This window comes from Streptomyces sp. CBMA156 (assembly GCF_014596515.1).
Lineage (GTDB): Bacteria > Actinomycetota > Actinomycetes > Streptomycetales > Streptomycetaceae > Kitasatospora.
On record NZ_MSJQ01000246.1, the window covers coordinates 1 to 53,973 of the forward strand.

Sequence of the window (53,973 nt, forward strand, 5' to 3'; positions counted from 1 at the left end):
CCGGCGCCGAGGAGGCCAGGGCCGGCCTCGCCGGGATGGTGGGGGAGGGGCGGCTGGCGCTCGGCCAGCACCGGCTGGCCAAGGTGCTGCTCGCCGAGGCGGTGTCCGGGCTCGGGCCGGGGCGGGCCCGCTCCAAGGCACTGCTGATGGTCCGCCTCGCGGAGGCCCACCGCCGGCTCGGCGACCAGCGGGAGGCGGCCCGCACCGCGGCGCTGGCGCGCTCGCTCGCGGCGGGGATGCAGTCGGAGCGGCTGGCGAAGGCGCTGCGGGAGTTCGACGCGGCGGGGCGGACGGCGGCGCGGTGACGGCGGTGCCCCGGCCCAGGTGAGGGGCCCAGGAGCAGGCCCGCCGGCCGGTATCCCCGGGAGCGGGCCGACCCGCTTGCGGTACCCTGAGCCCATGCGAACCGTGCGCCTGCTCCTTAGCCGGCCGCGCTGACCAGGACCGGCTGCGCCCCCGGGCGGTGCCGGAGTCGGCGTGGCGTCCCCTCCTGTGAGGGGATTTTTTGTTTTCCGCCCCCCGACCCCGACCCGGGCCGGGTCAACGGGCCGGCCGCCTGCGCGGTTCGCCAACTGACACCGATGGAGCTTGAAGGACCATGAGCGAGACGACCCCTGCGTCCGGCGCGGCCGAGACCGCGACCGAGCCGTTCCGGTACAGCGCCGCGCTGGCGGCCGAGATCGAGTCCCGCTGGCAGGACATCTGGGAGAAGGAGGGCACCTTCCACGCCCCCAACCCCACCGGTGCGCTGGCCGACCCGGCGGCCGGCGACGTCACCGCGAAGCCGCACAGCTTCATCATGGACATGTTCCCGTACCCCTCGGGCGCGGGCCTGCACGTCGGCCACCCGCTGGGCTACATCGCCACCGACGTCTTCGCCCGCTACCAGCGGATGACCGGCCACAACGTGCTGCACACGCTGGGCTACGACGCCTTCGGCCTGCCCGCCGAGCAGTACGCGGTGCAGACCGGCACCCACCCGCGGGTCTCCACCGAGGCCAACATGGCCAACATGCGCCGGCAGCTGCGCCGGCTGGGCCTGGGCCACGACCCGCGCCGCTCGATCTCCACGATCGACCCGGACTACTACCGCTGGACCCAGTGGATCTTCCTGCAGATCTTCAACTCCTGGTACGACGCGGACGCCCGCAGGGCCCGTCCGATCGCCGAGCTGGTCGCCGGGTTCGAGTCCGGTGAGCGGCAGACCCCGGACGGCCGCCCGTGGGCGTCGCTGTCCGCCGCCGAGCGCGACGAGGTGTTGGGCGAGTACCGCCTGGCGTACGCCAAGGAGGTGCCGGTCAACTGGTGCCCGGGCCTGGGCACCGTGCTGGCCAACGAGGAGGTCACCGCGGACGGCCGCTCCGAGCGCGGCAACTTCCCGGTGTTCAAGTCCAACCTGCGCCAGTGGATGATGCGCATCACCGCGTACTCGGACCGGCTGATCGAGGACCTGGACCTGCTGGACTGGCCCGAGGCCATCAAGCTGCAGCAGCGCAACTGGATCGGGCGCTCCGAGGGCGCCCGGGTCGACTTCGCGGCCCCCGGTGACGAGAAGATCACCGTCTTCACCACCCGGCCCGACACCCTGTTCGGCGCCACCTACATGGTGCTGGCCCCCGAGCACGGCCTGGTCGACTCCATCGTTCCGGCCGCCTGGCCCGAGGGCGTGCCCGCCGAGTGGACCGGCGGCGCCGCCACCCCCGCCGAGGCCGTCGCCGCCTACCGCGCCGCGGCCGCCGCCAAGTCCGACGTCGAGCGGCAGGTCGAGGCCAAGGTCAAGACCGGCGTCTTCACCGGCGCCTACGCCGTCAACCCGGTCAGCGGCGAGCCCGTCCCGGTGTTCATCGCCGACTACGTGCTGATGGGCTACGGCACCGGCGCCATCATGGCCGTCCCCGCCCACGACCACCGCGACTTCGCCTTCGCCCGCGCCTTCGCCCTGCCGATGCGCTGCGTCGTCGAGCCGACCGACGGGCGTGGCTCGGACCCGGCCGCGTGGGACGACGCGTTCGACACCTACGACTCCGTCATCGTCGACTCCGCCCGCGCGGAGGGCGACCTGACGCTGGACGGGCTGAGCGTCGTCGACGCCAAGGCCGCCGCCACCGCCTGGCTGGGCGAGCGCGGCATCGGCGAGGGCACCGTCAACTACCGCCTGCGCGACTGGCTGTTCAGCCGTCAGCGGTACTGGGGCGAGCCCTTCCCGATCGTCTACGACGAGGACGGCGTCATGCACGCGCTGCCCGAGTCGATGCTGCCGGTCGAGGTCCCCGAGGTCGACGACTACTCGCCGCGCACCTTCGACGCGTACGACTCCAGCTCCTCGCCGGAGACCCCGCTGTCGCGCAACGAGGCCTGGGTCAACGTCGAACTGGACCTGGGCGACGGCCCGAAGAAGTACCGCCGCGAGACCAACACCATGCCCAACTGGGCCGGTTCCTGCTGGTACGAGCTGCGCTACGTCGACCCGGTGAACTCCGCCGCGGTCGTCGACCCGGCCAACGAGCGGTACTGGCTGGGCCCCACGGCCACCAAGCCGGCCGGCGGCGCCGACCTGTACGTCGGCGGCGCCGAGCACGCCGTGCTGCACCTGCTGTACGCGCGTTTCTGGCACAAGGTGCTGCACGACCTGGGCCACGTCTCGTCCGTCGAGCCGTTCCACAAGCTGTTCAACCAGGGCATGATCACCGCCGACGTCTACCGCGACGAGCGCGGCTTCCCGGTGCCCGCCGCCGAGGTCGAGGAGCGCGACGGCCAGTACTCCTGGCAGGGCGAGCCGGTCAAGCGCGAGGCCGGGAAGATGGGCAAGTCCCTGAAGAACGCCGTCGCGCCCGACGACATCTCCGACGAGTACGGTGCCGACACGCTGCGCCTGTACGAGATGTCGATGGGCCCGCTGGACGTCTCCCGCCCCTGGGACACCCGCGCCGTCGTCGGCTCGTACCGCTTCCTGCAGCGGCTGTGGCGCAACGTCGTCTCGGAGACCACCGGCGAACTGGTCGTCACCGAGGAAGCGCCGGACGAGGCGACGCTGCGGGTCCTGCACAAGGCGATCGACGGCATCCGCGGCGACATGGCCGGGCTGCGCTTCAACACGGCCGTCGCCAAGGCCATCGAGCTGAACAACTACCTGGTCAAGCGCGGTTCCACGCCGCGCGCGGTGGCCGAGCAGCTGGTGCTGATGGTCGCGCCGCTGGCCCCGCACGTCGCCGAGGAGCTGTGGCGCCGGCTGGGCCACGGCGAGTCGCTGGCGCACACCGACTACCCGGTCGCCGACCCGGCGTACGTGGTGGACGAGTCGGTGACCTGCGTGGTCCAGATCAAGGGCAAGGTCAAGGCGCGGCTGGAGGTCGCGCCGGGGATCTCGGACGCCGAGCTGGAGGCGCTGGCGCTGGCGGAGCCGGCGGTCGTCGCGGCGATCGGCGGGGCCGAGGTGCGCAAGGTGATCGCGCGGGCGCCGAAGCTGGTGAACATCGTCACCGGCTGAGTGCGGTTGCCGCGGGAGTGACCGGGCGGGCGTCCTTCGGGGCGCCCGTCCGGCGTTCTGGGGGGTCGGGCCGGCTTTCGGGGGGTGTGTCCGTCCGGCGTTCTGCGGGGCGCCCGTCCGGCGTGCGCCGGGTGCCGGGGGGTGTGGTGTGTACGGAGGGTGTGGGGGTTGCGGGGGTGGCGGCCGGGGGGTTCGCGCGCGCTCGGGGAGATCCCGGATCTGACCCTGATCTTCGTCGGCCGGGATCGTTCGGGCTCCCCCGGGCGGGCTGCGGCGGCTACCGTGGAACCCTCGGCGATGCGGCCCGCGTTGGGCCCGGTGAGGGCCGGAACGACGGCGGAAGGTGGCGCGCGATGGACGTGTTCGGCGTGATGATCGGCTTGGTCCTGCTCTTCGGGGTCGCGGTGATGGTCCTGGCCGTGATCGGCACGGTGAAGGCCGCCAAGGCGGTCGGTGCGAAGATCGAGAAGCACGAGGCCACCGCCCGCCGCGCCGTGGAGAACGTCGGCCTCAAGGCGAAGACGTACACCAAGGTCGGCCCGCCCGCGCAGATCGCCTCCGTCCGGCTGGGCCTGCGGACCGCGCTCGACGGCACCCGGCAGGTGCTGGAGGCCGGGCTCGCGCAGGACGGCCAACTCGGCGAGTCGCTCGCCCTGTTGGACCGGCTCGACGCGCACGCCGCCGAACTCGACGGCGAGCTGCGGATACTGGAGCGCGAGCCGGACACCGCGCGGATCGCCGCCAAGCTGCCGGATCTGCGTGAGCGGGCGGAGCGGATCACCCACTCGGCGGAGAGCATGCGGTGGGCGGCGCAGGACCGGATGCACCGGTTCGCGGACGACGAGCTGACCCGGCTCAGCCAGGAGTGCGAGAGCGAGGCCGGGGCGCTGCGGCACTGGGACGTCGCGGGGGATGGTGCGTCGGGGACTCCCGGTGCTTCCGGTAGCTCCGGTTCGGCGGGTGCCTCCGGTACCGCGGGAGGGGCTGCTCGGGCCGGGCTGACCGACGGGAAGGAGCGGCCGAGCGCGGAGGAACTGCTCGGGCTGGCCGATCCGCTGTCCAAGCTGGCGCAGCGGCTGCGCAAGCCGTCGGCGGGGCCCTCGGCGGGCTGAGCCCTGCGGGATTCCGTGCGGTGCGTCGCGGTGCCGCCGGCGCCTCCCGGCGCCTCCCGGCGCCTCCCGGCGCCTCCCGGCGCCTCCCGGCGCCTCCCGGCGCCTCCCGGCGCCTCCCGGGGCCGGTCGGTGCCCGGTGCCCCGGGCGCTGTCCTCCCGGACCGGCGGGGAGTAACCTCCGGCTCATGCCCTCCGACCTCGCACTTGTCACCGATTCCACGGCCTATCTGCCGCAGGAGGCCCTCGACCGGTACGGGATCACGGTGGTCCCGCTGAGCGTCGCGGTCGATGACTCGGTGCTGTGCGAGGGTGTCGAGATCTCCCCGAAGGACGTCGCCGAGGCGCTGCGCGGCAAGCAGCGGGTGACGACCTCCCGGCCGAACCCGGAGACCTTCGCCGCCACCTACCGGGCGGCCGCCGAGGCCGGGGCCACGGGGATCGTCTCGGTGCACATCTCCGGCGAACTGTCCGGCACGGTCGAGGCCGCCCGGCTGGCGGCCGCCGAGGCGCCCGTCCCGGTGCGCGTGGTCGACAGCCGGCTGGTCGGGATGGCGCTCGGGTACGGGGTGCTGGCGGCGGCCGAGGCGATCGCCGCGGGGCAGGACCTGGCGGAGGTGGCCGGGGCGGCCGGCCGGCGGGCGGCCGGGACCAGCGGGTTCTTCTACGTCGACACCCTGGAGCACCTGCGCCGGGGCGGCCGGATCGGGGCGGCGCGGGCGCTGCTCGGTTCGGCGCTGGCGGTCAAGCCGCTGCTGCACCTGGACGGGGGGCGGATCGAGCCGCTGGAGAAGGTGCGGACGGCGTCACGGGCGATCGCCCGGCTGGAGGAGATCGCGGTCGAGCGGTCGGGGGAGCGGGAAGTCGACATCACCGTGCACCACCTGGCGGCCGAGGACCGGGCCGAACCGCTCGCGGAGCGGCTGCGGGCCCGGGTGCCGGGACTGCGGGAGCTGTACGTCGGCGAGGTGGGGGCGGTGATCGGCGCGCACGTCGGGCCGGGGCTGCTCGCGGTGGTGGTCGCGCCGCGCTGAGCCGCGGTGGCTGATTGCTCATTCGTTCGATCTGTCAATCTCTGGCACTTCCGCTCGCTCTTGTGAGTGACGCTTTTTGTCCACAACCCTCGGGTTATCCACAGGGTTTCGTTAATCTCCATGCGCCCGCCGGAGGACTCCTACCGTCCTCGGCATGACGACCATGAGCCTGGGCGCGGCGAAGCGCCACGCGATCAACGAGACGCTGCGCGTGCGGATGGCCGCGCTGTTGCCGGTGCGGGACGAGCCTGAGGGCACGCCTTCGAGTGCACCTTCGGATGAGCCCCCGGCGGCGACGCGGGAGCGGGCGACGGAGCGGGCGGCCACTGCGACCGGGCCGCCGGTCGGTGGTGCCGGGCCGGTGCCGCCGGCTGCGGGTGATGCGCTGCCCGGTCCGGGCGACGCCGTGGACCCGCCGGAGGCCGGGGCGGTGCGCTCACGGGTCTCCTCCTTCTCCCCGGCCTCGTCGTTCCCCTCGTTCCCCTCGTTCCCCTCGGCGCTGACGCTCGACCGGCGCGCGGTGGCAGGGCTGGCGATCCTGCTGCTCTTCGCGGTCGGCTACGCCGTGCAGCACTTCTGGCTGGCCCGGCCGGAGACGGTCGCCGTGCCCGCGCCGGCGGCGGTCGCGGCAGCGTCGGGGGTCGAGCCGTCCGTCCCCGCCGCCGACGCGGCCGCCGCCGCTCCCGGGTCCGGTACCGGGGTCGAAGCCGGGGCCGCTTCCGGTACCGGGGCGGCCGTGGTGGTGGACATCGGGGGGCGGGTCAGCCTTCCCGGCCTGCACACCCTGCCCGGAGGCTCCCGGGTGGCCGACGCCCTGCGGGCAGCGGGCGGTCCGCTGCCGGACACGGACACCAGGAACCTCAACCTGGCCCGCGTCCTGACGGACGGTGAGCAGATCCTGGTCGGCGAACAGGCGCCCGCCCCCACCCCGGCCCTCGGAAGCGGGAGCGGGCCTCCGGGCCCCGCCGCGCCCCGACCACCCGTCAGCCTCAACCGCGCCACGCTCGAACAGCTCGACACCCTCCCGGGTGTCGGCCCCACCCTCGCCCAGCGCATCCTCGCCTACCGCACCTCGCACGGTTCCTTCCGCTCCCTCGACCAGCTCCGGCAGGTCAGCGGCATCGGCGCCCGTACGTACGCGGAACTCCGGCCGCTGCTCACCCTCTGACTCCCGCACTGCCGTCGTCCCCGCTCACTGCCCTGGCCCCCGAAGGGAGGCACCGCCATGGCCGTCGCCACCACACCGGCCGACCCGGCCGCTGCGTCCCGCTCTCCGGGTACCGACTTCCGGCTGCTGCTGCCCGCCGTCTCGGCCTGGGTGGTCACGGCGGCGCTCCTGCGGACGGAACCGGCGTACTCGGCACTCGTCCTCGCCGCGGCAGGCGTCACCGCCCTCGCCGGCGTCCTGCTGCTCACCAGGCCGGGCGTCCTGCGCCGGCGCGGGTCCGCGGCGACACTGGCCGCCGTCCTGCTCACCGGCGCGGCGGCCGCGGTCGCGACCCCGCTGCACACCGCCGACCTCCACCGGGGGCCGCTGGCGGAACTCGCCCGCGCGGCCGGCTCCGCGGTGCCGCGGGCGCCGGGCGCGACCGCCCCGGTGGTGGCGGTGGAGCTGACCGTCGCGGGGGACCCGAAGACCCACACCTCCCGGGGCGGGCCCGTCGGCGGCCGGCCGCTCCTCACCGTGGACGCGGTGGCCGACCGCGTCACCCTGCTCCCGGACGGGCGGACCGCCCGCACCCGTACGCCGGTGACCGTCATGGCGCGAGGAGCGGAGAGCGAGCCCTGGCAGCGGCTGCTCCCGTCCCAGCGGCTGGCCGCGGAGGCCGAGGTGCGACCGGCGGGGGAGGGGTACGACACCGAGTCCGCCGCGCTGCTGGTCGTCCACGGGGCGCCCCGGCAGCTGGCGCCACCGAGCCTGCCGCAGCGGATCGCCGGACGGTTGCGGGAAGGCCTGCGTGCGGCCACCGACGGACTTCCGGCGGACGCGCGCGGACTGCTCCCCGGGCTGGTCGTCGGCGACACCTCGCGTCTGCCCGACGACCTCGACGACGCCTTCCGGGCCACCGACCTGGTCCACCTGGTGGCGGTCAGCGGAGCCAACCTGGCGATCGTCCTCGGTGCGCTGCTGGGCGCGCCCGGGCAGGCCGGCACACCGGAACGGCGAGGGGTGGCCGCGGTACTGGGGCTGTCGCTGCGCACCGGCGCCCTGCTCGGCACCGCGCTGACACTGGCCTTCGTCACCGTCTGCCGACCGGAGCCCAGCGTGCTGCGGGCGGCCGGGACGGGACTGATCGGCATGCTGGCCCTGGCCACCGGCCGCCCCCGCCGGGCGGTGCCCGCGCTCGCCGGAGCGGTCCTGGTGCTGGTCCTGCTGGACCCGTTCCTGGCGCGCTCGTTCGGTTTCCTGCTCTCGGTGCTCGCCACCGCCGGGCTGCTCGTCCTCGGACCGCACTGGGCCGAGGCCCTGCGGGCCCGGCGCTGGCCCCACCACCTGGCTGGCGCGCTCGCGGCGACGGCGGCAGCCCAGGCGCTGTGCGCGCCGGTGACGGTGGTGCTGTCCGGGCACATCAGCCTGGTCGGCATCCCGTGCAACCTGCTGGCCGAGCTGGCGGTGGCCCCGGCGACGCTGCTCGGCTTCGGGGTACTCGTGCTGCACCCGCTCCTCCCGGCCCTGGCCCGGCTGTTCGCGGAACCGGCCGGAGTGCCGGCCGGCTGGCTCGCCCTGGTGGCCAGACGCGGTGCAGAGCTGCCGGGCGGCCAACTGTCCTGGCCGGGCGGATGGTTCGGGACGGTGACGGTCGCCCTGGCCGTCCTGGGCGCCTGCTGGGCGGCGCCGCTCCTGCTGCCCCGACGGGCGGAGCCGGGCAGGCCGGCGCCCACACGGCGGCGCTGGGCGCGGGCCCTGGTGGCCGGGGTGCTGACGGTGATCCTGCTGGCCGTCCTGCTGCGGCCGCCGCAACTCACCAGGATCGTCACCGGCTGGCCACCGCCGGGGTGGCGACTGGTGGTGTGCGACGTCGGACAGGGCGACATGCTGGCCCTCGAGACGGGGGCGCCGGGCAGCGCGGTGGTGATCGACACCGGGCCGGATCCGAACGCCGCGGACAGGTGCCTGCGCGACCTCGGCATCACGACGGTCCCCCTCCTGCTCCTGACGCACTTCCACGCCGACCATGTCGAAGGTGTGCCGGGGGTGTTGCGGGGCCGCCGGATCGGTGCGATCGAGGGCACCACGCTCGACGACCCACCGGGCGAGGCGGCCCGGGTGAGGGGGTGGACCGCAGGCGCCGGCGTCCCGTTGCTGAGAGCCGGTCGGGGTGAACGGCGGTCAGTGGGTGCGGGGTCGGCCTGGGAGGTGGTGTGGCCCGTTCCCGGTTCGGCACTCGAGGCGCCGGGCCCGAACAACGCAAGCGTCGCATTGATGGTGTCACTGACAGGAGGACTACGGATGGCACTGCTCGGAGATCTCGAACCGCAGGCCCAGTCGGCCCTGTTGGGCCGGGTCGGGAGGGTGGACGTCGTGAAGGTGGCGCACCACGGGTCGGCCCACCAGGACTGGGACCTCGCCGGTGCCCTGCGGCCCAGGCTGGCCCTGATCTCCTGCGGCGAGGGCAACCCGTACGGTCACCCGTCCCCGAAGACGGTCGACCACCTGCGCGCCCTCGGCGCCACCGTGCTGCGTACGGACAGGGAGGGGGACATCGCGGTGACGGGCGACTCCCCGGCCACCCTCGGCGTGGCCGTCCACCCGCAGCCCGCCCACGCGGCCCGCCACCCGCGCCGTCACGGCGGGACCGGCCCCGCAGCCCCCGCCCACCCCGAGCAGTCCTCCGCCTCCCCCCGGGCCCCACCCACGTAGCCCTCCGCGCGCTCTCTCCTCCTCCCACCAACCAGGTGGGGCGTGGAAAGGGGTAGAGGGGTGGTGGGAGGAGCGGAGAGGCGCGGGAGCGGAGCCAGCAGAAAGGTTTCGGCGCGCTCCGGGCAGCCCGGAGCGCGCCGAAGAAAAGCCAGACTTGGCGGACCAAGAGGTGACCCGCATCGAGCTGCCGCAGGACGTCGCGAGGGCTCGGCAAGGCGGTCGTGGCGTGCTCCGGGCGAGCCCGGAGCGCGCCGGGGGTGGCAGCTGATGGGATGCAGCCGGCCCAAGGGCGCCGGGTGCGGCCGCCCGCAGGCCCTCAGGCCTCCTCCCGCAGGCCCTCAGGCCTCCTCCCGCAGGCCCTCAGGCCTCCTCCCGCAGGCCCTCAGGCCTCCTCGCGCCAGCCCTCGTGGCCGACGGCGAGGGCGTCGAGGGCGTGCAGCAGGGCGGGGGTCCAGCCGCTCTCCGGGGCCTCGGCCACCACCAGCCACTGGGCGTCCTCGGCGTCGTCCTCGCCCGCGAGCGCGTCGCGGACGACTTCGAGTTCGCCGAGGTCCGGCTGGGCGGCGCCGAGTTCCTCGGCGGCCTCCTCGGCGGCGTCGCGGTCGGGCAGGACGAGCAGCTGCCGGGCGTACGGGTCGGCGACGTCCGGAAGGCCGGTGGTGTGGTTCTCGGTCACCCGGCCATTGTCCAGGCCGGGCCGCCCGCTCCGTCGGGCGGGAGTGTCCGCGGCCCGTGGGATGCTGGTACGCGATGGCCAGGAAGAGTGCACCCGACGACCTGCTCGCCCCGCTGACCCTCGCGGTCGGCCAGGAGGAGCTGCTGCTGGACCGCGCGGTCGCCCAGGTGGTGGCGGCGGCGAAGGCGGCGGACCCGGACACCGACGTACGGGACCTGCCGCCCGGCGGCCTGCAGCCCGGCAGCCTGGCCGAGCTGACCACGCCGTCGCTGTTCGCCGAGCGCAAGGTGATCGTGGTCCGGGCCGCGCAGGACCTCTCCGCCGACTCGGTGAAGGAGGTCAAGGCGTACATCGAGGCCCCGGCCGAAGAAGTGATCATCGTGCTGGCGCACGCCGGCGGAGCCAAGGGCAAGGGCCTGCTGGACGCCGGGCGCAAGGCCGGCGGGCGCGAGGTGGCCTGCGCCAAGATGACCAAGGCGAGCGAGCGGCTGGCCTTCGTCAAGGGCGAGTTCCGCACCCTGGGCCGCTCGGCGACCCAGGAGGCCTGTCAGGCCCTGCTGGACGCGCTCGGCAGCGACCTGCGCGAGCTGGCGGCCGCCTGCCACCAGCTGACCTCGGACGTCGAGGGCGCGATCGACGACACCGTGGTGGCCCGCTACTACAGCGGCCGGGCCGAGGCGACCGGCTTCGAGGTGGCCGACCTGGCGGTCACCGGCCGGGCCGCGGAGGCCCTGGAGCGGCTGCGCTGGGCGCTGGCCGTCGGCCAGCCGCCGACCGGCATCACCTACGCGCTGGCCTCCGGCGTGCGCAGCATCGGCCGGCTGGCGACCACCGGGCGGAACATGCGCCCGGCCGACCTGGCCCGCGAGCTGGGCATGCCGCCGTGGAAGGTCGACCGGGTCCGCCAGCAGATGCGCGGCTGGACGGGCGACGCGGTGGCCACCGCGCTGACCGCGATCGCCCAGGCCGACGCCGCCGTCAAGGGCGGCTCGGACGACCCGGCCTTCGCCCTGGAGCGCGCGGTGGTCGCCGTCGCCAGGGCCGCCAGGGCCGGCTCCCGGCCCGCCTACTGACGGCGGCCGGGCCCCGGCGGCGCCGGGCCTACTTCTTCATGGCCCGCACGGCGTCCTGCCCGTCGGACTGGAGGGTGCTGCGCAGCTCGTCCTTGGACGGCGGCTTGCCCTTCCCGTCGGAGTAGCTGGCCGAGTAGTTGATGTAGTAGGTCATCCCGCCGTCGAGGATGTTCAGCTCGGCGTAGACGCTGTGGTACGTGCCCGAGCCGTCGTCCTTGTACAGGAAGTACGCCTCCTCGCCGACTCCCGTGATCTCGGTGACCTGGTAGCCGCGCGCCCGGTACAGCTCCTTGTTGGCCGCCAGCTCGGGCGCCGGGTTGACCGCCTTGTGCAGGTCGGCGCGCAGGTAGACGTTGGCGTACTCGCTGTCGCTGTTGCCGCCGGTGCGCTTGAGCGACATCGAGCAGTTCATGCTGTCCAGCGCCGGGTGCCGGTCGGTGTGGTGGGTCGGCGCGGAGCTGTCCGAGACGGAGTAGGTCTGGAGGAGCTTGGCGGGCTTCCCCGTGGTGCAGAAGTCGTCCGAGAGGTGGTAGCCGTGCAGGCCGCGCGGCGCGGAGTCGCCGCCGACCATGCCGGGGACGACCAGGACGGCGGCGGTCCAGCCGACCGAGACGATCACGGCGCCGGCGAACGCCCAGACGGCGTTGCGCCGCAGGTTCCCGCTGCCGCCGGAGCGCGGCGCCGCCCCGGGAGCGGTCGGCAGGCCGGGTGCCGGGGCCATGCCCGGTGCCGCGGGCAGTCCGGGCGGCGGCCCGAAGCCGGCCGGACCCATCGGGCCGGGAGCGCCCGGTACGGGATGCGCCCCCGCGCCCGGCTGCTGCTGCGGGAACCCGTACCCGGGCCCGTTCGGAACAGGTGGCGGCGGTGGCGGTGGCGTCGTCATGAAGGTTCCCCCCTGGACCTGGCGCCGGGGTGCTCCCCGCACCTCGATCGGACCTGACCGACCCTAGCGGCCGGACCGCGGAACGCGACAGGCGCCGCAGTGGCCTCGGGAAGGAGACCGACTGCGACGCCTGTCGCACTGCTTCGTTGCACCGCACCCGCGTGGCGAACGCAGGCCGCGTGCGGTGCGAGTCTTGCGTGCCTCGGGGGTCCGGGTAGAGGGCCGGGCCGTCCCGAAGCGGTGGGGGCCGGAGCCCCCGGGGGCGTCAGGCCTGGACGGCCGTGTTGACGCGCTTGGTGATGGCCGACTTCTTGTTGGCGGCCTGGTTGGCGTGGATGACGCCCTTGCTCACGGCCTTGTCCAGCGCCTTGGAGGCGGCGCGGGCCAGCACGGTGGCCTTCTCGGTCTCACCGGCGGCAGCGGCCTCACGGGCCTTGCGCAGAGCGGTCTTCAGCGAGGACTTGACGGCCTTGTTGCGCAGGCGCGCCTTCTCGTTGGTCTTGTTGCGCTTGATCTGGGACTTGATGTTCGCCACGGAATAGCCTCAGTCTGTGTAAAGAAATCCGAACGGGGTCACACCCGGCGGCCTTCGGTCCTGCTGAGAGGGCATGCCGAGGCCAGGTGCAGCATCCCACGCTACCAGGGGCCCGCTCCCCGTCCCAAACCGGCCGCCCGTGCGGGCCGCTCCCGGCTCCCGACCGGCAGTCCGCCCCGTGCTCGTGGGAGGATGGGAGGAACTATTTCGATCGGACGAGACTGTCCGGTCCCCGGGAAGCCGGTCAGCGATGACCCGGACACCCCCGGCCCCGGACCAACGGAGAATCGGACCAAGGTGCCCGCGACCCCCAGCAATGTGCCAGAGCCCAGCCGTACCGACCCGGCGCTGATCCGCAACTTCTGCATCATCGCCCACATCGACCACGGCAAGTCGACGCTCGCAGACCGGATGCTGCAGATCACCGGCGTCGTCGACCCCCGGCAGATGCGTGCCCAGTACCTCGACCGCATGGACATCGAGCGCGAGCGCGGCATCACCATCAAGTCGCAGGCGGTCCGCCTCCCGTGGGCGCCGAAGACGGGGCCGAACGCCGGGGCCACGCACATCCTCAACATGATCGACACCCCCGGCCACGTGGACTTCACGTACGAGGTGTCCCGCTCCCTCGCCGCGTGCGAGGGCACCATCCTGGTGGTCGACGCGGCCCAGGGCATCGAGGCGCAGACCCTCGCCAACCTCTACCTGGCGCTGGAGAACGACCTCACGATCGTCCCGGTCCTCAACAAGATCGACCTCCCGGCCGCCCAGCCGGAGAAGTACGCGGCCGAGATCGCCCACATCATCGGGTGTGACCCCTCGGACGTGCTGCAGGTCAGCGCCAAGACCGGTCTGGGCGTCGAGGACCTGCTGGACCACATCGTCGACACCGTCCCGGCCCCGGTCGGCGTCAAGGACGCCCCGGCCCGCGCGATGATCTTCGACTCGGTCTACGACTCCTACCGCGGCGTGGTGACCTACGTCCGGGTGGTCGACGGCCAGCTCACCAAGCGTGAGCGGATCGCCATGATGTCCACTGGCGCGACCCACGAGCTGCTGGAGATCGGCGTCATCTCGCCCGAGCCGAAGGTCGCCGACGGCCTCGGCGTCGGCGAGGTGGGCTACATCATCACCGGTGTGAAGGACGTCCGGCAGTCCAAGGTCGGTGACACCATCACCTCGATGCACAAGGGTGCGACCGAGCCGCTGGGCGGCTACAAGGACCCGCGTCCGATGGTGTTCTCCGGCCTGTACCCGTTGGACGGCTCGGACTACCCGCTGCTGCGCGACGCCCTGGACAAGCTGCGGCTCAACGACGCCGCGCTGGTGTACGAGCCGGAGACCTCGGTCGCCCTCGGCTTCGGCTACCGCTGCGGCTTCCTCGGCCTGCTGCACCTGGAGATCATCCGGGAGCGCCTGGAGCGCGAGTTCAACCTCGACCTGATCTCCACCGCCCCGAACGTGGTCTACCGCGTGGTGATGGAGGACGGCACCGAGCACACCGTCACCAACCCGAGCGAGTTCCCGACCGGCAAGCTCGCCGAGGTCTTCGAGCCGATCGTGCGCGGCACCATCCTCGCGCCCAACGAGTTCGTCGGCGCGATCATGGAGCTCTGCCAGGCCCGCCGCGGCAACCTCCAGGGCATGGACTACCTCTCCGAGGACCGGGTCGAGCTGCGCTACACCCTGCCGCTCGCCGAGATCGTCTTCGACTTCTTCGACCAGCTGAAGTCCAAGACCCGCGGCTACGGCTCCTTCGACTACGAGCCGATCGGCGAGCAGTCCGCCCAGCTGGTCAAGGTCGACATCCTGCTGCACGGCGACGCGGTGGACGCCTTCTCCGCGATCGTCCACAAGGACAAGGCCTACGGCTACGGCGTGATGATGGCGGGCAAGCTCCAGAAGCTCATCCCGCGCCAGCAGTTCGAGGTGCCGATCCAGGCGGCCATCGGCTCCCGGGTGATCGCCCGCGAGACGGTCCGCGCGATCCGCAAGGACGTCCTCGCCAAGTGCTACGGCGGTGACATCTCCCGTAAGCGGAAGCTGCTGGAGAAGCAGAAGGAAGGCAAGAAGCGGATGAAGATGGTCGGCCGCGTGGAGGTCCCGCAGGAGGCCTTCATCGCCGCGCTCTCCACCGACGCCGAGGCGCCGAAGGAGAAGAAGTAGCGGCAGGGCGGCGACGAACGCCGGAAGGGCCCGGGCACCTGCCCGGGCCCTTCCGGCGTTTCCGGCGCGCTGAGGCCCTTCGGAGCGCCGAGGCCGGCTCCGGTGCCCTACTTCAGGCTGTGGAGGACCGCGGTGACGATCGCCGCCTTCGCCAGCCGCCCCGCGGTGCCGGTGAACACGGTGGGCCGCATCGAGTCGTCCGCGCCGACCACCTGGAGCAGCCCATCCCGCCGGCCGAGGCTCACGCACTGCACCACGTACCGGAAGGCGAACGGTTCGGTGGTGCGGCCGGCCAGCAGTCCGCCGAGGTACCGGCCCTGCGGCAGGGCAGTGGCGCAGCCCATCCGCAGGGTGCCGGCGCCGGGGACGGTGACGGCGGCGGCATCGCCGATCACGTGGACGTCCGGGTGGGAGACCGACCGCAGACGGTCGTCCACCAGGGCCCGGCCGTGCTCGTCCACGGCGAGTCCGGCCTCGGCGGCCAGCGGGTGCACCTCCAGTGAGGCGGCCCAGACCGTGACGTCGGCCCCGAGCGGGCCGGCGGTGGTGCGCAGGCCGTTCGGGGTGACCTCGGTGACGGTGGTGTTCTCGTGGACGGCCACGCCGAGCCGGGCGAGGACGCGCCGGACGTGGGCCCGGCCCCTGGCCGAGTAGACGCCGCCGACCTGGCCGGACGCGACGATCCGCACCTTCCAGCGGGGGTGGGCCTCGGCGAGTTCGGTGGCCAGTTCGATGCCGGTGGCGCCGCCGCCGACCACGGCCAGGGTGCCGGGCCGTTCGGCGGTGTCGATCCGGCGGCGCAGTTCGGTCGCGCGCTCCGCCGAGTAGGCGTGCTGTTCGGCGCCGGGGACGCCGTGCCAGGCGGTGCGGCTGCCGAGGGCGTAGACCAGGGTGTCGTACTCCAGGCCGGTGCCGTCGTCCAGGCGGACCCGGCGCGCGGCCGGGTCGAGCCCGACGGCCCTGGCCCGCCGGTGGGTGACGGGGAGGCCGTGGGTGAGTTCGCTGACGGCGGGCCAGTCGCGGCCGCGGCCGGCGGCGGTCTCGTGCCGGCGGACGCGGTGCAGGAGCCGGTCCTCGGGGGCGACCAGGGTGACGGCGTGCCGCCGTGCGGCGCCCTTGGCCGCGGTGAGCCCGGCGTACCCGGCGCCCAGTACGACGATCCGCTGCCCGGTGGTGGTGCTGCTCATCTCGTCCGCCTCCTCGCGAGGGCGCTCCGGTGGAGCGCTGTTCGGGAAGGGGACGACGCGGCCGGACGGGGTGTGACGGTGACCCGTGTCACAGCTCCACGGCCGGGATGCGGCCGAGCTTCTCGGGGTTGAGCATGACGTACGCCTCGGTGATCCGCCCGTCGGCGACGGTGAGGGCGAGGACGCCGCCGACCTTTCCGGTGGCCAGGTCGTACCAGACCAGTCCGGGCTCGCCGTTGACCACGGCGCGGCCGATGCCCGTGCCGGGGGTGAACCACTTGGCGACCAGGCCGGCCACCAGCCGGGACACCCGGTCGGCGCCGTGGACCGGGCGGACTCCGGCGCGGACGATGCCGCCGCCGTCGGAGTGCCAGACCACGTCGGGGTCGAGGACCTCCATCAGGGCGAGGATGTCGCCGCGGGTGCTGGCGGCGGCGAAGGCCTCGACGGCCTGGCGGTGCCCGGCCGGGTCGGCGCCGGTGCGCGGGGCGCCCGCGCCGGCCCGGCGACCGCCCTGGCTTCGACTGTCCTCGCCCCGGCCTCCCGCGCGGACCCGGCGGCGGGCCCGGGAGGCGAGCTGGCGGGCCGCGTCGGCGGTGCGGTCCAGGGAGGTGCCGATCTCCTCGAAGCCGACGGCGAAGACGTCGTGCAGCACGAAGGCGGCCCGCTCGGCGGGGGTGAGCTGTTCCAGGACGGCCAGCAGGGCGAGCGAGACGGACTCGCCGCGTTCGGCCAGTTCGGCGGGGGAGTCGGGGCCGTCGGCGTAGGAGACGGACGGCTCCGGCAGCCACTCGCCGTAGTAGGCCTCGCGGCGGGCGCGGGCGGAGCCCAGCTGGTCGTAGCAGAGCCGGGTGACGACGGTGGTGAGGAAGGCGCGCGGGTCGGCGACGGCGGTGCGGTCGGCGGCCTGCCAGCGCAGCCAGGCGTCCTGGAGGACGTCCTCGGCGTCGGTGAACGAACCGAGCAGCCGGTAGGCGACCGAGCCCAGGTAGCGCCGGTTCGCCTCGAAGGCGTCCGGAGCGTTCGGAGGTTCCGGCGTGTTCGGAGCTTCCGGAGCTTCCGGAACATCCGGGCGGTCCGGGGCCTGGTCGTCGATCACCGGCCCAAGGTAGCGCGTGGCGTCCGGAAGGCGAAGGGCCGGGGCGGGAAGTCCCTGCCCCGGTCCTTCGCATGATGGTGCGTCAGTCCACCTCGACCGCGGCCTCGGCGAACTGCGCCTGGTAGAGCCGGGCGTAGGCGCCGTCGGCGGCGATCAGCCGGTCGTGCGAGCCCTGTTCGACGATCGAGCCGTTCTCCATCACCAGGATCACGTCGGCGTCCCGGATGGTGGAGAGCCGGTGGGCGATCACGAAGCTGGTGCGGCCGGTGCGCAGCCGGGCCATGGCCCGCTGGATCAGCACCTCGGTGCGGGTGTCGACGGAGCTGGTCGCCTCGTCCAGGACCAGGATGGACGGCTGGGCGAGGAACGCCCGGGCGATGGTGATCAGCTGCTTCTCGCCGGCGCTGACGCCGGCGCCCTCGTCGTCGATGACGGTGTCGTAGCCGTTGGGCAGGGTGCGTACGAAGCGGTCGACGTGGGCGGCCTTGGCGGCCTCGACGACCTGCTCGCGGGTGGCGGACTCGGCGCCGTAGGCGATGTTGTCGGCGATGCTGCCGCCGAACAGCCAGGTGTCCTGGAGCACCATGCCGATGCCGGAGCGCAGGTCCTCGCGGGACATCGCGGAGATGTCCGTGCCGTCGAGGGTGATCCGCCCCGAGCTGACCTCGTAGAACCGCATCAGCAGGTTGACCAGGGTGGTCTTGCCGGCGCCGGTGGGGCCGACGATGGCGACGGTCTGGCCGGGCTCGACCTTGAGCGAGAGGTCCTCGATGAGCGGCTTCTCGGGGTCGTAGCGGAAGGACACGTCCTGGAAGGCGACCCGGCCGTGCACCACCTCGGGCCGTTCCGGCATGGCCGGTTCGGGGCTCTGCTCGGGGGCGTCCAGCAGTTCGAAGACGCGCTCGGCGGAGGCGACGCCGGACTGCACCAGGTTGGCCATGCTGGCGACCTGGGTGAGCGGCTGGCTGAACTGCCGCGAGTACTGGATGAACGCCTGGACGTCGCCGATGGACAGCGCGCCGCTGGCCACCCGCAGGCCGCCGACGACGGCGACCAGCACGTACTGGAGGTTGCCGATCAGCATCATCGCGGGCTGGATGATGCCGGAGATGAACTGGGCCTTGTAGCCGGCCTGGTAGAGCGACTCGTTGTGCTCGCGGAAGGTCTCCGCGGCCTCCTGCTGCCGGCCGAACACCTTGACCAGGGTGTGGCCGGTGTACATCTCCTCGATGTGGGCGTTGAGCTGGCCGGTGGACTTCCACTGCTGGACGAACTGCGGCTGGGCCCGCTTGCCGACCTTGGTGGCGACGACCACCGAGAACGGCACCGAGACCAGGGCGATCGTCGCGAGCAGCGGGGAGATCCAGAACATCATCGCGAGCACGCCGACCACGGTGAGCAGCGAGTTGACGACCTGTCCCATGGTCTGCTGCATGGACTGGCCGATGTTGTCGATGTCGTTGGTGACCCGGCTGAGCACCTCGCCGCGCGGCTGTTTGTCGAAGTAGCTGAGCGGCAGCCGGGAGAGCTTGGCCTCGACGTCCTGGCGCAGCCGGTAGCCGGCGGCCTGGACGGCCCGGGTGGCGAGCCGGCCCTGGAAGATGCCGAAGACGGCGGAGACCAGGTAGATGCCGAGCACCCAGAGCAGGACGGTGCCGATGGCGCCGAAGTCCATGCCCTGGCCGGGGGTGAAGTCGACGGAGGAGAGCAGGTCGGCGACGCCGTTGTCGCCGTGGGCGCGCAGCCCGTCGACGGCCTGGGCCTTGGTGGTGCCCGGTTCGAAGCGGGCGCCGACGACGCCGGCGAAGATCAGGTCGGTGGCGTCGCCGAGGATCTTGGGGCCGATGACGGCGCAGCCGATGCTGAGCACGCCGAGGAGCATGACGCCGATCAGGGTGGTGCGTTCGGGGCGCAGCAGGCCGAGGACGCGCTTGCCCGAGCCCTTGAAGTCCATGGACTTCTCGGCGCCCTGGCCGCCCGCGAAGCGGCCGGGGCCGGCCGGGCCGCGGCGGGCGGCGGCGGCCTGCGAGTCGCTGGGCAGGTCGGCTTTCCCACCGGCTTTCCCACCGGCCTTCGTCAGGTCGGTCTTGGCGCCGCCCTGGCCGTTCTTCGGGGCGTCCGGCTTCGCCGGGGGCTTTCCTGGGGTGGTCACGCCGCCTCCTGCTCGGTGAGCTGGGAGAGCACGATCTCCCGGTACGTCGGGTTGTCGGCCATCAGCTCGTGGTGGGTCCCGGAGCCGACGACGGCGCCCTCGTCGAGGACGACGATCCGGTGGGCGTCGCGGATGGTGGACACCCGTTGGGCGACGATCAGGACGGTGGCGTCGGAGGTCTCGCGGGCCAGGGCCTTGCGCAGCTTGGCGTCGGTGGCGTAGTCGAGGGCGGAGAAAGAGTCGTCGAAGAGGTAGACGGAGGGCCGGCGGACCAGGGTCCTGGCGATGGCCAGGCGCTGGCGCTGGCCGCCGGAGACGTTGCCGCCGCCCTGGGCGATGGGGGCGTCCAGGCCTTCGGGCAGCTTCTCGACGAACTCCTTGGCCTGGGCGATCTCCAGGGCGTGCCAGAGCTCCTCGTCGGTGGCGTCGGGCCGGCCGTAGCGGAGGTTGCTGGCGATGGTGCCGGAGAAGAGGTAGGGCTTCTGCGGGACGATGGAGACGTTCTCGGCGATCGTGGCGGGGGCGAGTTCGCGGACGTCCACGCCGTCGATCAGGACCTGTCCCGAGGTGGCGTCGAAGAGCCGGGGGACGAGGCCGAGCAGGGTGGACTTGCCGCTGCCGGTGGAGCCGATGATCGCGGTGGTCTCGCCGGGGCGGGCGCTGAGGTCGATGCCGCGCAGCACCGAGGCCTCGGCGCCGGGGTAGCGGAAGTCGACGTCGCGCAGTTCCAGGTTGCCGCGGCGCGGCAGCTCGGTGACCGGGGCGGTGGGCGGGACGACGCTGCTGCGGGTGCCGAGGACCTCTTCGACGCGTTCGGCGCAGACCTCGGCGCGCGGCACCATCATGAACATGAAGGTGGCCATCATGACGCTCATCAGGATCTGCATCAGGTAGGAGAGGAAGGCGGTGAGCGCGCCGATCTCCATGGCGCCGCTGTCGATGCGGTGGGCGCCGAACCAGAGCACGGCGACGCTGGAGACGTTCACGACCAGCATGACGGCGGGGAACATGACGGACAGCAGCCGGCCGACCTGGCGGGCGACGTCGGTGAGGTCCTCGTTGGCGTCGGCGAAGCGGTTCTGCTCGTGGTCGTCCTTGACGAAGGCGCGGATGACCCGGATGCCGGTGATCTGCTCGCGCAGGATGCGGTTCACGGTGTCGATCCGCTCCTGCATGCTGCGGAACTTGGGGCGCAGCGCGCGGACGAGCAGCACGACGACGACGCCGAGGGCGGGGACGACGGCGAGCAGCAGGCCGGACAGCGGGACGTCCTGGTTGAGCGCCATGATGATGCCGCCGACGCACATGATCGGCGCGGCGACCATGAGCGTGAAGCTCATCAGGGTGAGCATCTGGACCTGCTGGACGTCGTTGGTGGTGCGGGTGATCAGGGAGGGTGCGCCGAACTGGCCGAGTTCGCGGGCGGAGAAGCTCTGCACCCGGTCGAAGACGGCGGCTCGGAGGTCCCGGCCGAAGGCCATGGCGATGCGGGAGCCGATGTGGACGGCGCCGACGGCGCAGAGGGCCTGGACGAGGGTCACTCCGATCATCACCCCGCCGACGCGCAGGATGTAGCCGGTGTCGCCCTTGATCACGCCGTCGTCGATGATGTCGGCGTTGAGTGTCGGCAGGTAGAGCGCCGCGAGGGTGGACACCAGCTGGAGCAGCACCAGCAGGGTGAGCGGTCGGGAGTAGGGGCGCAGGTACGCCCTGAGGAGTCTGATCAGCACTGGCACACTCTTGTCGTCGCCGGTCGGGTTCGCATCCCAATTCTGGGTGTTCTGTAGTGTCGTACAGGCGATTCGGCGGGTGGGAACCCGGGGTTTGCCGGGCCTTTGCCGAACCGGCGGGCCGGGCCGGCGCGGGACGGCGTTCCCGCGCGGGGTGCGGGCGGTGGCGGGGCGCGGCACCGGTGTCGTGGCGGGGTGCCGTCGGGTGCTGCCCCCTTACGGAATGACCGGTTTCCGCCTAGGCTGCTGATTGCCCCTTTGTTACTGACCGGTACCGCTCAGGTGAACCGGGGGCCCGGCGACCGCCCCCACGGACGCCGCGACAATCCCTCAGACGGCCACCCGTCCCCGGAGGTCCTCGTTGAGTTCCGCGCAGTCCCTGATCGACTCCGGCAGGCCCGACCTCGTCGCCGGTCGTCCCGCCTCCGTCGCCCACCTGTTCCTGGAGCGGGTCGCCCTGACCCCGAGCGCCGAGGCCTACCGCTACCCCGCGCCCGTGGACGAACAGGCCGCGGACGGCGCACCCGGCGCCGAGCAGTGGCGCTCGCTCACCTGGGCGCAGACCGCGACCAGGGTCAAGGCGGTGGCCGCCGGCCTGATGGCGCTCGGCATCCGCCCGGAGGACCGGGTGGCCCTGGCCTCCTCGACCCGGGTCGAGTGGGTCCTCGCCGACCTCGGCGCCATGTGCGCGGGCGCCGCGATCACCACCGTCTACCCGAGCACCAACGCGGACGAGACCGCGTTCATCCTCTCCGACTCCGGCTCCAGGGCGCTGTTCGCGGAGAACGCGGCCCAGCTGGCCAAGGCCGTCGGGCAACTGGGCCAACTGCCCGAGCTGCGCACCGTGATCCTCTTCGACGAACCCGCCGAGGCGCCCGAGACCGGCGGGCTGGAGCTGCTCACCCTCGCCGGGCTGGAGGAGCGCGGCGCCCGGTACCTGGCGGAGCACCCGGACGCGGTGGAGAAGGCCGTCGACGGGCTCGGCAAGGAGCAGCTGGCGACCCTCATCTACACCTCCGGCACCACCGGCCGCCCCAAGGGCGTGCGCCTGGTGCACGACTGCTGGGCGTACGAGGGCCGCGCGCAGGAGGCGAGCGGGCTGCTGGGCCCTGACGACGTGCAGTTCATGTGGCTGCCGCTGTCGCACGTCTTCGGCAAGACGCTGATCTCCGGGCAGATCGCCACCGGGCACGTGATGGCGCTGGACGGCCGGGTGGACCGGATCATCCACAACCTGCCGGTGATCCGGCCGACCATCATGGCCTCGGCGCCGCGCATCTTCGAGAAGGTCTACAACGGCATCGCGGGCAGGGCCAGGGCCGAGGGCGGCGCCAAGTACAAGATCTTCCTGTGGGCGGCCAAGGTCGCCCGCGAGCACGCCAGGGCGGTCCAGGAGAGCCGGACCGCCACCGGCACCGGCACCGCCCCGCTGGGCCTGCGGGCGCAGCACGCGCTGGCCGACAAGCTGGTGTTCGCGAAGATCCGGGCGGCCTTCGGCGGCCGGATGCGCGGCGCGGTCTCCGGCAGTGCCGCGCTCGCCCCGGAGATCGGCTACTTCTTCCTGGGTGCCGGGGTGCCGATCCTGGAGGGCTACGGGCTGAGCGAGACCAGCGCCGGCTCCTGCGTCAACCGCGCCGAGGACGTGCGGATCGGCACGGTGGGCCGCCCGTTGCCCGGCACCGAGGTGCGGATCGCCGAGGACGGCGAGATCCTGCTGCGCGGCCCGGGCGTCATGCGCGGCTACCACAACCTGCCGGAGAAGACCGCCGAGGTGCTGGAGCCGGACGGCTGGTTCCACACCGAGGACATCGGCGAGCTCACCCCGGACGGCTTCCTGCGGATCACCGACCGCAAGAAGGACCTGTTCAAGACCTCCGGGGGCAAGTACGTGGCGCCCAGCGAGGTGGAGGGCAAGTTCAAGGCGGTCTGCCCGTTCGTCAGCAACATCCTGGTGATCGGCAACGGCCGCAACTACTGCACCGCGCTGATCGGTCTGGACGAGGCGGTGCTGCTGCCGTGGGCCGCCGAGCACGGCCTGGCCGGCCGGTCCTACGGGGAGCTGGCCGTCGAGCCGGCCGTGCACGAGCTGATCGAGGGCTTCGTGAAGCGGGTCAACGCCGACCTCCAGCGCTGGCAGACGATCAAGAAGTTCCACCTGCTGCCGCGCGACCTCGACATCGAGCACGGCGAGCTCACCCCGAGCCTGAAGATCAAGCGCCCGGTGGTCGAGCGGACCTACGCGGACGCGGTGACCGCGATGTACGCGGGCGCCAACGAGGCCTGAGCCGGGCCCCGTCCAGCCTTGCCCCGCCCCGCTCCCGTACGGCCCGTGAACGCTTCGCGGGCCGTACGGGACAATGGGCTCATGCCCTCCGCACTTCCCGACGGTGAACCGGTGCCGTCCGACGGTTCCCTGCCCGCACACGCCCTCGACGGGCTGGGCTCCCGGCCGTTCGGCTTCTACCTGCACGTGCCGTACTGCGCCAGCCGCTGCGGCTACTGCGACTTCAACACCTACACCGCCACCGAGCTGCGCTCGTCCGGGGCCGTCGCCTCGCAGGAGACGTACGCGGACAACGTGGTCGCCGAGGTCCGGCTGGCCCGGAAGGTGCTGGGGGACGCGGCGCCGCCGGTGCGGACCGTGTTCCTCGGCGGCGGCACCCCGACCCTGCTGCCCGCCCGCGACCTGGTGAAGATGCTCGCCGCGATCCGCGAGGAGTTCGGGCTCGCCGAGGGGGCCGAGGTCACCACCGAGGCCAACCCGGAGTCGGTCGACCCGGCGTACCTGGCCGAACTGCGCGAGGGCGGCTACAACCGGCTCTCCTTCGGCATGCAGAGCGCCCGCCCGCACGTCCTGAAGCTGCTCGACCGCCACCACACCCCGGGCCGCCCCGAGGCCTGCGTGGCCGAGGCCCGCGCGGCCGGCTTCGAGCACGTCAACCTCGACCTGATCTACGGCACCCCGGGCGAGTCCGACGACGACTGGCGGGCCTCCCTGGACGCCGCCATCGGCGCCGGGCCGGACCACGTCTCCGCGTACTCCCTGATCGTCGAGGAGGGCACCCGGCTCGCCGCCAGGGTCAAGCGCGGCGAACTGCCGATGATCGACGACGACGTGCACGCCGACCGCTACCTGATCGCCGAGGAGGCGCTCGGCGCCGCCGGCTACTCCTGGTACGAGGTGTCCAACTGGGCCACCACCCCCGAGGGCCGCTGCCACCACAACGAGCTCTACTGGACCGGCGCCGACTGGTGGGGCGCCGGCCCCGGCGCCCACAGCCACGTCGGCGGCGTCCGCTGGTGGAACGCCAAGCACCCCGCCGCCTACGCCCGGGCCCTCACCGAGGGCCGCACCCCGGCCCTGGCCCGCGAGGTGCTGGCGGACGAGGACCGCCGCGTCGAGCGCATCCTCCTGGAACTGCGCCTGGTGGAGGGCGTCGCCCTGGACCTGCTCACCGGCACCGGCCGGGAGGCCGCCGCCCGGCACCTCGCCGACGGCCTCCTCGACCCGGGCCCGTACGCGCGGGGCCGCGCCGTCCTCACCCTCCAGGGCAGGCTCCTCGCGGACGCGATTGTGCGTGACCTGGTGGACTGACTTTCGTTAACGTGGGTGTCAGCCGTCGGAGGGAGCGCGCCATGACCGCCATCGATGACCGGGTGACGGGGATCTTCGAGAACCTGGAGGTCCCCGAAGGCTTCAAAGCCGAGCTCATCAGGGGAGAAATCGTGATGATGGCCGGGCCTGACCGGGTCCACAACTGGATCATCGAGGCCATCCAGGACCAGATCTCCCGGCGGTTGTGGCACCGCTCGACCACACAGGACATCGACCTTCCCGGACTGACGAGTGAGCCCCAGCCCGATCTGGTCGTCTACGAGCGGGGCGTGCTGGAAGGACCGGGACGCCTGGTACCCGCGCCGCTGCTGACTCTCGTGGTCGAGGTGGTGTCGAAGACCAGCGTGCTCCGCGACTACCGGACCAAGCGGGAGCTGTACGCAGAGGGTCGGATCCCCGCCTACCTGATCGTCGACCCGGTCAAGGGCGTCTGCGTGCTGCTGACCGAGCCGAGCCGGGCAGCAGCCTCTGGGCTGCCGGACTACGCGGTCGAGCGGACCGCCAAGTTCGGTGAGTCGATCCCGCTGGACCTGCTCGACATCGTCCTCGACACCTCGGAGTTCCAGACCTACTCCTGACCGGGCAGGGCCGTGAAGTCGATCAGCTCCTCGACCCGGCCCAGCAGTTCGGGCTCCAGGTCCCGGTAGCTGTCGACCTTCGACAGGATGTGCTTCCACGCCGCAGGGGTGTCCACCGGCCAGTCGAGGCGGCGGCAGGTGCCCTCCTTCCAGTCCTCCCCCCGCGGGACGGCGGGCCAGGCGGGGATGCCGACGCTCGCGGGCTTCACGGCCTGCCAGATGTCGATGTAGGGGTGGCCGACGACCAGCACCGAGTCACCGGTGACCCGGGCGGCGATGCGGTGCTCCTTGGTGCCGGGGAGCAGGTGGTCGACCAGGACGCCGAGGCGGCGGCCGGGGCCGGGGGCGAAGTCGGCGACGATCGCGGGCAGGTCGTCGATGCCCCGCAGGTACTCGACGACCACGCCCTCGATCCGCAGGTCGTCGCCCCAGACCCGCTCGACCAGCTCGGCGTCGTGTCGGCCCTCGACGTAGATCCGCGACTCGCGGGCGACCCGGGCGCGGGCGCCGGGGACGGCGACCGAGCCGGAGGCGGTGCGGGACGGCGTACGGGGGGCCGCGGGGCCGGTGGGGCGGACCAGGGTGACGGCCCTGCCCTCCAGCAGGAAGCCGCGCGGCACCAGCGGGAACACCCGGTGCCTGCCGAACCGGTCCTCCAGGGTGACGGTGAACCCCTCGGCGGTCTTCTCGCAGCGCACCACCGCCCCGCAGAAGCCGGTGGCCGCCTCCTCCACCACCAGGTCCCGCTCGGCGGGCACCTCGGGGGCGGGGGCCTGGTTCTTCCACGGCGGGGTCAGGTCGGGTCCGTACTGGCGGCTGCGCATACGGGTGATCATAGGGAGGGCGGACGGCGCGTCAGAGGCCCGGCGCGCCCCAGACCGGGAACCAGCGGCTCAGGTCCTTCTCCAGCCGCAGGTCGTTCCCGAGCATCGCGTTGACCTGCAACTCCAGCGGGCTGTTGCGCCTCTCCCCGCCACCGGGCATCGGGGCGAAGGGGTAGAACGTCCCCCGCTTGTAGAGGTAGACCAGGGCCAGTGACTGCCCCTCCGGATTCCTGAAGGCCACCAGCGAGCAGAGCAGCTGCGGCCCGAAGCCGTTCGCCTCCAGCTCGCTGTTGACCGCGTGCAGGTCGTTCACCAGCTCCGGCAGCTCCTCGGGCCGGTGCCGGGCGAGCAGCCAGGAGTAGCCGTAGCCGTCCTTGGAGGCCTCCACCGGGACGCCGCCGCGCTCGGTGTCGGCGTCCAGCAGCGCCCTGACCTGCTGCTCGACCTGGACGAAGGCCGCGCCCTCGACGGCCGCGAAGCAGACCGAGCCGAGCCCGGTGGGGGTGAAGCCGGCCCCGGCCTCCAGGGTGAGCGCGGCGGACGGCACGCCGAACAGCTGGTCGAGGTCGGGCTTGACGGGCTTGGTGCGGCCGAACAGGGTGTCCAGGATTCCCACGGCGGTCCTCTCGGGTTCGGGGTTTCAGTGGCCGAGCTGCTCGGAGATCCGCGCCAGCTGCTCCAGCCGCTTCTCCAGGCTCGGATGGGTGGACAGCAGTTGCGAGGCGGTCTCCCGGGCGCTCAGCGCGGGGGCGAAGTAGAAGGCGTTGTACGGCTGGGCCTGGCGCAGGTCCTTGCTGGGGATGGCCGCGATCTGCCCGGTGACCTTGGTGAGCGCCGAGGCCAGCGCGCTGGGCCGGCCGGTGAGCTGGGCGGCGGCCCGGTCGGCGGCCAGCTCGCGGTAGCGGGACAGCAGCCTGGTGAGCAGGAAGCTGATGGCGTAGACGACCATCGACACCAGCGGGATGACCAGCGCCACGATGGCCGCGTTCTGGTCGTTGTTGTTGCGCCCGCCGCCCATGAACCCGCCGTACACGGCGATCCTGGTCATCGCCCCGGCGAGCACACCGAGGAAGCCCGCGATCGTCATCACCGCGACGTCCCGGTGGGCGACGTGCGACAGCTCGTGGGCGAGGACGCCCTCCAGTTCCTCCGGCTCCAGCCGGCGCAGCAGCCCGGTGGTCACGCAGACCACGGCGTTCTGCGGGTTGCGGCCGGTGGCGAAGGCGTTCGGCATGTCGTTGTCGGCGACCGCGACCCTGGGTTTGGGCATGTCGGCCAGCGCGCACAGCCGGTCGACCGTGCCGTGCAGCTGGGGGAACTGTTCGGGGGACACCTGGCGGGCTCCCATCGCCCGTTCGGTGATCTTGTCGCTGAACCAGAACTGGGCCACGAACAGCCCGCCGGAGATCAGGACGATCAGTGGCCACGCGCCGCGCAGCAGCGCGATCAGCAGGCCGGTGAAACCGACGTACAGCAGCCCGATCACGAACATCGTCGCGACCATGCGGCCGGTCAGACCGCGGTCGGGCGCGAAACGGGTGTGCTGGCCCGAGCTCGACATCGCTTGCTCCTCCGTTCGCCGTCGCTTTCGATGCTGCCACCCGGACGGCCTCCGGGCACCACCCCGGCGCCGGGAGGATCGAACCGCGGGGGCCCCGCGGGCCGTGGCTGGAACTGCGGGGAGGATCACCCCGGCCGGACCGTTCCTGCCGTAGGGCCCGGGCCTTACACTGGCAGGTACGGTTCTGGCACTCGCGTGTTCAGAGTGCCAGGCCGGGGTCTCGGGAAGCGGCCCGCGGCAGCAAGGGACACAGACGGACAACGTGCGAAGACGGAGGTGCGCGCCCCATGGCCGGTGAGGTCCGCCAGCTGGACGAACGCAAGCTCGCCGTGCTCCGCGCGATCGTGCAGGACTACGTGGGCACCGAGGAGCCGGTCGGCTCCAAGGCCCTGGTGGAACGGCACAACCTCGGGGTCTCGCCGGCGACCGTCCGCAACGACATGGCGGCGCTGGAGGAGGAGGGTTACATCCACCAGCCGCACACCAGCGCCGGCCGCATCCCCACCGACAAGGGGTACCGCCTCTTCGTCGACAAGCTCGCCGAGATCAAACCCATGAGCGCCCCCGAGCGCCGGGCCATCCGGCACTTCCTGGACGGCGCCGTCGACCTGGACGACGTGGTCGCCCGTACGGTGCGGCTGCTCGCGCAGCTCACCCGGCAGGTCGCGGTGGTGCAGTACCCCTCGCTGACCCGCTCCACCGTCCGGCACATCGAGCTGGTGGCGCTGGCCCCGGCCAAGGTGATGCTGGTGCTGATCACCAACACCGGCCGGGTCGAGCAGCGGATGGTCGACTGCCCGGGCTCGGTCGGCGAGACGGTGCTGTCGGACCTGCGGACCCGGATCAACGCGAGAGCCGCCGGCCGGCGGCTCCCGGAGGTCCCCGGGATGCTGGAGGAACTGCCGGCGCTGTTCGACCAGGCCGACCGGCCGACCGTCAGCACCGTCCTGGCGACCCTGTTCGAGACGCTCGCCGAACAGAACGAGGAGCGGATCATGCTGGCCGGCACGGCCAACCTGACCCGCTTCGGGCACGACTTCCCGCTCACCATCCAGCCGGTGCTGGAGGCACTGGAGGAGCAGGTCATCCTGCTCCGCCTCCTGGGTGAGACCGGGGACGCCGCGATGACGGTCCGGATCGGGCGGGAGAACGCCTACGAGGGGCTGAATTCCACCTCGGTGGTTTCGGTCGGCTACGGTTCGGGCGACGAGAGCGTGGCCAAACTGGGTGTGATCGGTCCGACCCGGATGGACTATCCGGGCACAATGGGGGCGGTGCGAGCGGTGGCGCGGTACGTGGGCCAGATCCTGGCCGAGTCCTAGCAGAGGCCATCGCCGGAAATCCGGCGATGGCGACCAGTCGCAGCACTACTACAGGCGGAACAAGCGGAGCATTTGGTGGCCACGGACTACTACGCGGTACTCGGCGTCCGACGGGATGCGGGGCAGGACGAGATCAAGAAGGCGTTCCGGCGCCTGGCACGCGAACTGCACCCGGACGTCAACCCGGACCCGAAGACGCAGGAGCGGTTCAAGGAGATCAACGCCGCCTACGAGGTGCTCTCCGATCCGCAGAAGCGTCAGGTCTACGACCTCGGCGGGGACCCGCTGTCCCCGGGCGGCGGTGGCGCGGGCGGCTTCGGCGCCGGCGCGGCGGGATTCGGCTTCTCCGACATCATGGACGCCTTCTTCGGCGCCGCGGCGGGCCAGCGCGGCCCGCGCTCGCGCACCCGCCGGGGCCAGGACGCCATGATCCGGCTGGAGATCACCCTGGAGGAGGCCGCCTTCGGCACCACCAAGGAACTCCAGGTCGACACCGCCGTCACCTGCACCACCTGCAGTGGCGAGGGCGCGGCCCCCGGCACCTCGGCGCAGACCTGTGACATGTGCCGCGGCAAGGGCGAGGTCTCCCAGGTCACCCGGTCCTTCCTGGGCCAGGTCATGACCTCCCGCCCCTGCCCGCAGTGCCAGGGCTTCGGCACCGTCGTGCCGACCCCCTGCCCGGAGTGCGCCGGCGACGGCCGGGTGCGCGCCCGCCGCACCCTGACCGTCAAGATCCCGGCCGGTGTCGACAACGGCACCAGGATCCAGCTGGCCGGCGAGGGCGAGGTCGGCCCCGGCGGCGGCCCGGCCGGCGACCTGTACGTCGAGATCGCCGAGACCAGCCACAACATCTTCCAGCGGCGCGGGGACGACCTGCACTGCACCGTCACCATCCCGATGACGGCGGCCTCGCTCGGCACCCAGGTGCCGCTGCAGACCCTGGACGGCCTGGAGGAGGTCGACATCAGGCCCGGCACCCAGTCCGGCCAGTCGATCCCGCTGCACGGCAGGGGCATCACCCACCTGCGCGGCGGCGGCCGGGGCGACCTGATAGTGCACGTCGAGGTGAAGACGCCCAGCAAGCTCGACGCCGAGCAGGAGGACCTGCTGCGCCGCCTCGCGGTGCTGCGCGGCGAGGAGCGGCCGTCCGGCCAGTTCGCGCCGGGCCAGCAGGGCCTCTTCTCCCGGCTGAAGGACGCCTTCAACGGCCGGTAGCCGTCGTCCGTGGAGGGGTGCCGGGGGCCGACCCCCGGCACCCCTTCCGTGTCCCGCCCTCTCCTCCGCAGCCCCCTCCGGCCGCAGCCCCCTCCTGGAAGGTCCCCGTCATGACCGCGCCCGTCTTCGTCGTCGAGACCGAGCGGATCGCCGCCGCCGTGCCCGGGGCCGTGGTGCGCCTGGACGGCCCGGAGGGGCGGCACGCGGCCGCGGTGAAGCGGCTGGAGCCGGGCGAGGCGGTGACCCTCGCCGACGGGCTGGGGCTCGGCGTGGAGGGCACGGTCGCCGAGGTGCTCGGCAAGGACGCGATCGACGTGGCGGTCGCCGCCGTGCGCCGCGAGCCGGAGCCCGCGCCGCGGATCGTCGTCGTCCAGGCCCTGCCCAAGGGCGACCGCGGCGAGCTGGCCGTGGAGACCATGACCGAGGTCGGCGTGGACGTGGTGGTCCCGTGGGCCGCCTCGCGCTGCATCACCCAGTGGAAGGGCGAGCGCGGCGCCAAGGCGCTCGCCAAGTGGCGCTCCACCGCCAGGGAGGCCGGCAAGCAGTCCCGCCGGCTGCGCTTCCCCGAGGTGCGCGAGCCGATGACCACCAGGCAGCTGGCGCCCCTCCTGGCGCGGGCCGCGTTCGCCGCCGTGCTGCACGAGGAGGGCTCCGAGCCGCTGGCGCACGCCGCGCTGCCGGACACCGGGGACATCGTCCTGGTGGTCGGCCCCGAGGGCGGGGTCTCCCCGGAGGAGCTGGCCGCCTTCGCCGAGGCCGGCGCCAAGCCGTACCGGCTGGGCCCCTCGGTGCTGCGCACCTCCACCGCGGGGGTGGCCGCCGGCGCGCTGCTGCTCGGGCGCACCGGCCGCTGGTCGTAGCCCCCCGGGTAACCGGTCGCGGCACCCCGGTCCCGCCGCTCGTAGCACCCCGGCCGCGGCCGCCGCAACGGTGCCCGCGGGCGGGGCCAGGAGTCTCGGAAAACCGGCCCGGGCCGTACCTGCTCCTGCCTAGGCTGGCCGGGTGACGGACTCCCTCAACACCTCTCCGACCACCTCGGCGGGCGCCTACCTGCGCCATCCCCACCTGCACGGCGACCTGGTCGCCTTCGTCGCCGAGGACGACCTCTGGCTCGCCCCGCTGGACGGCGGCCGGGCCTGGCGGCTGACGGCCGACCACCTGCCGGTCCACCACCCGCGGTTCTCCCCGGACGGCCGGCACCTCGCCTTCACCTCCACCCGGGACGGCGCCCCCGAGGTGCACGTGGTGCCGGTGGACGGCGGCCCGTCGCGCCGGCTCACCCACTGGGGCAGCCACCAGACCAGGGTGCTCGGCTGGACCGCAGACGGCCGCCCGATCGCCGCCACCAGCGCCGGCGAGGGCAGCCTGCGCCGCACCTGGGCGCACGCCGTGCCGCTGGACGGCGGCGAGCCGCAGCGGCTGCCGTACGGACCGGTCGGCGGGATCGCCTTCGAACCGGGCGGGGACGGGGTGCTGCTGAGCACCGTCAACGGCCGCGACCCGGCCTGGTGGAAGCGCTACCGGGGCGGCCGGGCCGGCCGGCTGTGGCTCGGCCGGCGGGAGTTCGCCCGCGTCCACGAGGAACTGGACGGCCAGCTGGACTCGCCGATCTGGGTGGCCGGGCCCGCCCGGCCCGACGGCGGGCACGGCGGGAGGATCGCCTTCCTCTCCGACCACGAGGGCGTCGGCGAGCTGTGGTCCAGCCTCCCGGACGGCACCGACCTGCGCCGCCACACCGCCGACCCGGACGGCTTCTACGCCCGGGGCGCCACCAGCGACGGCACCCGGGTGGTCTTCCACCGGGCCGGCGACCTCTGGCTGCTGGACGACCTGGAGGGCGCCGAGCCGCGCCGGCTGGACGTCCGCCCGGCCGGTCCGCGGGCCGGGCGCCGCCCCCGTCCGGTGCCCGCCGCGCACTGGCTGGAGTCCGTCGCCCCCGACCGCACCGGCCGGGGCAGCGCCGTGGTGGTGCGCGGCAGCGTGCACTGGCTGACCCACCGGGAGGGCCCGGCCCGGGTGCTGGACGAGACGCCGGGGGTGCGCGGGCGGCTGGTGCGGGTGGTGCCGGGCGAGGACGGCGCCCAGGGCGTGCTGTGGGTGTCCGACGCCGAGGGCGAGGACGCCCTGGAGTTCGCCCCCGACCTGCACGGCGCCGAGCGCCGCCGGCTGGCCGCGGGGCAGCTCGGCCGGGTCAACTCGCTGGTGGTCTCCCCGGACGGCAAGCAGGCCGCGCTCGGCGTGCACGACGGCCGGGTGCTGCTGGTCGCGCTGGCCGACGGCGCCGTGCACGAGCTGGACCGCAGCACCGACGGCGAGGCCGGCGGGCTGTCGTTCAGCCCGGACTCGGCCTGGCTGGCCTGGTCGCGCCCGGTGCGCGGGGCGGGCCCGCACTCGCTGCGCCAGATCGTGCTGGCCAACCCGGCCACCAGGACGGTCGGCGAGGTCACCCAGCCGCGCTTCGTGGACACCTCGCCCTCCTTCACCGCGGACGGCCGCTACCTGGCCTTCCTGTCGGTGCGCAACTTCGACCCGGTCTACGACGCCCACGTCTTCGACCTGTCCTTCCCGAACGGCTGCCGCCCCTACCTGGTCACGCTGGCCGCCGACACGCCCTCCCCGTTCGGGCCGCAGCGGGCCGGGCGCCCGCTCGGCGGGGAGGAGGACGAGCCGAAGGCCAGGAAGGCGGACGGCGAGGAGGCGGCGGCCGACGCCGCACCGGTCACCAGGGTGGACCTGGACGGCATCGCCGACCGGATCATCCCCTTCCCGGTCGAGGGCGGCCGCTTCGAGGAACTGGCCGCCGCCAAGGACGGCGTGCTCTGGACCAGGGCCCCGCTGATGGGTGAACTCGGCGACGAGGCCGCCTCGTTGGACGACGACCGGCCCCGCCCGGTGCTGGAGCGCTTCGACCTGCGCAAGCGCCGGGTGGAGCAGCTGGTGCACGGCCTGGACGGCTTCGCGGTCAGCGGGGACGGCACCCGGGCGGCCGTGCTGGACGAGGGCGAGCTGCGGGTCGTCCCGGCCGACCACAAGGGCGGCGACGAGGAGGAGACCACCGTCGACCTCGCCCGGCTGCGGGTGAGCGTCGACCCGGCCGCCGAGTGGCGGCAGATGTACGCCGAGAACGGCCGGCTGATGCGGGACAACTTCTGGCGCCCCGACCTGGCCGGCGTGGACTGGGCCGGGGTGCTGGAGCGCTACCGGCCGCTGGTCGAGCGGATCGGCTCGCACGACGAACTGGTCGACCTGCTCTGGGAGGTGCACGGCGAACTCGGCACCTCGCACGCCTACGTGCTGCCGTACGGCCGGTACACCGAGCCCGCCCGGTGCCAGGGCCTGCTCGGCGCCGACCTGGTCAGGGACGGCGAGCAGTGGCGGATCGCCCGCATCCTGCCCGGGGAGTCCTCCGATCCCAGGGCCCGTTCGCCGCTGGCCGCGCCCGGCGCGGCGATCCGCCCGGGCGACGCGGTGCTCGCCGTCAACGGCCGCCCGGTGGACCCGGTCGCCGGCCCGGCCCCGCTGCTGGCCGGCACCGCCGGGCAGCCGGTCGAGCTGACCGTGGCGGGGAAGGACGGCACCGACCGGCGCCACCCGGTGGTCGTCCCGCTCGCCGACGAGGAGCCGCTGCGGTACCACGACTGGGTGGCCGGACGGCGGGCCGTCGTCCGGGAGCTGTCCGGCGGGCGGCTGGGCTACCTGCACCTGCCCGACATGCAGACGGCCGGCTGGGCCCAGCTGCACCGCGACCTGAGCACCGAGATGGCCAGGGAGGGCCTGGTCGTCGACGTCCGGGGGAACCGGGGCGGCCACACCTCGCAGCTGGTGATCGAGAAGCTGGCCCGCCGGATCGTCGGCTGGGACGTCGTGCGGGACGTCGACCACTCGCTGCCCTACCCGTCGGACGCCCCGCGCGGTCCCGTGGTCGCGCTCGCCGACGAGTTCACCGGCTCGGACGGCGACGTGGTCGGCGCCGCCATCCAGGCGCTCGGGATCGGCCCGGTGGTCGGTGTTCGCACCTGGGGCGGGGTGATCGGCATCGACAGCCGCTACCGGCTGGTCGACGGCACCCTGGTCACCCAGCCCAAGTACGCGTTCTGGCTGGAGAACTACGGCTGGGGCCTGGAGAACCACGGCGTCGACCCGGACGTCGAGGTGCCGTTCGCCCCGCACCACTGGGCGGCCGGCGAGGACCCGCAGCTGTCCGAGGGCGTCCGGCTGGCCCTGGCCGCGCTCGCCGGGACCCCGGCCCGTACGGCTCCGCCGCTGCCCTGGGCGTAGCCGCGGCGCAGTGCCTCCCGGAGCGGGAAGTCGGCCGGTCCGACCTCCTGCTCCGGGGCGCGGGGGCGTGAGTAGGATGCGGGGCTGTTTCTTGATCCACAGCTCACGGGGGAATCACATGGCGCAGGGCTACCCGCCGCCGCAGTACGGCCGGAATCCATACGCACAGCAGCCGCAGCATCCCTACCCGCCGGCACAGCCGCAGCCCTACCCGCCGGCGCAGCCGCAGCCCTACCCGCCGGCGCAGCCGCAGCCCTACCCGCCGGCGCAGCCGTACCCACCGCAGGGATACGCCCACCAGCCGCAGCCCCAGCCGTACCCGCAGCAGCAGGGCCACGCCCAGCCGTACCCGGCCCCCCACCCGCGGCCGGAGCAGCCGCGACGGGTGCCGCCGCCCTGCCCCGGGGAGGCGGGCGGCGGCCGGCGGTTCCTGGCCGTCGTGCTCGACTGGCTGTTCGCGATCGGCCTCGGCTTCGTGGCCGCCGACGCCGCGAGCCGGCCGAGGACCGGGCACGCGGCCGGCCACGCCGCGCAGAGCGGCGGCCCGGTGGTGCCGTACTTCGTGGCGCTGCTGGTGGTCGGCCTCGCCGCGTCCTTCCTCAACCAGGTGGTGCTCGCCCGGCTGACCGGCTTCAGCGTGGGCAAGGGGGTCATGGCGATGCGGGTGGTGCGCCGCAAGGGCGTGATGCGCCCGAACACCTGGCGGCTCACCAGGCGCTGGCTGGTCGGCTTCGTCATCCTCGCGGTCGCCTTCCTCACCGAGGACTTCGACACGGACGACGGCGACGTCGTCGGCATCCGCGCGGTGCGCTGGAAGCACCTCCAGGAGTACCGGCAGGCCGTCGCCGGGCTCGGCTAGGCTGCGCCCGTACGGCCCCACCACCACCCGACGTACCGACTCCGAGGAGTAGCCGATGGCCGGCGAGCCCCAGCCCGACTGCGTGTTCTGCAAGATCGTGGCGGGCGAGATCCCCGCGACGGTGGTGCGCAAGACCGAACGCACCCTCGCCTTCCGGGACATCGCCCCCAAGGCGCCCCTGCACGTGCTGGTCATCCCGCACGTCCACTACCCGAACGCCGCCGCGCTGGCCGCCGCCGAGCCGGAGGCCGCCGCCGAACTGCTCGCCGAGGCGGGCGCGGTGGCCAGGGACGAGGGCGTCGAGGACTACCGGCTGATCTTCAACACCGGTGCGGGCGCCGGGCAGACCGTCTTCCACGCGCACGTCCACGTGCTCGGCGGCAAGCCCATGACCGAGAGCATGGTCTGATCCCAGGTGTCCCAGCGCGAACTCGTCGTCCTCGGCACCGCCAGCCAGGTGCCCACCCGGCACCGCAACCACAACGGCTACCTGCTGCGCTGGGACGGCGAGGGCCTGCTGTTCGACCCCGGTGAGGGCACCCAGCGCCAGATGCTGCACGCCGGGGTCACGGCCACCCAGATCACCCGGATCGCGGTGACCCACTTCCACGGGGACCACTGCCTGGGCCTCGCCGGGGTGATCCAGCGGATCAACCTCGACCGTGTCCCGCACCCGGTCGACGTCTACTTCCCGGCCTCCGGCGAGGTCTACTTCGAGCGGCTGCGGCACTCCACCGCCTACCACGAGACGGCCGTGCTGCGGCCCCGGCCGATCGACGAGCCGGGGCCGCTGCCCGCGCCCGGCGCCCGCTTCGCACTGGACGCCGTCCGGCTGGACCACCCCGTCGAGTCCTTCGGCTACCGGCTGTCCGAGCCGGACGGCCGCCGGCTGGTGCCGGAGCGGCTCGCCGCGTTCGGCGTGCGCGGCCCGGCGGTGGGCCGGCTCCAGCACGAGGGCGCGATCGAGGCGGACGGCCGCACGGTGACCCTGGAGCAGGTCAGCGAGCCGCGGCCGGGCCAGAAGTTCGCCTTCGTGATGGACACCCGGCTGTGCGAGGGCGTGCACCGGCTCGCCGAGGGCAGCGACCTGCTGGTGGTCGAGGCGACGTTCACCGACGCCGACGCCCGCCTCGCCGAGGAGCACGGCCACCTCACCGCCGGGCAGGCCGCCAAGGTCGCCGCCGAGGCCGGGGTGCGCACCCTGGTACTGACCCACTTCTCCCAGCGCTACCCGGACCTCGGCGGGCACCTGGCCGACGCCCGCAGGCACTTCGACGGGGAGCTGGTGCTGGCCGCCGACCTCGACCGGGTGCCCGTTCCGCCCCGCCGCCCGGCGTGAACGCCGTGAACGGCCGGAAAAAGGGTTCGCGTCGCTCCCCGAACTGCCGCAGCATCGACGGGTGCGGCCCCGCCGCCCGCCACGGCGATCACGCTCGCGGCGTACCCTGGTGCCCCGGAGACACCGAGCGGCACACGAGACCACGGATGGGATGAGGCAGGCCCAGCGCCGACCCATGAGTGACACATCGCAGACCCGTACGAACGGACAGTCGCGCCCCGAACCCGCCGACGACGGCCGCGTCAGCGCCCGGTTCGTCATCCCCGAGAAGCACCCGATGGTCACCCTGCTCGGTGCCGCGGACTCGCTGCTGCGCGTGATCGAACAGGGCTTCCCCGCCGCCGACATCCACGTGCGCGGCAACGAGGTGACCGCCACCGGAGACCGGGCCGAGGTCGCCCTCGTCCAGCGGCTCTTCAACGAGATGATGCTGGTGCTGCGCACCGGCCAGCCCCTGACGGAGGACTCCGTGGAGCGCTCCATCGCCATGCTCCGCAGCCAGGAGGAGGACCCGGACAGCCCGGCCCCCTCGCAGGTGTTCACCGCGAACATCCTGTCCAACCGGGGCCGCACGATCCGCCCGAAGACCCTCAACCAGCAGCGCTACGTCGAGGCGATCGACAAGCACACGATCGTCTTCGGCCTCGGCCCCGCCGGTACCGGCAAGACCTACCTCGCGATGGCCAAGGCCGTCCAGGCCCTCCAGGCCAAGGAGGTCAACCGGATCATCCTGACCCGTCCCGCGGTCGAGGCGGGGGAGCGGCTGGGCTTCCTGCCCGGCACCCTCTACGAGAAGATCGACCCGTACCTGCGCCCGCTGTACGACGCGCTGCACGACATGATGGACCCGGACTCCATCCCGCGTCTGATGGCGGCCGGCACCATCGAGGTCGCCCCGCTCGCGTACATGCGCGGCCGCACCCTCAACGACGCCTTCATCATCCTCGACGAGGCCCAGAACACCTCGCCGGAGCAGATGAAGATGTTCCTCACCCGCCTCGGGTTCAACTCCCGGGTGGTGGTCACCGGCGACACCAGCCAGATCGACCTCCCGGGCGGAACCCGCAGCGGCCTCAAGGTGGTCCAGGAGATCCTGGCCGGCGTGCCGGACATCCACTTCTCCGTCCTCACCAGCACCGACGTGGTCCGCCACAAGCTGGTCGGCCGGATCGTGGACGCCTACGAGCGCTGGGACGCCCGCCAAGAGGCCGAGGAGCCCGCCCCGGCGGCCCGCAAGCCCGCCCAGCGGCGGCCCGGCAAGGCCGCCGCACCCCGCGCACCCCGCGCACCCCGACAGTCCCATCGCACCGAAAGCTGAGCACAGAGCCCGTCATGTCGATCGACATCGCCAACGAGTCCGGTTGGGAGGCCGACGAGGAAGCCATCCTCGACGTCGCCCGCTTCGCACTGGACAAGATGCGGATCCACCCGCAGTCCGAACTGTCCGTGATCCTGGTGGACGGGGCGGCCATGGAGGAGCTGCACATCCAGTGGATGGACCTGCCAGGACCCACCGACGTGATGTCCTTCCCGATGGACGAGCTGCGTCCCGGCAAGGACGGCGAGGAGCTGCCGCAGGGGCTGCTCGGCGACATCGTGCTCTGCCCCGAGGTGGCCGAGCAGCAGGGCAAGGCGGCCCCCTCCAAGCACTCGATGGACGAGGAGCTGCAACTGCTCACCGTGCACGGCGTGCTGCACGTCCTCGGCTACGACCACGAGGAGCCCGAGGAGGAGGAGGAGATGTTCGCCCTCCAGAAGCGCATCCTGGACGACTGGCGGGCGGGCCGGGGCCTCGGCGGCATCTCCCCGGCCCCCACCACCCACTGAGCGCGGAGCCCGAACCCCTGTGAGTGGTGAGAGTACGAGCTTCATCCTGGGTGCCGTGCTGCTCGTCGTACTCGGCTGGCTGGCCGCGTGCGCCGAGGCGGGCATCTCCCGGGTCTCCCGGTTCCGGGCGGAGGAGGCGGTGCGCAGCGGACGGCGCGGCTCCGCGCGGCTGCTGACCGTCGCCTCCGACCCGATCCGCTACCTCAACCTGGCCACCCTGATCCGGGTGGCCAGCGAGATGGCGGCGGCCGTCCTGGTCACCGTGGTCTGCGTGCGCAACGTCAGCCCGACCTGGCAGGCCGTGCTGCTGGCGTTCGGCGTGATGGTGCTGGTGTCCTTCGTCGCGGTGGGGGTCTCGCCGCGCACGATCGGGCGCCAGCACCCGGTGACCACCGCGGCCGCGGCCTCCTTCGTGCTGCTGCCGCTGGCCGCGGTGCTGGGCCCGATCCCGCGGCTGCTGATCCTGCTCGGCAACGCGCTGACCCCGGGCAAGGGTTACCGGGAGGGGCCGTTCGCCTCCGAGGCGGAGCTGCGGGCGCTGGTGGACCTCGCCGAGAAGGACGACCTGATCGAGGACGAGGAGCGCCGGATGGTGCACTCGGTCTTCGAGCTGGGCGACACCATCGTGCGCGAGGTGATGGTGCCGCGCACCGACCTGGTGATGATCGAGCGGCACAAGACCGTGCGGCAGGCGCTCACCCTGGCGCTGCGCTCGGGCTTCTCGCGCATTCCCGTGGTCGGCGACAACGAGGACGACGTGGTCGGCATCGTCTACCTCAAGGACCTGGTGCGCCGCACCCACATCAACCGGGAGGCGGAGTCCGAGGAGGTCGGCGCGGTGATGCGCCCGGCCGTCTTCGTCCCCGACTCCAAGCCGGCCGGCGACCTGCTGCGCGAGATGCAGCAGCGCCGCTCGCACGTGGCGATCGTGATCGACGAGTACGGCGGCACGGCCGGCCTGGTCACCATCGAGGACGTCCTGGAGGAGATCGTCGGGGAGATCACCGACGAGTACGACCGGGAGATCGCCCCGGTGGAGGACCTCGGTGACGGCTCGTACCGGATCACCGCCCGGCTGCTGGTGGAGGACCTGGGCGAGCTGTTCGGCATCGAGCTGGAGGACGAGGACGTCGAGACCGTCGGCGGCCTGCTGGCCAAGCACCTGGGCCGGGTGCCGATCCCCGGCTCCGCCTGCGAGATCCCGCTGCCCGAGCCGGTCGCGGGCGGCCTGACCGGCATCCTGCTGACCGCCGAGTCCTCGGCGGGCCGGCGCAACCGGATCGGCTCCATGGTCGCCGCCCCCGTCCGCGCCGAGGACGCCGGGGAGTCCCCGGGCGAGTAGCGGGCGGGCGGTCGCCGAGCGACCATGGAGGGCATGACGCACAAACTTCGCGCGGAGTACGGCCCGCAGGGGGCGGCCGGCGGAGTCAAGTCCTGGCACGTGGTGCGGGACGAGGACCCGTCGGTGGCGCTCTGCGGCCGGACCATGTCCGACGACGCCGAGACCCGGCCCGAGGAGGAGTGGGGCACCGGGTTGCGCTGCTGCCAGCAGTGCGGCTCGCTCTACATGCACGAGACGCCGCACATGGAGAAGCTCCATCCCTACAGCTAGACCATGGCCGAGCTCTGGAGGTCGCCATGAAGCTGCAAGACACTCTGCCGTCCGTCGACAGACGACTCGCCCTGGTGTGGCGGATCGGGGCGGGGCTCGGGGGGATCTTCCTGATCGTGTTCGGGTGCCTGGGGCTGGCCGACCACTCCGGCTTCCTGTCCACCCACGGTGACCGGATCGCCGGGCTGTCGACCAACGGGGCGCTGAGCATCCTGTCCATCGTGGCGGGCGCGGTCCTGGTGCTGGGGGCGGTGATCGGCGGGAACTTCGCGTCCAACCTCAACATGGCGGTCGGCGTGCTGTTCGTCCTGTCCGGCTTCTACGGCCTGACGGTGCTCGGGCGGCCGGACGCCAACATCCTCAACTTCCGGATGTCGAACGTGCTGTTCGCGTTCGTCTTCGGGATCGTCCTGACGACCTTCGGCATGTACGGCAGGGTGAGCAGCCACCTGCCGCACGACAACCCGTTCTGGCGCGAGCGCGCCGAGCACGAGGAGGCGCGGCCGACCGGGCCGAAGACCTTCGTCAAGGTCCTCAGGCCGAACCCGGGGCGGACCCACCCGGTCGGCCACTGACCGGCGCCGGGTGCCTATGCTCGGCGGCATGAGTGACATCGTCGAGCTCGATCCCGAAGACAAGAAGATCATCACCCTGGCCCGCTCGGCCCGCGCCCGCAACGGCGTCGCCGAGGGGGCCGCGGTGCGTGACGAGACCGGTCGCACCTACGTGGCCGGGACGGTCGCGCTGGAGTCGCTGAGGCTGAGCGCCCTGCGGACGGCGGTGGCGATGGCGGTGGCCAGCGGCGCCAGGTCGCTGGAGGCGGCGGCCGTGGTGAGCGAGGCGGAGCAGCCGGACGAGGCGGACCTGGCGGCCGTACGGGACCTGGGCGGGGCCGGGACGCCGGTGCTGCTGGCCGGTCCCGACGGGACGCTGCGGGTGGCCGCCGAGGCGCGCTGAGGCCCGTCGAGGGGCCCGTACGGGGTCGGCACGAGGACTGTACGGGCCTCGGGCGCGGGAGGCCCGCACGGGGCCGTCGGGGGTCCCGTGGCGGGCCTTCGGCGACCGTGCCGACCGGCATGGCCTCCGGCCGTGCCTGGCAGATAATCTCACCGGGGGGAGTGGACTCGGTGAGGGGGCTGGGGGCATGGGGGCGGTGGCGTTCTTCGCCGGGCTGCTGCTGTTCGTGATGGGGCTGGGCAAGTGGCAGGAGACCAAGTCGGACGTCTGGCTGTTCGGCTCGCTCGGCTTCCTGCTGGCGCTGGTGGTGGTCTCGCTGATCCCCACCGGCGGCAAGGGCGGGAAGGGCGGCAAGAAGGGCTGAGCGGGTGTCCTGAAACCCCCGGAGGCGGGCCCGGACGGCGGGGCTCCGGTGATCAGGGAGAATGGAGCCCATGAATGCCCCTTCCTCCTCGTACCGCTCCGGGTTCGCGTGCTTCGTCGGCCGGCCCAACGCGGGCAAGTCGACCCTGACCAACGCTCTGGTGGGGACGAAGGTCGCGATCACCTCCGACCGCCCGCAGACCACCCGGCACACCGTGCGCGGCATCGTGCACCGCCCGGACGCCCAGCTCGTGCTGGTCGACACCCCCGGTCTGCACAAGCCGCGCACCCTGCTCGGCGAACGCCTCAACGACCTGGTCCGCACCACCTGGGCCGAGGTCGACGTGATCGGCTTCTGCCTGCCCGCCGACCAGAAGATCGGCCCCGGCGACAAGTTCATCGCCAAGGAGATCGCCGGGATCAAGAAGACCCCGAAGGTCGCCATCGTCACCAAGACCGACCTGGTCGACTCCAAGCGCCTGGCCGAGCAGCTGATCGCGATCCACCAGCTCGGCATCGAGCTGGGCTTCGAGTGGGACGAGATCATCCCGGTCTCCGCCGTGGGCGACAAGCAGGTGGAACTGGTCGCCGACCTGCTCACCAAGCTGCTGCCGGAGGGCGACCAGCTCTACCCGGAGGGCGACCTCACCGACGAGCCCGAGCAGGTCATGGTCGCCGAGCTGATCCGCGAGGCCGCGCTGGAGGGCGTGCGCGACGAACTGCCGCACTCGCTGGCCGTCGTGGTCGAGGAGATGCTCCCGCGCGAGGGCCGCCCGGCGGACCGCCCGCTGCTGGACATCCACGCCAACGTCTACATCGAGCGGCAGAGCCAGAAGGCGATCGTGATCGGCGCCAAGGGCGCGCGGCTGAAGCACGTCGGCACCACCGCCCGCAAGCACATCGAGGCGCTGCTCGGCACGCCGGTCTACCTGGACCTGCACGTCAAGGTCGCCAAGGACTGGCAGCGCGACCCCAAGCAGCTGCGCAAGCTGGGCTTCTGAGCCGGGGGCTCGTGAACCGGGGGGCTCGTGAACCGGGGGGTGCCGGACCGGGAGCTTCCCAACCACGGCCCCTGACGGGGGAGTTCACCACGGCGGGACTGTCGAGGGCCCGGCCGGACGTTTCGCGTCCGGCCGGGCCCGTGTCGTCGGTCCGGCCCCACGGGGCGTCAGGCGGGGGGCCGCCCGCCTCCCTGTCCCGGTGCTAGGCGCCCTCGCGCAGTACCAGGGAGACCAGCTCGCGCTGCGAGTCGGTGAGCTTTGGGTCTGCGCAGTGCACCGTCCGGCCGTCGACGGTGATCTCGTAGTGGAAGCCGTCCGGCACCCCGTACGAGGGCGCGCGCAGCCCGCCCGCGACGGCCTCGCGGGCGAGTGCGTGCACGTGCGGGGCGTCCGTGCGGTCGGCGGTGTCGATCTCCGCATGGCGGACGATCCCCGCGAAGCCGCCGGTCCGGGTCACCTGGATACGCATGGTGTCCATGGTGCTACCCGGGGAGGGGGTTTGCCGGGCTTTTCCCGGACCGTGACCTTAAGCCCGCCTCAACCCGGTCTCAACCATCCCCGGGCCCGGGCCGCCACCCCCGGGCCACCGCCCCGGGCCGCCGACCGCCCCGGGCCGCCGGGCGCCGTCACCCCGGGCTGATCCCGACCTGCGCCCAGGAGGCCGTGACGGTGTCCACCACCGACCGGTCGCCGGGGTAGCGGGCCGCTGCTGCGGCCACGGTGGCCCGGGCGAAGGCGGTGAAGCCGGCGTCGGCGGGCAGCGTGCGCCCGGTCAGCGCGTCGTACCAGATCCGCCCCGCGCGCTCCCAGGCCGAGCCGCCGAGCGCGGTGGCCAGCAGGTAGAACGCGTGGTTGGGGATGCCGGAGTTGATGTGCACCCCGCCGTTGTCCTGGGAGGTGTCCACGTAGTCCCGCATGTGCGCGGGCTGCGGGTCCTTGCCGAGCTGCGGGTCGTCGTAGGCGGTGCCGGGCGCCTTCATCGAGCGCAGCGCCACCCCCTGGACGCCGGGGGCGAGCAGCCCGGCGCCGATCAGCCAGTCGGCGTCGGCGGCGCCCTGGTGCAGCGCGTACTGCTTGACCAGCGAGCCGAAGACGTCGGAGACCGACTCGTTGAGCGCGCCGGGCTGGTCCTGGTAGTCCAGGCCGGCGGTGAACTGGGTGACGCCGTGGGTGAGTTCGTGGCCGATCACGTCGATGCAGGCGGTGAAGTCGCCGAACACCACGTTGTCGCCGTCGCCGAAGACCATCTGGTGGCCGTTCCAGAAGGCGTTGTCGTAGTCGCGGCCGTAGTGGACGCTGGCGTCCAGCCGCAGGTTCCGGTCGTCGATCGAGTGCCGGCCGAAGGCGTCGGCGTAGAGCGCGAAGGTGGCGCCCAGGCCGTCGTAGGCGCGGTTGACGGAGCTGTCGGAGGAGGCGCCCTGCCCCTCGGCGCGCACCCGGCGGCCGGGCAGCCGCTGGCCGTGGGCGGCGTCGCAGACCACCCTGCTGAGGCCGGGGGCGCCGGCGACGGCCGGGGGCGGGGCGAGGCGGGCCGCGCGGTGCGCGGCGTCGAGGGCGAGGGAGTGGACGGCGGGCTCGTGACCGGCCTCGGCGAGGCGGTCCAGGACGTACGGCGGGACGATCGTGCAGAGCGGCACTGCTGCAGTCATGTCGCCCAGGGTGAGGCCTCGATGACTTGTTGTCACCATCTTTGACGGGACCGGCCGGTGTCTCAAGGAGTGGAACGGAAGCCCGGATCACTTCGGGGGCGCGCGGCGCTGGGTTACGCTGGGGCCATCATGCGCAACGGGCTGCTTCTTCTTAGCTGCCGCGTCGAGGGCCTGTAGTCCACAGGGGCCGGCACCCTCGCCGCGGGGAACGAGCTGTGCGCGCAATCGGCGATCCGACGGTGTATCGCGAGCGGCAGCAGAGGCCGGCCAGTCGGTGTCGACCAGGTGTCGACCACCGGACCCGCCCGCAGTACGCATCACAGGAAGCCGAGTCACCTCCATGACCGAGCAGAACTCCGCCGCGCCCGTCCCCGCCGGCCGCCCCTTCGTCGACCGCCCCACCCCGATCACCGCCGCCTCGGTGCGCCAGCGCCCGTCCGGCATGCGGTACGGGCGCTACCTGCCGTTCGGCACCGTGGACCTGCCGGACCGGACCTGGCCGGAGAAGGTGATCACCAAGGCGCCGCGCTGGCTCTCCACCGACCTGCGGGACGGCAACCAGGCGCTGATCGACCCGATGTCCCCGGCCCGCAAGCGGATGATGTTCGACCTGCTGGTGAAGATGGGCTACAAGGAGATCGAGGTCGGCTTCCCCTCCTCCGGCGCCACCGACCACGCCTTCGTGCGGTCGCTGATCGAGGAGGGGGCGATCCCCGAGGACGTCACCATCTCGGTGCTGACGCAGGCCCGCGAGGAACTGATCGAGAAGACCGTGGAGTCGCTGGTCGGCGCCCCGCGGGCGACCGTCCACCTGTACAACGCGACCGCGCCGCTGTTCCGCCGGGTGGTGTTCCGCAACGACAGGGCGGCCACCAAGGCGATCGCCACCGAGGGCACCCGGCTGGTGATGGAGTACGCGGAGAAGCTGCTGGGCGAGGACACCGCCTTCGGCTACCAGTACTCGCCGGAGATCTTCGTCGACACCGAGCTGGACTTCGCGCTGGAGGTCTGCGAGGCGGTCATGGACGTCTGGCAGCCGGGCGAGGGCCGCGAGATCATCCTGAACCTGCCCGCCACCGTCGAGCGGGCCACCCCCAACGTCCAGGCCGACCAGTTCGAGTGGATGTCGCGCCACCTGTCCCGCCGCGAGTCCGTCTGCCTGTCGGTGCACCCGCACAACGACCGCGGCACCGCCGTCGCCTCCGCCGAGCTGTCCTACATGGCCGGCGCGGACCGCATCGAGGGCTGCCTGTTCGGGCAGGGCGAGCGGACCGGCAACGTCGACCTGGTGACGCTGGGGATGAACCTGTTCTCGCAGGGCATCGACCCGCGGATCGACTTCTCCGACATCGACGAGGTGCGCCGCACCGCCGAGTACTGCAACCAGATGGAGGTGCACCCGCGCCACCCGTACGCCGGCGACCTGGTGTACACCTCCTTCTCCGGTTCGCACCAGGACGCCATCAAGAAGGGCTTCGACGTCCTGGAAGCGGACGCGAAGGCGGCGGGCGTGCCGGTGGAGGAGCACACCTGGGGCGTGCCGTACCTGCCGATCGACCCGAAGGACGTCGGCCGCACCTACGAGGCGGTCATCCGGGTCAACAGCCAGTCCGGCAAGGGCGGCGTGGCGTACGTGCTGAAGAACGACCACAAGCTGGACCTGCCGCGCCGGATGCAGATCGAGTTCTCCCGGATCATCCAGGCCAAGACCGACGCCGAGGGCGGCGAGGTCAGCCCGGCCGAGATCTGGCGAGTCTTCGAGGACGAGTACCTGCCGACCACCGACAACCCGTGGGGCCGGATCGCGCTGAGCGGCTCGCGCACCCTGACCACCGAGGACGGCCGGGACGCGCTGACCGCCGAGGCCCTGGTGGACGGCGCTCCGGTGACCATGACCGGCGCCGGCAACGGCCCGGTCTCGGCCTTCGCCGACGCGCTGGCCAGGATCGGCGTGGACGTACGCGTCCTGGACTACGCCGAGCACGCGCTGAGCGAGGGCGGCGACGCCCAGGCCGCCGCGTACGTGGAGTGCGCGGTGGACGGCAAGGTGCGGTGGGGCGTCGGCATCGACGGCAACACCGTGCTGGCCTCGCTGAAGGCGATGATCAGCGCCGTCAACCGGGCGCAGCGCGACTGATTCGCAAGGGTGGTGTGCGAAGGGCCGTCCCGCGGGGCGGCCCTTCGCCGTGCCCGCCGCGCACCGCGCCCGGCGCTGTGTCCTGCGCCACATTTTTTCGGATCGGAAGCCGTTCGAGGTACTGACACGTGCCGGTAACCGTGGCAACATCGATCCACCGGAAAGCCGGGTCGGTGGGACGGCTCGGTGTCCGGTCGCGTGACCTGCCCATTGTCGAGCAGGCCGCCTGCCATGTCTGGGGAGTGGCGCCGTGACCAGGTTGTGGGGTGTTCGCCCGAGGTGGCGGACTGACGTTCTCGGTGACTTCTTCTGCCCCGGCTGTGGCGGGGACCGCAACTACCGCCGGCAGCACGGCCGGCGGTGGCTGCGGCTGCTGGGGACCCCGGTGGTCCCGCTCGGACCGGTGATCGGCAGTGTGCAGTGCACCGGCTGCCACGGCCGGTACGGCGTCGAGAGCCTGGAGCAGCCCACCAGCGTGCGCCTCGGCGCGATGCTGCGGGACGCTCAGTACACCATCGCGCTGGCCCTGCTCGCGGCCGGCGGCACCGCCCACCGGGCGGCCCGCGACGCGGCCTGCACGGCGGTGCGCGAGGCCGGGTTCGAGGACTGCGGCGAGGCCCAGGTGCTGGCCGCGCTCGCCGCGCTCTCCGGGCTCGGCGGTGAACTCCACGAAGCCCACGACCTGGGGGCACCTCCCGGCCGGAGGCCGGGGGAGTCCGGCGGGCTGGCCGTCGAACTGCACGCGGTGCTCGAACCGCTCACCCCGCACCTGGCCCACCACGGCCGCGAGCGGCTGCTGTTGCAGGGCGCGGGGATCGCGCTGGCCGACGGGCGCTACCTGCCGCAGGAGCGCGACGCGCTGGCCGCGGTCGGGCAGTGCCTGGACCTGCCGAAGTCCAGGGTCGGGGCGCTGCTGGAGGCGGCGACCCGGGCGCCGTACAAGTAGCCGACGCCGCGAACGGACGGCGGCGCGACCGACCGGCCGCACGACCGAAGGCCGCACGACCGACCGACGGCACGAATCAGTCGACGGCACGAACAGTCCGGTGGCGCCACACCGAGATTCCCGCAGACCACTCCGAATCCCCCACAAAACGGGCCCGGACTCCCCCCTCCGGGCCCGCCGTGACCCGCACCGCAGTGGTCCTCCCCCACGGCCCCGGTGCGGGCAACACGGCTGTCCGGCACCGGTGCCGGGTGGGGGAGAATGGTCCCCATGAGTCTTTTCCGGGACGACGGCGTCGTGCTGCGGGCGCAGAAGCTCGGCGAGGCCGATCGGATCATCACCCTGCTGACCCGCCACCACGGCAAGGTGCGGGCGGTCGCGCGCGGGGTGCGGAAGACCAAGTCCAAGTTCGGCGCCCGGCTGGAACCGTTCTCGCACGTGGACGTGCAGTTCTTCAGCCGGGGGAGTGAGCTGTTCGGCCGCGGGTTGCCGCTCTGCACCCAGGTGGAGACCATCGCGCCGTACGGCGGTTCGATCGTCACCGACTACGGCCGCTACACCGCCGGCACCGCGATGCTGGAGACCGCCGAGCGCTTCGCCGAGAACGAGGGCGAACCGGCCGTCCAGCAGTACCTGCTGCTGGTCGGCGGACTGCGCACCCTGGCGGCCGGACTGCACGAGTCGCACCTGGTGATGGACGCCTTCCTGCTGCGCTCGCTCGCGGTGAACGGGTACGGCGCGAGCTTCACCGACTGCGCCAAATGCGGCCTGGAGGGGCCGAACCGTTTCTTCTCGCTCCCCGCGGGCGGGGTGCTCTGCGGGGACTGCCGAGTGCCCGGATGTGCCGTACCCTCCCCTGAGACACTGGTACTGCTCGGGGCGCTGTTGTCAGGGGACTGGCAGACGGCCGATTCCTGTGAGCCCCGGTACTGGCGGGAGGGCAGCGGCCTGGTCGCGGCCTATCTGCAGTGGCACCTGGAGCGGGGCATCCGCTCGATGAGATACGTGGAGAAGTGAGCACATGGCAGCGCGACGGCTCTTCGGCGGCGGCAAGCAGAGGGCGTACGTCCCCCCGACCCCGCACCCCAGCGGCGCACAGCCCCCGAAGATCCCCGGCGAGCTGGTCCCCGGCCACGTCGCCATCGTGATGGACGGCAACGGCCGTTGGGCGAAGGAGCGCGGGCTGCCCCGCACCGAGGGCCACAAGGTCGGCGAGTCCGTGGTGATGGACGTGCTCAAGGGCGCCATCGAGCTCGGGGTCAAGAACATCTCGCTGTACGCGTTCTCCACCGAGAACTGGAAGCGCTCGCCCGACGAGGTGAAGTTCCTGATGAACTTCAACCGGGACGTCATCGCCCGCCGCCGCGACGAGATGGACGCGATGGGCGTGCGGATCCGCTGGGCGGGCCGGATGCCCAAGCTGTGGAAGAGCGTCGTCCAGGAGCTCCAGGTCGCCGAGGAGCAGACCAGGGACAACGACGCCGTCACGCTCTACATGTGCGTCAACTACGGCGGCCGGGCCGAACTCGCCGACGCGGCGCACGCGATCGCCCAGGACGTCGCGGCCGGGAAGCTGGACCCGAAGAAGGTCAACGAGAAGACCCTGGCCAGGTACATGTACCACCCGGACATGCCGGACGTGGACCTGTTCCTGCGCCCCAGCGGTGAGCAGCGCACCTCCAACTTCCTGCTCTGGCAGTCGGCTTACGCCGAGTTCGTGTTCCAGGACGTGCTCTGGCCGGACTTCGACCGCCGTGACCTGTGGCGCGCCTGCGAGCAGTACGCGATGCGCGACCGGCGCTTCGGCGGGGCGATCCCGAACGAGGTCGGCGCGCCCGTCCCGTCGCCGCGCTGAGGCGCTCCGGACCCGCGCGTCGGACGCGTAGATCGGATCCGCACGACGGACCCGTACGACGGAGAGGACCCACCGGGGAGCCGGTGGGTCCTCTCCGTCGTACGGGCCGTGCTCAGATCCTCTTGGCGCACTCCGCGCAGGTCCCGAAGATCTCCAGGGTGTGCGCGATGTCGCTGAAACCGTGCTCGGCGGCGACCGAGTTGGCCCAGCGTTCCACCGCGGGGCCCTCCACCTCGACGGTGGCACCGCAGTGCCGGCAGACCAGGTGGTGGTGGTGTCCGCTGCTGCACCGGCGGTAGACCGCCTCGCCGTCGGCGGTGCGCAGCACGTCCACCTCACCGGCGTCCGCGAGTGACTGGAGCGTGCGGTAGACCGTGGTCAGACCGACGGAGTCCCCGCGGTGCTTGAGCAGGTCGTGGAGCTCCTGCGCGCTGCGGAAGTCCGCGATCTCGTCCAGGGCGGCCGAGACGGCTGCACGCTGCCGGGTCGATCGGGCGCGCGGCGACGGGCCTGCGGTGGTCACCGTGGGTCCTCCTGGGGTCGTGGGCGTCTCGCACATCATTGTGCCAGCCCGGCCCCCCGCCCAGGGGTGGTCGTGCCGGAGGGACCGGCGGCGGCCTGTTCCGGCAGTTCGACGTCGCAGACCTTCGGCCCGCTCTCGGCCGCGCCGCGGTGGCGCCGTCGGGCGAGCGGGGCGGCGAGCAGGCTGAACACCGCGAAGACCGCGATGGCGAGCAGCACGATGGCCGGCCCCGAGGGCACGTCGAGGTGGTAGGAGCCGGTGACGCCGGCCAGCGAGACGATCACGCCGAGCGCGATCGAGGCGGCCTGGGTGGCGGCGAAGGAGCGGGTGAGCTGCTGGGCGGCGACCACCGGGACCACCATCAGCGCGCTGACCAGCAGCAGCCCGACCACCCGCATGGCGACCGTGACGGTGACCGCGGCCATCACCGCGAGCAGCAGGTTGAGGGTGCGCACCGGCAGGCCGGTGACCCGGGCGAAGTCCTCGTCCTGGCAGATCGCGAAGAGCTGGCGGCGCAGGCCGACGGTGACCGCGATGACCACCGCGCCGAGCCCTGCGATGACGGCCAGGTCGGCGGGGGCGACGGTGAGGATGGAGCCCCACAGGTAGCTCTCCAGCGAGCCGGCCCCGGCCTGCGCGGAGAGCGAGACCAGCAGCTTGCCGCAGGCCATGCCGCCGTAGAAGAGCATCGCGAGGGCGATGTCGCCGCGCTGGTTGCCGCGCGAGCGGACCAGTTCCATGGTGACGGCGCCGAGCACGCAGACCAGCACGGCCATCCAGACCGGGCTGGTCTGGAAGATGAAGCCGAGGCCGACGCCGGTCATCGCGACGTGGCCCATGCCGTCGCCCATCAGCGCCTGGCGGCGCTGCACCAGGTAGATGCCGACGGCCGGGGCGGTGATCCCGACCAGGACGGCGGCGAGCAGCGCGCGCTGCATGAAGTCGTAGGAGAGCATCTCGGTCATGCGAGCAGCCTCGGCGGGGTCAGGTCGGCGTGCGGGTGGACGTGGTCGTGGCCGGGCAGCGCGTGCAGGCCGGTGTTGGGCACGGGCGGGCCGTCGTGGGCGACGCAGCCGTCCCGCAGCACCACGGCGCGGTCGATCAGCGGCTCCAGCGGCCCGAGTTCGTGCAGCACGAGGAGGACGGAGGCGCCGCGGCCGACCTCGGCGCGCAGGGTGTCGGCCAGCACCTGCTGGCTGGCGGCGTCCACGCCGGCCATCGGCTCGTCCATGATCAGCAGGTCGGGGGAGCCGACCAGGGCGCGGGCGATCAGCACCCGCTGCTGCTGGCCGCCGGACAGGTCGGCGACGCCGTCCTCGGCCCGCTCCAGCATGCCGACGGCGGCCAGCGCGCGGTCCACCGCCTCGCGGTCCCTGCGGCGGAACGGCAGCAGCCGGTGCTGCGGCAGCCGACCGGTGGAGACCACCTCGCGCACGGTGGCGGGGACGCCGGAGGCGGCGGTGGTGCGCTGCGGGACGTACCCGATCCGGTGCCAGGCGCGGAAGGAGCGGCGCGGGGTGCCGAACAGTTCCAGGGTGCCCTGCTCCAGCGGGACGGAGCCGATCACGGCCTTGACGGTGGTCGACTTGCCGGAGCCGTTGGCGCCGAGCAGGGCGACGACCTCGCCGGGGCGGACGGTGAGGTCGACGCCGCGCAGCACCGGCCGGCCGCCGCGCGAGGCGACGGCGTCACGGAGGCGGACGGCCGGGGGTATCGGGTCGGTCATGGTGCGGATTCCCGTCAGCTGGTGGCGGCAGGGGTGGTGGCGTCGGCTCCGGGAGTCCCGGCCGGGGCGGGGGCGTCGGTCGCGGCCGGGGCGCCGAGGGCGGCCTGGAGGTTGGCCAGGTTCTGCCTCATGACGGACAGGTAGTCGTCCTTGGCGGTGTCCTTGACGCCCTCCAGGGGGTCCAGGACGGCGGTCTTGAGGCCGAGGTCCTTGGCGACGGTGTCGGCGAGCTTGGGGTCGACCAGGGTCTCGAAGAAGATCGTGGTGACGCCGTTGTCCCTGGCGGCCTTCTGCACCGCGGTCAGCCGGGCCGGGGTGGGCTCGGACTCCGGGTCGACGCCGTTGATGGCGACCTGGGTGAGGCCGTAGTGGTCGGCGAGGTAGCCGAAGGCGGCGTGGCTGGTGACGAAGGTCTTCGTCCTGGTGTCCTTCAGTCCGGCCCGGAACTCCTGGTCGAGCGCGGTGAGCCTGGTGACCAGGTCGTCGGTGTTCTTCCGGTAGTCCTCGGCGTGGGACGGGTCGGCCTTGGCGAACTCGTCGCCGACGGTCTTGGCGATCGCCGCGTAGCGGGTCGGGTCGAGCCAGATGTGCGGGTCGCCGGCCGGGCCCTCGTGCTTGTGGCCCTCGCCCCCGTGGCCCTCCTCCTCGGTGCCCTCGTCGAGGTGGTGGTCGACCAGCGGGGCGGTGGCGGTGGCGTCGATCTTGTGCTTGCTGGACGACTGCGCGACGGCCTGGTCGACGGTGGGCTGGAGGCCCTTGAGGTAGATGATCGCGTCGGCCTTCTGGACCGTGCCGACCTGCTTGGCGGTGAGCTCCAGGTCGTGCGGCTCGACGCCGGCCGCGGTGAGGTCGGTGACCGCGACGTGCTCCTTGCCGATCTGCTGGGCCAGGTACTCCATCGGGTAGAAGGACGCGACGACCTTCAGCCTGCCGCTGCCGTCCGCGGCGCCGCTGCTGCCTCCGCAGGCCGTGAGGGCCAGCGAGGCGGCGAGGGCGGTGGTGCCGATGGCTATGGAGCGGCGAGCGCGTCGTCGAGTCAGTCCGATCATCATGACAATCATTCTCATCTTAGATGGAAATGATTGTCAACTCACTCGGACGGGTGAACGGAAGGTGACGGAGGGTGGGGGCGGCCGGACGATACCGATTTGAATCACGTACCCGTATGGCCGGTAACCTGAGGTATTCGGGTACGCGTAACCAGCCGTGCCCTGACCGTGCCGTACGTACTGAAGAGAGCACTGTGGCCGCCGACAAGATCGACACGATCGTCAGCCTGAGCAAGCGCCGTGGCTTCGTCTACCCCTGCAGCGAGATCTACGGCGGCACGCGTGCCGCCTGGGACTACGGACCGCTGGGTGTCGAGCTCAAGGAGAACATCAAGCGCCAGTGGTGGCGTGCGATGGTCCAGGCCCGTGAGGACGTCGTCGGACTCGACTCGTCGGTGATCCTCGCCCGCGAGGTGTGGGAGGCCTCCGGCCACGTCGCGACCTTCAACGACCCGCTGACCGAGTGCCTCTCCTGTCACAAGCGCCACCGGGCCGACCACCTGGAGGAGAAGTACGAGGCCAAGCACGGCTTCCCGCCGCCGAACGGCCTCAAGGACGTCAACTGCCCCGACTGCGGCACCAAGGGCCAGTTCACCGAGCCCAAGGACTTCTCGGGCATGCTGAAGACCCACCTCGGCGTCACCGAGGAGGCGAGCGGCCTCGCGTTCCTGCGCCCGGAGACCGCCCAGGGCATCTTCACCAACTTCAAGGCCGTCCAGACCACTTCGCGCAAGAAGCCGCCGTTCGGCATCGCCCAGACCGGCAAGAGCTTCCGCAACGAGATCACCCCCGGCAACTTCATCTTCCGGACCCGCGAGTTCGAGCAGATGGAGATGGAGTTCTTCGTCAAGCCGGGTGAGGACGAGGAGTGGCACGAGTACTGGCTCCAGCAGCGCTGGGACTGGTACGTCGGCCTCGGCCTGCGCACCGAGAACATGCGCTTCTTCGAGCACCCGAAGGAGAAGCTCTCCCACTACGCCAAGCGCACGGTGGACATCGAGTACCGCTTCAACTTCGGCGGCACCGAGTTCTCCGAGCTGGAGGGCGTGGCCAACCGCACCGACTACGACCTGCGGGTGCACAGCGAGGCCTCCGGCCAGGACCTGAAGTACTTCGACCAGGAGTCCGGCGAGCGGTACTTCCCGTTCGTCATCGAGCCGGCGGCGGGCCTCAACCGCGCCATGCTGGCGTTCCTGATCGACGCCTACTTCGAGGACGAGGCGCCGAACGCCAAGGGCGTCATGGAGAAGCGCGTCGGCATGCGGCTCGACCCGCGGCTGGCCCCGGTCAAGGTCGCCGTCCTGCCGCTGTCGCGCAACGCCGAGCTGTCCCCGAAGGCCCGCGGCCTGGCCGCCGACCTGCGCACCGCCTGGAACGTCGAGTTCGACGACGCCGGCGCGATCGGCAAGCGCTACCGCCGCCAGGACGAGATCGGCACGCCGTTCTGCGTCACGGTCGACTTCGACACCCTTGAGGACAACGCGGTGACCGTCCGCGACCGCGACACCATGTCGCAGGAGCGGGTCTCGCTGGACCAGGTCAAGGCGTACCTGGGCGCGCGGCTGATCGGCTGCTAGGCAGGTCCCTGCTCAAGGAGCCCTCGTCCGCCCCGGTGGGGCGGACGAGGGCTCCTTGCCGTCCGGGGGCTTTCCCGGCCTGCCGCACGGAGCGGGCCGGCCGGCCCGGGCGCTACCGCCGTCCCCAGCGGGAGCGCGGGGCCGCGGGCGGGCGGGCCGGGAGGCC

Annotated in this window: 46 protein-coding genes and 1 pseudogene; 31 read left to right on the forward strand and 16 right to left on the reverse strand. The window is 72.8% G+C overall.

Annotation, left to right across the window (positions count from 1 at the left end; all coding sequences use genetic code 11):
* From BU198_RS20160 to BU198_RS20185, 6 genes and pseudogenes are all read left to right on the forward strand, one after another.
* A pseudogene (locus BU198_RS20160) lies at positions 1-305 on the forward strand (hypothetical protein); the annotation flags it as partial.
* Between the two features lie 293 nt (positions 306-598).
* Entirely contained in the window at positions 599-3,487 is a 2,889-nt protein-coding gene (leuS, locus tag BU198_RS20165) for a leucine--tRNA ligase (protein WP_188298246.1), read from the forward strand.
* A gap of 353 nt (positions 3,488-3,840) precedes the next feature.
* Complete coding sequence (locus BU198_RS20170) at positions 3,841-4,599, forward strand: hypothetical protein (RefSeq protein ID WP_188298247.1); 759 nt, start codon at positions 3,841-3,843, stop codon at positions 4,597-4,599.
* 185 nt (positions 4,600-4,784) lie between these two features.
* Entirely contained in the window at positions 4,785-5,630 is an 846-nt protein-coding gene (locus BU198_RS20175) for a DegV family protein (protein ID WP_188298248.1), read from the forward strand.
* Between the two features lie 154 nt (positions 5,631-5,784).
* A complete protein-coding gene (locus BU198_RS43365; protein WP_262987050.1) occupies positions 5,785-6,798 on the forward strand; it encodes a ComEA family DNA-binding protein in 1,014 nt (337 codons plus the stop codon).
* 57 nt (positions 6,799-6,855) lie between these two features.
* The gene (locus tag BU198_RS20185) at positions 6,856-9,492 is read left to right on the forward strand and encodes a ComEC/Rec2 family competence protein (RefSeq protein ID WP_223244672.1); all 2,637 of its coding nucleotides are present in this window, start codon (positions 6,856-6,858) and stop codon (positions 9,490-9,492) included.
* 382 nt (positions 9,493-9,874) lie between these two features.
* Here the strand turns inward: BU198_RS20185 and BU198_RS20190 are convergent, their stop codons facing one another.
* A complete protein-coding gene (locus BU198_RS20190) occupies positions 9,875-10,168 on the reverse strand; it encodes a hypothetical protein (protein WP_317620219.1) in 294 nt (97 codons plus the stop codon).
* Between the two features lie 74 nt (positions 10,169-10,242).
* Between BU198_RS20190 and holA the strand changes: the two genes are divergently transcribed.
* Positions 10,243-11,241, forward strand: coding sequence for a DNA polymerase III subunit delta (gene holA, locus BU198_RS20195; protein WP_188298249.1), 999 nt, complete (start codon positions 10,243-10,245; stop codon positions 11,239-11,241).
* A 28-nt stretch (positions 11,242-11,269) separates the two neighbouring features.
* Here the strand turns inward: holA and BU198_RS20200 are convergent, their stop codons facing one another.
* Both BU198_RS20200 and rpsT read right to left on the reverse strand, forming a co-directional pair.
* A complete protein-coding gene (locus BU198_RS20200) occupies positions 11,270-11,962 on the reverse strand; it encodes a hypothetical protein (protein ID WP_188298250.1) in 693 nt (230 codons plus the stop codon).
* A 427-nt stretch (positions 11,963-12,389) separates the two neighbouring features.
* A complete protein-coding gene (rpsT, locus tag BU198_RS20205; RefSeq protein WP_188298251.1) occupies positions 12,390-12,659 on the reverse strand; it encodes a 30S ribosomal protein S20 in 270 nt (89 codons plus the stop codon).
* Between the two features lie 297 nt (positions 12,660-12,956).
* Here rpsT and lepA point away from each other — a divergent pair, with 297 nt between their 5' ends.
* Entirely contained in the window at positions 12,957-14,825 is a 1,869-nt protein-coding gene (gene lepA / locus BU198_RS20210; protein ID WP_188298252.1) for a translation elongation factor 4, read from the forward strand.
* A gap of 107 nt (positions 14,826-14,932) precedes the next feature.
* Here the strand turns inward: lepA and BU198_RS20215 are convergent, their stop codons facing one another.
* The 4 genes from BU198_RS20215 to BU198_RS20230 all read right to left on the reverse strand — a co-directional run bounded on the left by BU198_RS20215 (position 14,933) and on the right by BU198_RS20230 (position 20,993).
* On the reverse strand, positions 14,933-16,012 hold the full coding sequence (locus BU198_RS20215; protein ID WP_188298253.1) for an NAD(P)/FAD-dependent oxidoreductase: 1,080 nt from the start codon (positions 16,010-16,012) through the stop codon (positions 14,933-14,935).
* 88 nt (positions 16,013-16,100) lie between these two features.
* Positions 16,101-17,111 carry an RNA polymerase sigma factor SigJ gene (sigJ, locus tag BU198_RS20220; RefSeq protein ID WP_317620220.1) on the reverse strand — a complete coding sequence of 337 codons (1,011 nt, stop codon included), beginning with the start codon at positions 17,109-17,111 and terminating at the stop codon, positions 16,101-16,103.
* A gap of 82 nt (positions 17,112-17,193) precedes the next feature.
* Positions 17,194-19,065, reverse strand: coding sequence for an ABC transporter ATP-binding protein (locus BU198_RS20225; RefSeq protein WP_188298289.1), 1,872 nt, complete (start codon positions 19,063-19,065; stop codon positions 17,194-17,196).
* 194 nt (positions 19,066-19,259) lie between these two features.
* On the reverse strand, positions 19,260-20,993 hold the full coding sequence (locus tag BU198_RS20230) for an ABC transporter ATP-binding protein (protein ID WP_188298254.1): 1,734 nt from the start codon (positions 20,991-20,993) through the stop codon (positions 19,260-19,262).
* Positions 20,994-21,354: 361 nt separating this feature from the next.
* Between BU198_RS20230 and BU198_RS20235 the strand changes: the two genes are divergently transcribed.
* From BU198_RS20235 to BU198_RS20245, 3 genes are all read left to right on the forward strand, one after another.
* Entirely contained in the window at positions 21,355-23,277 is a 1,923-nt protein-coding gene (locus tag BU198_RS20235) for an AMP-dependent synthetase/ligase (protein ID WP_188298255.1), read from the forward strand.
* A gap of 81 nt (positions 23,278-23,358) precedes the next feature.
* Entirely contained in the window at positions 23,359-24,588 is a 1,230-nt protein-coding gene (hemW, locus tag BU198_RS20240) for a radical SAM family heme chaperone HemW (protein WP_188298256.1), read from the forward strand.
* A gap of 41 nt (positions 24,589-24,629) precedes the next feature.
* Positions 24,630-25,187: a Uma2 family endonuclease gene (locus BU198_RS20245; RefSeq protein ID WP_188298257.1), complete on the forward strand. Its 558-nt coding sequence runs from the start codon at positions 24,630-24,632 to the stop codon at positions 25,185-25,187.
* Here BU198_RS20245 and BU198_RS20250 read toward each other — a convergent pair.
* From BU198_RS20250 to htpX, 3 genes are read right to left on the reverse strand one after another with little or no spacing between them, the layout of a single operon-like run.
* Entirely contained in the window at positions 25,178-26,011 is an 834-nt protein-coding gene (locus tag BU198_RS20250; RefSeq protein ID WP_188298258.1) for a DUF3097 domain-containing protein, read from the reverse strand. The genes BU198_RS20245 and BU198_RS20250 overlap by 10 nt on opposite strands.
* A gap of 31 nt (positions 26,012-26,042) precedes the next feature.
* The gene (gene pspAB / locus BU198_RS20255) at positions 26,043-26,627 is read right to left on the reverse strand and encodes a PspA-associated protein PspAB (protein ID WP_188298259.1); all 585 of its coding nucleotides are present in this window, start codon (positions 26,625-26,627) and stop codon (positions 26,043-26,045) included.
* A gap of 24 nt (positions 26,628-26,651) precedes the next feature.
* On the reverse strand, positions 26,652-27,572 hold the full coding sequence (htpX, locus tag BU198_RS20260) for a zinc metalloprotease HtpX (protein ID WP_188298260.1): 921 nt from the start codon (positions 27,570-27,572) through the stop codon (positions 26,652-26,654).
* A gap of 287 nt (positions 27,573-27,859) precedes the next feature.
* On the opposite strand from htpX, the gene hrcA reads away from it, so the two are divergent.
* From hrcA to era, 15 genes are all read left to right on the forward strand, one after another.
* On the forward strand, positions 27,860-28,894 hold the full coding sequence (gene hrcA, locus BU198_RS20265) for a heat-inducible transcriptional repressor HrcA (protein ID WP_188298261.1): 1,035 nt from the start codon (positions 27,860-27,862) through the stop codon (positions 28,892-28,894).
* Between the two features lie 75 nt (positions 28,895-28,969).
* Positions 28,970-30,109 (forward strand): molecular chaperone DnaJ, encoded by a 1,140-nt coding sequence (gene dnaJ / locus BU198_RS20270; RefSeq protein WP_188298262.1) that lies wholly within the window; start codon positions 28,970-28,972, stop codon positions 30,107-30,109.
* A gap of 110 nt (positions 30,110-30,219) precedes the next feature.
* Positions 30,220-30,969, forward strand: a complete 750-nt coding sequence (locus BU198_RS20275; RefSeq protein WP_188298263.1) for a 16S rRNA (uracil(1498)-N(3))-methyltransferase — start codon at positions 30,220-30,222, stop codon at positions 30,967-30,969.
* Between the two features lie 142 nt (positions 30,970-31,111).
* The gene (locus tag BU198_RS20280; RefSeq protein WP_188298264.1) at positions 31,112-34,387 is read left to right on the forward strand and encodes a PDZ domain-containing protein; all 3,276 of its coding nucleotides are present in this window, start codon (positions 31,112-31,114) and stop codon (positions 34,385-34,387) included.
* Between the two features lie 118 nt (positions 34,388-34,505).
* Positions 34,506-35,246, forward strand: a complete 741-nt coding sequence (locus tag BU198_RS20285; protein WP_188298265.1) for an RDD family protein — start codon at positions 34,506-34,508, stop codon at positions 35,244-35,246.
* A gap of 55 nt (positions 35,247-35,301) precedes the next feature.
* Complete coding sequence (locus BU198_RS20290) at positions 35,302-35,655, forward strand: HIT domain-containing protein (RefSeq protein WP_188298266.1); 354 nt, start codon at positions 35,302-35,304, stop codon at positions 35,653-35,655.
* 6 nt (positions 35,656-35,661) lie between these two features.
* Positions 35,662-36,585 carry a ribonuclease Z gene (locus BU198_RS20295; protein ID WP_188298267.1) on the forward strand — a complete coding sequence of 308 codons (924 nt, stop codon included), beginning with the start codon at positions 35,662-35,664 and terminating at the stop codon, positions 36,583-36,585.
* A gap of 277 nt (positions 36,586-36,862) precedes the next feature.
* Positions 36,863-37,903 carry a PhoH family protein gene (locus BU198_RS20300; protein ID WP_223244683.1) on the forward strand — a complete coding sequence of 347 codons (1,041 nt, stop codon included), beginning with the start codon at positions 36,863-36,865 and terminating at the stop codon, positions 37,901-37,903.
* Positions 37,904-37,917: 14 nt separating this feature from the next.
* Positions 37,918-38,412, forward strand: coding sequence for an rRNA maturation RNase YbeY (gene ybeY / locus BU198_RS20305; protein ID WP_188298269.1), 495 nt, complete (start codon positions 37,918-37,920; stop codon positions 38,410-38,412).
* Positions 38,413-38,431: 19 nt separating this feature from the next.
* A complete protein-coding gene (locus tag BU198_RS20310) occupies positions 38,432-39,754 on the forward strand; it encodes a hemolysin family protein (RefSeq protein ID WP_188298270.1) in 1,323 nt (440 codons plus the stop codon).
* A gap of 33 nt (positions 39,755-39,787) precedes the next feature.
* On the forward strand, positions 39,788-40,024 hold the full coding sequence (locus BU198_RS20315) for a hypothetical protein (RefSeq protein ID WP_188298271.1): 237 nt from the start codon (positions 39,788-39,790) through the stop codon (positions 40,022-40,024).
* A 26-nt stretch (positions 40,025-40,050) separates the two neighbouring features.
* Positions 40,051-40,599: a DUF4383 domain-containing protein gene (locus tag BU198_RS20320; protein ID WP_188298272.1), complete on the forward strand. Its 549-nt coding sequence runs from the start codon at positions 40,051-40,053 to the stop codon at positions 40,597-40,599.
* A gap of 28 nt (positions 40,600-40,627) precedes the next feature.
* A complete protein-coding gene (locus BU198_RS20325) occupies positions 40,628-40,981 on the forward strand; it encodes a cytidine deaminase (protein ID WP_188298273.1) in 354 nt (117 codons plus the stop codon).
* A 187-nt stretch (positions 40,982-41,168) separates the two neighbouring features.
* Positions 41,169-41,345 carry a hypothetical protein gene (locus BU198_RS20330; protein ID WP_188298274.1) on the forward strand — a complete coding sequence of 59 codons (177 nt, stop codon included), beginning with the start codon at positions 41,169-41,171 and terminating at the stop codon, positions 41,343-41,345.
* 70 nt (positions 41,346-41,415) lie between these two features.
* On the forward strand, positions 41,416-42,345 hold the full coding sequence (era, locus tag BU198_RS20335; protein ID WP_188298275.1) for a GTPase Era: 930 nt from the start codon (positions 41,416-41,418) through the stop codon (positions 42,343-42,345).
* A gap of 202 nt (positions 42,346-42,547) precedes the next feature.
* On the opposite strand, the gene BU198_RS20340 is transcribed toward era, so the two are convergent.
* On the reverse strand, positions 42,548-42,814 hold the full coding sequence (locus BU198_RS20340) for a protealysin inhibitor emfourin (RefSeq protein ID WP_188298276.1): 267 nt from the start codon (positions 42,812-42,814) through the stop codon (positions 42,548-42,550).
* A 157-nt stretch (positions 42,815-42,971) separates the two neighbouring features.
* Positions 42,972-43,994, reverse strand: coding sequence for a M4 family metallopeptidase (locus tag BU198_RS20345; protein WP_188298277.1), 1,023 nt, complete (start codon positions 43,992-43,994; stop codon positions 42,972-42,974).
* Positions 43,995-44,334: 340 nt separating this feature from the next.
* Here BU198_RS20345 and leuA point away from each other — a divergent pair, with 340 nt between their 5' ends.
* From leuA to BU198_RS20365, 4 genes are all read left to right on the forward strand, one after another.
* On the forward strand, positions 44,335-46,131 hold the full coding sequence (gene leuA, locus BU198_RS20350; RefSeq protein ID WP_188298278.1) for a 2-isopropylmalate synthase: 1,797 nt from the start codon (positions 44,335-44,337) through the stop codon (positions 46,129-46,131).
* A gap of 250 nt (positions 46,132-46,381) precedes the next feature.
* A complete protein-coding gene (locus tag BU198_RS20355; protein WP_188298279.1) occupies positions 46,382-47,077 on the forward strand; it encodes a TerB family tellurite resistance protein in 696 nt (231 codons plus the stop codon).
* Positions 47,078-47,347: 270 nt separating this feature from the next.
* The gene (recO, locus tag BU198_RS20360; RefSeq protein ID WP_188298280.1) at positions 47,348-48,094 is read left to right on the forward strand and encodes a DNA repair protein RecO; all 747 of its coding nucleotides are present in this window, start codon (positions 47,348-47,350) and stop codon (positions 48,092-48,094) included.
* A 4-nt stretch (positions 48,095-48,098) separates the two neighbouring features.
* A complete protein-coding gene (locus BU198_RS20365; RefSeq protein ID WP_188298281.1) occupies positions 48,099-48,932 on the forward strand; it encodes an isoprenyl transferase in 834 nt (277 codons plus the stop codon).
* A 112-nt stretch (positions 48,933-49,044) separates the two neighbouring features.
* Here BU198_RS20365 and BU198_RS20370 read toward each other — a convergent pair whose 3' ends face one another.
* Genes BU198_RS20370 through BU198_RS20385 form a run of 4 tightly spaced genes read right to left on the reverse strand, consistent with a single transcriptional unit; the run spans position 49,045 to position 52,233 of the window.
* Entirely contained in the window at positions 49,045-49,455 is a 411-nt protein-coding gene (locus tag BU198_RS20370; protein ID WP_188298282.1) for a Fur family transcriptional regulator, read from the reverse strand.
* 35 nt (positions 49,456-49,490) lie between these two features.
* Positions 49,491-50,420, reverse strand: coding sequence for a metal ABC transporter permease (locus BU198_RS20375; RefSeq protein WP_188298283.1), 930 nt, complete (start codon positions 50,418-50,420; stop codon positions 49,491-49,493).
* Complete coding sequence (locus BU198_RS20380; protein ID WP_188298284.1) at positions 50,417-51,181, reverse strand: metal ABC transporter ATP-binding protein; 765 nt, start codon at positions 51,179-51,181, stop codon at positions 50,417-50,419. Before BU198_RS20380 ends, BU198_RS20375 begins: the two co-directional genes overlap by 4 nt.
* A 14-nt stretch (positions 51,182-51,195) precedes the next feature.
* A complete protein-coding gene (locus BU198_RS20385; RefSeq protein WP_223244674.1) occupies positions 51,196-52,233 on the reverse strand; it encodes a metal ABC transporter substrate-binding protein in 1,038 nt (345 codons plus the stop codon).
* 191 nt (positions 52,234-52,424) lie between these two features.
* Between BU198_RS20385 and BU198_RS20390 the strand changes: the two genes are divergently transcribed.
* Positions 52,425-53,807 (forward strand): glycine--tRNA ligase, encoded by a 1,383-nt coding sequence (locus BU198_RS20390; RefSeq protein ID WP_188298285.1) that lies wholly within the window; start codon positions 52,425-52,427, stop codon positions 53,805-53,807.
* Positions 53,808-53,973 lie beyond the last annotated feature (166 nt).

Bases quoted from the DNA above. Each gene is read 5' to 3' on its own strand.
- leuS (WP_188298246.1), top strand. From the start codon at position 599: ATGAGCGAGACGACCCCTGCGTCCGGCGCGGCCGAGACCGCGACCGAG.
- BU198_RS20170 (WP_188298247.1), top strand. From the start codon at position 3,841: ATGGACGTGTTCGGCGTGATGATCGGCTTGGTCCTGCTCTTCGGGGTC.
- BU198_RS20175 (WP_188298248.1), top strand. From the start codon at position 4,785: ATGCCCTCCGACCTCGCACTTGTCACCGATTCCACGGCCTATCTGCCG.
- BU198_RS43365 (WP_262987050.1), top strand. From the start codon at position 5,785: ATGACGACCATGAGCCTGGGCGCGGCGAAGCGCCACGCGATCAACGAG.
- BU198_RS20185 (WP_223244672.1), top strand. From the start codon at position 6,856: ATGGCCGTCGCCACCACACCGGCCGACCCGGCCGCTGCGTCCCGCTCT.
- holA (WP_188298249.1), top strand. From the start codon at position 10,243: ATGGCCAGGAAGAGTGCACCCGACGACCTGCTCGCCCCGCTGACCCTC.
- BU198_RS20200 (WP_188298250.1), bottom strand. From the start codon at position 11,962: ATGGCCCCGGCACCCGGCCTGCCGACCGCTCCCGGGGCGGCGCCGCGC.
- BU198_RS20215 (WP_188298253.1), bottom strand. From the start codon at position 16,012: ATGAGCAGCACCACCACCGGGCAGCGGATCGTCGTACTGGGCGCCGGG.
- BU198_RS20225 (WP_188298289.1), bottom strand. From the start codon at position 19,065: ATGGACTTCAAGGGCTCGGGCAAGCGCGTCCTCGGCCTGCTGCGCCCC.
- hemW (WP_188298256.1), top strand. From the start codon at position 23,359: ATGCCCTCCGCACTTCCCGACGGTGAACCGGTGCCGTCCGACGGTTCC.
- BU198_RS20245 (WP_188298257.1), top strand. From the start codon at position 24,630: ATGACCGCCATCGATGACCGGGTGACGGGGATCTTCGAGAACCTGGAG.
- BU198_RS20250 (WP_188298258.1), bottom strand. From the start codon at position 26,011: ATGCGCAGCCGCCAGTACGGACCCGACCTGACCCCGCCGTGGAAGAAC.
- htpX (WP_188298260.1), bottom strand. From the start codon at position 27,572: ATGTCGAGCTCGGGCCAGCACACCCGTTTCGCGCCCGACCGCGGTCTG.
- hrcA (WP_188298261.1), top strand. From the start codon at position 27,860: ATGGCCGGTGAGGTCCGCCAGCTGGACGAACGCAAGCTCGCCGTGCTC.
- BU198_RS20275 (WP_188298263.1), top strand. From the start codon at position 30,220: ATGACCGCGCCCGTCTTCGTCGTCGAGACCGAGCGGATCGCCGCCGCC.
- BU198_RS20285 (WP_188298265.1), top strand. From the start codon at position 34,506: ATGGCGCAGGGCTACCCGCCGCCGCAGTACGGCCGGAATCCATACGCA.
- BU198_RS20290 (WP_188298266.1), top strand. From the start codon at position 35,302: ATGGCCGGCGAGCCCCAGCCCGACTGCGTGTTCTGCAAGATCGTGGCG.
- BU198_RS20300 (WP_223244683.1), top strand. From the start codon at position 36,863: ATGGTCACCCTGCTCGGTGCCGCGGACTCGCTGCTGCGCGTGATCGAA.
- ybeY (WP_188298269.1), top strand. From the start codon at position 37,918: ATGTCGATCGACATCGCCAACGAGTCCGGTTGGGAGGCCGACGAGGAA.
- BU198_RS20315 (WP_188298271.1), top strand. From the start codon at position 39,788: ATGACGCACAAACTTCGCGCGGAGTACGGCCCGCAGGGGGCGGCCGGC.
- BU198_RS20320 (WP_188298272.1), top strand. From the start codon at position 40,051: ATGAAGCTGCAAGACACTCTGCCGTCCGTCGACAGACGACTCGCCCTG.
- BU198_RS20325 (WP_188298273.1), top strand. From the start codon at position 40,628: ATGAGTGACATCGTCGAGCTCGATCCCGAAGACAAGAAGATCATCACC.
- BU198_RS20330 (WP_188298274.1), top strand. From the start codon at position 41,169: ATGGGGGCGGTGGCGTTCTTCGCCGGGCTGCTGCTGTTCGTGATGGGG.
- era (WP_188298275.1), top strand. From the start codon at position 41,416: ATGAATGCCCCTTCCTCCTCGTACCGCTCCGGGTTCGCGTGCTTCGTC.
- BU198_RS20340 (WP_188298276.1), bottom strand. From the start codon at position 42,814: ATGCGTATCCAGGTGACCCGGACCGGCGGCTTCGCGGGGATCGTCCGC.
- BU198_RS20345 (WP_188298277.1), bottom strand. From the start codon at position 43,994: ATGACTGCAGCAGTGCCGCTCTGCACGATCGTCCCGCCGTACGTCCTG.
- leuA (WP_188298278.1), top strand. From the start codon at position 44,335: ATGACCGAGCAGAACTCCGCCGCGCCCGTCCCCGCCGGCCGCCCCTTC.
- recO (WP_188298280.1), top strand. From the start codon at position 47,348: ATGAGTCTTTTCCGGGACGACGGCGTCGTGCTGCGGGCGCAGAAGCTC.
- BU198_RS20365 (WP_188298281.1), top strand. From the start codon at position 48,099: ATGGCAGCGCGACGGCTCTTCGGCGGCGGCAAGCAGAGGGCGTACGTC.
- BU198_RS20375 (WP_188298283.1), bottom strand. From the start codon at position 50,420: ATGACCGAGATGCTCTCCTACGACTTCATGCAGCGCGCGCTGCTCGCC.
- BU198_RS20380 (WP_188298284.1), bottom strand. From the start codon at position 51,181: ATGACCGACCCGATACCCCCGGCCGTCCGCCTCCGTGACGCCGTCGCC.
- BU198_RS20385 (WP_223244674.1), bottom strand. From the start codon at position 52,233: ATGATGATCGGACTGACTCGACGACGCGCTCGCCGCTCCATAGCCATC.